We start from the raw sequence: 57,671 nt of genomic DNA, 5'->3' as shown, positions 1-57,671 counted from the left end.
GAAATCCATATGGGGATTGCTGTAGCAACACCAGATGGCTTGACTGTTCCTGTATTACGTCATCCTGACCAAAAATCAATTAAGCAAATTGCGGTTGAACTGGGTGTACTGGGTCAAAAAGCGCGTGACAAAAAACTTTCTCCGAAAGATCTTCAAGGTGCAAACTTTACCATTACCAGTCTAGGTTCAATTGGTGGTACAGCATTTACCCCATTGGTAAACTGGCCGCAAGTGGCAATTTTGGGTATTTCACCTGCAACAATGCAACCTGTTTGGAATGGCGAAGGTTTTGATCCGAAATTGATGCTTCCATTGTCATTGTCTTATGACCACCGTGTGATTAATGGTGCAGATGCTGCGCGTTTCACCAATAAATTGACTAAGCTTTTGGCCGACATTCGTAGCTTATTGCTCTAATTTTTAGTCTAAAAATGCTTATAAAAACCCTGCTTAGGCAGGGTTTTTATTGGGAAAAATTCGTTGTTTTATATGTCGTGGACAAAAAATAAAATCTGATTTGAAAAAAAATGCTGTGTAAATTACACTAGTGCTACTTCATTGGGGAGTAGCCGCTTTTTACGCAATGTAAAAAGGTGATGGTCAACATAATTGTTCAACAGAACATGGTCATCATAGCAAAGAACCAATTCAGCTTTTCAAAAAGCTTTTTTTGTTGGCAAGACCTTTGATTTATTACTCTGCAGATTTTTGGCTAGCAGGAGTGGTAAGTCATTGGCAAATTTTGCTAGCCAGAGAAAGTTCATATGTATGAGTTCCTGATCTCGACCGCAATAGTTGCGCTTGCTGAAATGGGTGATAAAACCCAGTTATTGGCACTCCTGCTTGCAGCACGCTTCCGTAAACCCATTCCCATTTTATTCGCCATTTTACTGGCAACCTTATTAAATCATGGTATTTCAGCCGTGCTAGGTCAGTGGATTACCACGGTTCTTAGCCCCGATGTGTTGCTTTGGATTGTATCGCTTGGTTTTATTGCGATGGCGCTGTGGATGTTGGTTCCAGACCAGTTAGATGATGAAACGGAGAGTATTAATAAATGGCAAAAATATGGCGTGTTTGGTGCCACGTTTGTGCTGTTTTTTCTCGCAGAGATAGGCGATAAAACTCAAGTGGCAACCATAGCCCTCGCAGCACGTTTTGACAGTATTTTCTGGGTGATGGCGGGGACAACCGTCGGGATGATGATTGCCAATGCACCCGCAGTTTTTATTGGTGATAAATTGGCAGATAAATTGCCAATTTCACTGATCCATAAAATTGGTGCAAGCATATTTTTGCTGATCGGTGTTGCAACTTTAGTCCAACATTATTTCTTCTAAACCTGTGTCACGCTAAAAAATCCGTGCATTTTTGTCGGGATTTTTTAGCGTTAAAACTCAACACAATTTACTGATAAATTTAAGAATATTTAGGCACATGTTTATTGTAAATTTCTATAATTCCATATATGTTGTGAGGGATTAAAAGGGCAACTTTAAAACAATATTTTTGGGGAATCGGTTATGGCGTTTGATCGCACTACATCACAAGTGTTATTTGATAATGGCACACATAAATGTATTAGTTTTACCAGCCTCGTCAAAGGTGAAGGTGTACAAGCGAACCAATTTCTAATTCTGGATAATGAGCGTGCAGCGGTACTTGATCCAGGGGGGGATTTAACCTATGTTCCTCTAACCATGGAACTGAACAAATATACCCGTTTGACCAATCTTGATTATGTCATGGCATCGCACCAAGACCCCGATATTATTACTTCTATGCCACGTTGGTTAGTCTATACCGAAGCCAAAGTGGTGGCATCTAAACTTTGGGCACGTTTCTTACCGCATTTGAACTCGGCATTTATGAGTGACCGAATGAAAGGTGGATGGTTGGAACGCTTGATCGAATTGCCAGACCACGGTGGAATCATTCCATTGGGTGAATCACGTATTATTGTTGTTCCTGCCCATTTTCTACATTCGGTAGGCAACTTTCAATTTTACGATCCGATTGCAAAAATTTTATTTTCAGGCGATATGGGTGCATCGATGGTGGATGATGCCAATAAGCCTTTGGAAAATTTTGCTTCGCATATTCCAAAAATGAAATCTTTTCATCAGCGTTATATGTGTTGCAATAAAATCATTCGTTTATGGGTGAAAATGGTGCGCACGATGGATGTTGAAATGATCGTCCCGCAACACGGTACACCTTTTATCGGGAAAGAGCAGGTCAATCAATTTTTGGATTGGATTGAAACGCTGCAATGCGGTACAGACTTGATGGATGAGTCGGTCTTTACCTGCCCAACTTAATCAATGCTATACGCTTCTATCCTTGCGCTGCTTAAAAATGGGCTGCGTGGATAAAGTGTATTGATGATAATTTTATAAAAAAATTGATGAATATTCAGCGATGTAAATTTATTTTACCTCGCTGTTTGAAATTAACATGAATAAAACTATTTTTTTGTTTATAATAGCGCACGGAAATTACCAGTGAGACTGTTATGTTGACCATCGTTCAAGAAGCGCTAACCTTCGATGATGTCTTATTACTCCCTGCCTACTCAACTGTCCTCCCAAAAGATGTCTCTCTAAAGACACGCCTAACTCGTGGCATTAATCTGAATATCCCGCTTATTTCAGCTGCAATGGATACTGTGACAGAATCACGTATGGCAATTGCGATGGCACAAAATGGTGGTATTGGCATCCTGCATAAAAACATGGATATTTCTGCGCAAGCAGCTGAAGTACGCCGTGTGAAAAAATTTGAAGCAGGGATGGTGAAAGATCCAATCACTGTGACCCCAGAAACCACGGTTCGCGAACTTATTGCAATCACTCAAGCCAACAATATCAGCGGTGTACCTGTTGTGAAAGATGGCAAAGTGGTGGGTATTGTGACGGGTCGTGATACACGTTTCGTGACCAGTTTAGAACAGCCTGTAAGTAACATCATGACCGGTCAAGACCGTCTGGTGACGGTTCGTGAAAACGAATCTAAAGAAAATATCCAAGCATTATTACAAAAAAATCGTATTGAAAAAGTACTGGTGGTTGGCGACAACAACGAGCTGAAAGGTTTAATTACGGTAACAGACTTCCGTAAAGCAGAACTTTATCCAAACAGCTGTAAAGATGATTTAGGTCGTTTACGTGTTGGTGCTGCTGTCGGTACTGGGATTGAAACTCCTGCACGTGTTGAAGCATTGGTTGATGCGGGTGTGGATGCCATTGTGGTTGATACAGCGCATGGTCACTCTGCGGGCGTGATTGAACGTGTGCGTTGGGTGAAAGCAAACTATCCACAAGTTCAAGTGATTGGCGGTAATATTGCAACAGGTGATGCTGCATTGGCATTACTCGATGCGGGTGCAGATGCGGTTAAAGTCGGTATTGGCCCGGGTTCAATCTGTACCACACGTATTGTTGCCGGTATTGGTATGCCACAAATCTCTGCCATTGACAGCGTTGCCAATGCATTAAAAGACCAAATTCCACTGATTGCTGATGGCGGTATCCGCTTCTCGGGTGATATGGCAAAAGCGATTGGCGCGGGCGCAAGCACGATTATGGTCGGTTCAATGCTAGCAGGGACTGAAGAAGCACCGGGCGAAGTTGAATTTTTCCAAGGTCGTTACTACAAAGCATACCGTGGTATGGGCTCATTGGGTGCGATGGCAGGGGCTACAGGTTCTGCCGACCGTTATTTCCAAGACGCTAAAGCCGGTCAAGAAAAACTGGTACCCGAAGGGATTGAAGGTCGTGTGCCTTATAAAGGTCCGATGGGGAACATTGTGCATCAAATGATGGGTGGTTTACGTTCATCGATGGGCTATACCGGTTCTGCTGTCATTGAAGATCTTCGCCAAAATGCCAAGTTCGTCAAAATTACCTCGGCAGGAATGTCTGAATCTCATGTACATGATGTGACTATTACTAAAGAAGCACCGAATTATCGTGTGGGTTGATTTTTAGTAATTCGTTTCATGAAAAGCCGTCATTTATATGACGGCTTTTTTGATTTTGGTGTAAAGTAATTGTGGAAAAAATTGGATGATGAATTTCATCGTAGATGTATAAGAAGTGAGTGAAAAATGAGTTATTTTGGAACAGATGGTATCCGTGGGAAGTTTGGGGAACTTCCAATTACGCCTGAATTTGCACTCAAGCTCGGCTTTGCAGCAGGTAAAGTTTTAAAAAAAATGAGCAATAGAAAAAAACCCATTGTCGTTTTAGGCAAAGATACTCGTTTATCGGGCTATATTTTAGAATCAGCATTACAGGCCGGTTTAAATGCCGCTGGTGTTTATGTCCATTTATTAGGACCCTTGCCAACCCCCGCGATTGCACATTTAACCCGTGCTTTGCATGCCAGTTTAGGCATTGTGATTTCAGCTTCACATAATCCTTATTATGATAATGGAATTAAATTTTTCTCAAGTGAAGGCAAAAAACTGCCCGATGACGTTCAAGAAGCGATTAATCAAGAACTTGAAAAAGAATTAAAGATTGAAGATACCGCAAATTTGGGTAAAAGCGTGCGTGTTAAAGATGCCAATGGCCGTTACATTGAATTTTGTAAATCGACATTTCCTTACCATTTTGACCTGAGCAATTTAAAAATTGTGGTGGACTGTGCCAATGGTGCGGCCTATAACGTAGGTCCTGCGGTATTTAAAGAATTAGGTGCCAAGATTGTTGCGCTCTATAACGAGCCTGATGGCTTAAACATCAATGAACAGTGTGGTTCAACCCATCCTGAAAAACTGCAAAAAGCTGTGCTTCACCATCATGCAGATTTAGGGATTGCCTTTGATGGCGATGCTGACCGTGTCATTTTGGTCGACAAACATGGTGAATTGGTTGATGGCGACAGTATTTTATATATTCTTGCCACTCAAGCCAGTCATAAACCGGCAGGGATTGTTGGTACAGTGATGAGTAATATGGCACTGGAATTGGCTTTGGAAAAAGCACAAGTGCCATTTATTCGTGCCAACGTGGGTGACCGTTATGTGTTGCAAGCATTGGATGAAAAAGGTTGGGTCATTGGTGGTGAACCTTCAGGACATATTCTGACTTTAGATAAAAGCACCACAGGTGATGCGATTATTGCCGCTTTACAAGTATTGACCGTGATGGTCGAACAGAAAAAAGCCTTGCATGAATTGGTTGCCGACTTCCACTTATTACCGAATGTCTTGGTTAATGTCCGTTTAGAGGCAATGTTTGACCCGTATGCGGTTCCTGCTTTGGTTACAGAGTTTGAAAAAGCGGAAGCACAGCTCAAAGGTCGTGGACGTTTATTGATTCGTAAATCAGGCACTGAGCCCGTGATTCGTGTCATGGTGGAAGGGGATGATCTGCAAGAAGTCACGGCTTTAGCCAATCAGCTTGCAGATGCTGTACGTGCCAACGCTGCTTAAGGTAAGCATATGAATGATGTGATTAAAGACTTAAGTGAACTGCGCTTAAGTTATCAAAAAGATGAATTACATGAAACTCAGGTGGATGCAAATCCACATCAGCAGTTCTTAACTTGGTTTAATGCTGCTTTAGCCGCACACTTGCATGAACCCTATGCCATGTCTTTGGCAACGGCAAATGCACAGGGTCGTCCGCATGTGCGTACCGTATTATTGCGTGGTGCAACGACATCAGGTTATGACTTTTATAGTAATTATGACAGTCAAAAAGGCCTAGATTTAATTAGCAATCCATATGCGGAATTGTTGTTTTATTGGCCTGAATTGGAACGTCAAATTCGTGTTAGTGGTAAGGTTGAAAAGATCTCTTTAGCAGAGTCGACAGACTACTATCATAAACGTCCACGTGATAGCCAAATTGCAGCGCACATTAGTACGCCGCAAAGTGGTGTTATTGCCAGTCGTGAAGAATTGCAAACACGTTTCCAAGCCTTGCATGAACAAGTGGCAGAAAAAGCCGAATTGGCTAAACCCGAATTTTGGGGGGGCTATCGTTTGCTGCCCGATTATTATGAATTTTGGCAAGGTCGTCCAAATCGTTTACATGACCGTTTAAGTTATGAAAAAATCGATGGTCTATGGACCTTACAACGACTTATGCCTTAAATGCTAAAAACATTGATTCAGCAGCGCCCTTTGATTACACGCCCTGAAAATATTCAGGGCGTGTCGCCATTTATTGCCCAAATTTTAGCGCGTCGTGGGGTGCAATCAGCACAAGAACTTGAGTTTAAGCTGAAGCATTTACTTGCGCCCAATATGAAAGGTTTAGAGCAAGCCATTCAAATTATTGACCAAGCGATTGATCAAAATAAAAAAATAATCATTGTCGGTGACTATGATGCCGATGGTGCAACCAGTACTGCTTTGATGGTTTTAGCCCTAAGGGATATGGGGGCCAAGGTCGAATATTTGGTTCCTGATCGTTTTAAATATGGTTATGGCTTAACAGCGAAAATTGCAAATTTGGCATTTAGTCGCTATCAACCTGATTTGCTGATTACGGTCGATAACGGTATTTCAAGTCATGCAGGTGTCGAACAAGCACAGGCACATGGCATGCAAGTGATTATTACCGATCACCATCTGACCACCAAAGAAACCCCCAAAGCTGAAGCGGTGGTGAATCCAAATCAATTGGGTTGTGAATTTCCAAGTAAGGCTTTGGCAGGGGTTGGGGTTGCATTTTATTTGCTGGCACGCCTGTCGAGTTATCGCAGTCAATTGGGGAAGTCGACCAGTAAAGTGGCACAGTATTTAGACTTGGTGGCTTTAGGCACTTATGCTGATGTTGCAAGCTTAGATTATAACAACCGTATTTTGGTGGATGCGGGGGTGAGGCGGATCCAGCAAAATCAATGCCGTGCAGGAATCAGCGCACTTTTGGACATTGCAGGACGTGACCCCGCACAGCTTAAAGCGCAAGATTTAGGCTTTGTTTTGGGGCCTCGGGTGAATGCCGCAGGGCGGATGGACACCATGGACATTGGCATTGAATGTCTATTGGCACAGGATATGCAAACCGCTTATCCACTGGCACAGCAACTGAATGATTTGAATGTTGAGCGTCGCCAAGTCGAATTGCAAATGAAGCAGCAGGCTTTGGTTGAACTGGAAAAATTGCAGTTGGATCAGCAGCATTTACCTGCCACGTTGGTGATGTTTGATGAACACTGGCATCAGGGTGTGATTGGTATTGTGGCAGGACGCTTGAAAGAACAATTTCATCGTCCAAGTATTGTGTTTGCAGCGGATGATGATGGTCTTCATATCAAAGGTTCTGCAAGGTCAATCGACGGTGTGCATATTCGTGATGCCATCGAGATGATTGCAGAGCAATATCCACATTTGGTCAGCCACTTTGGTGGACATGCCGCGGCAGCAGGTTTAACTATTCAGAAAGTGCATTTTGAGCAATTTAAACAGGCTTTTGAACAATTGATCTCGACTATGGATGAGTCACTGTTTCATGCCACTGTATGGACGGATGGTGAATTAGCAACAGAAAACTTTCAACTTGAAACGGTTCAGTTGCTACAGAATTTAACTCCGTGGGGGCAAAAATTTCCATCGCCTATTTTTGAAGGTGTGTTTAAAGTGCTGGATTTTCGTTGGTTGAAAGACAGCCATTTAAAATTACGTTTGGCTTTAGACAATGGACAAATGGTCGAGGCGATTGCTTTTAACGCCCGTGAGAAATTCGAATTTGATGCACTGCAAGATCGTGTCCGATTGGTTTATGAGTTGGACAAAAATGAATTTAATGGCAAGGTGAGTTTGCAACTAAGGGTCATACATTTAGAGCATTAAAAAAACCGCTCATTTGAGCGGTTTTTTATGAAATGAATATCTGTTTTGTTTGCTTAGAAACGGTATTTCGCAGCGACACCAAATGAGTTGTAGTCGTTGTTACCGACTTCACCAAAACCAACACGACCTTCAAGGCTGACTTGTTGATTCAAGAATTTACGTGCATTAATCCCAAATTCGCTTTGATCAGTGAGATCGTTATTGCGGTAGTCGGCACCAATGCTGAGTGTTTTATCAATGAAGTAATCTGCAGCAAGGTTGTATTCGTCTAGATCACCAAATGCTGCACCCGCTTCTAAGTTAATGTCTTTGCCATTGCTGAGTGTAGTCACGTATTTAGCACGCAGTGTTGGATCTACACCGTCATCCTTATCGTTATCATAACCTTTCACACCCGCGGCAATTAATAAGCCTGGAGCAGGAAGATAACCGACTTCAGCGGCATAATACGTGGTATCGAAGTCATATTTTTGACCGAGTGCATTACGATATTCAGCATTGTTACGGCTGATATCACCACCTAGATAGAAATCTGAGTTTGGAACATAGAATTCCGCACCAATACCATAGGTATTGTTGTCGACATCACCCTGATCGGCAAATGTTGCATGGGCATTTACGTTGCTGGCACGGTCAAGGAATGCTGCCTCTGCAAGTGGGGCATTACGCGTTTGTACAGGGTTAAAGTAATAAGTACCATCTACACCAAAAGCATTGCCTGAACCACCATGATCAGGGTCAAGATAAGCTGCTGATGCGCCTACTTCAGCTTGGTATGCATGAGCTGTACCTGTAAGAACAAGTGCTGAAAGTACAGCAGATGCGATTGCTAGTTTTTTCATGGATACGACCCCTCAAATTTATGGTTAAAATTAATACATTTCTTGTTACAACTTTTAGTCTAGAGCAAAATGAAACGAGGTCAATCATTGCAGGGTTACAGAAATGTTGCAAACGTAATGTTGTGTAAATATTTTAATTTAATATATTGAAATTTAATAAATTATTTAAATGTTTTGTTTTATTAAAATTGTGGATATTTTGTGGATTTAATGGATTTTTCTATAAAAAATTAAGCATTTTGTAACATTTTAATTTTTTAGCAATAAAAAAGCACCCTCCTTTGAGCGTGCTTTTATCTGCATTTTACCGCTTATTTTTAAGCTTAGAAACGATATGTTGCGTTGATATTTACTGCTTGAACATCATCACCAAAACCAACTGCACCACCGACTGCGAAATTAGAATTGATGAAATATTGAGAACGAATCGAGAAGAAATCAGCATCATCTTCTCCATCATCTATAATGCTATATGCAGCACCAAAGCTAAAAGCTTGATCGAGGTAATAGTCGGCAGCAACCATTACTTGGTCTGTATCACCAAAAGCGCCATTTGCCTCTAAATTAATAAATTGACCTTGAGCTAGAGGGGCAACATATTTAGCACGGACTGCGAAACGGTTTTCATCATGGTCATTATCACCTTGGTAACCATCAATCCCCGCAGCGAATAATAGGTTCGACAAAGGCATATAACCGACAAGCGCATGATACGTCGTGGTGTCCTTGTCAGTACTTGCTGTATGGGTCATGCCTAAGGCTGTTACGGTTGCTTCAGCTTTGTCTTGAATCAGACCCAGTTCACCCGCAAAATAGAATTGTTCATAGAAGTATTCCATACCCGCAGCGATACTGTGGCTGTCATATTCTGCTGTGCCAACGGCAGTGATAGGGAAGTCAAAGAATTTAGAGACATCCACAGTTTGGGTGTCCAAATATTCATAACCATATTTTGCGTATACATGACTGTTATGACCAAGGAATGCAGCTTCATTTAAAGGACTATTTTTTGTATCCACTGGCTCGAAATAGAATGTGCCTTTTAAATCGAATTGACCATTTGAATCAATCCAGTCACTATCGTGATCAAAATAGCTAAAGCCACCATCGACTTGAGCATTATAAGCAAAACTTGAAGAAGCCATTGCAGCAAGACCCAACGCGAATAAACTGCGTTTTATAAAACCCCCAAACGGTTATTGTTATAAAAAAATTGTAATCATGTTTAAAAAACATGCATATTGTTCATAAATAATACATTTTGGTCAACCACTTAGACAAAAATAATCCTGCTCAAATTCCTTGAAGGCTCTGTGATATAATTTGCGGCTATTTAAGCCTAATATTCTGATTGAGAGTAATTCACGTGGAAATTAATCCTTATCTAAACCAATTAAAAGACTTAAACGACCGTGGTCAAACACTACGGGGGTATCTTTGACTACGATCTGAAGAAAGAGCGTTTAGAAGAAGTTCTCCGTGAATTGGAAGACCCGAGCATTTGGAATGACCAAGCCCGTGCCCAAGCTATGGCCAAAGAAAAAGGTGAGCTTGAAAACGTACTGAATGTATTAGAAGACTTATCGACACAACTGGATGATGCACAAGCGCTACTTGATTTGGCGGTTGAAGCAGATGATGAAAGCTTGCTTGAAGATGTACAAGCTGAGTTAACCACGGCTGAAGAAGAGTTAGCGAAACTTGAATTCCGTCGTATGTTCAGCAATCCAATGGATCCAAATCCATGCTATGTCGAAATTCAGGCGGGTTCTGGCGGTACAGAAGCGCAAGATTGGGCTTCAATGCTGCTACGTATGTATTTGCGTTGGATTGAACGTCACGGTTTTAAAGCCGAATTGATGGAAGAATCGGACGGTGATGTGGCAGGGATTAAATCGGCGACCATTCGTGTCGAAGGCGAGTATGCTTATGGCTGGTTACGTACCGAATCGGGTGTACACCGTTTAGTACGTAAATCACCTTTTGACTCGGGCAACCGTCGTCATACGTCGTTCTCTGCGGTATTTGTTTCGCCTGAAGTCGATGACAATATTGAGATTGACATCAATCCAGCCGATGTTCGTACCGATACGTATCGTGCATCAGGGGCAGGTGGTCAGCACATTAACAAAACCGACTCTGCGGTGCGTTTAACCCATGCGCCAACAGGCATTGTGGTGGCATGTCAGAACCAGCGTTCACAACACGCCAACCGTGATCATGCTTGGAAACAGTTACGTGCAAAACTCTATGAACGAGAAATGCAAATTCGTAATGATGCCGCGAAAGCTCTAGAAGATACCAAATCTGATATTGGTTGGGGCAGTCAGATTCGTTCATACGTATTGGATGACTCACGCATTAAAGATTTGCGTACTGGTGTGGAAAGTTCCAATACAGGTGCTGTGCTGGATGGTGATTTGGATAAATTTATTGAAGCCAGTTTAAAACAAGGTCTCTAAGTTTATTCCTGAAAAACAGAGGCTAGTCCTCTGTTTTTTTAACGGTAAAATTTGGTTAGATGAGTGAATCCATTCATTGACCAGACAATGTTAGAATAGAATAAAGTTGTACAAAATTTTAGCAATTTACAAAAAGATTTCTTGTATCGAAAAATAACGATATTAATATCGTAAAAAATAGATATAATGATTCTAGGTAAGGTGCTGATCATGAACATGAGTGAAATGAGATGGACACAGAAGCAATTTATAAAGCCTTAGCCAACCCGATTAGACGTCAGATTCTGCAATGTTTAAAAGAACCTAAACGTTTTATTTCCGCTGAAGAATGTGGAAATGATTTTAGTCGCGGGGTGTGTGCAGGGCACATGGAAAAAATTGCCGATATTTCTCAATCGACCATGTCCAATCATTTATCTGTTCTGCAACAAGCAGGGCTGATTCATGTAACCAAATATGGGCAATGGTCTTATTTCTCACGTAATGAAGCACTGATCCAAGAATTTTTACAACATTTACAGCACGCGCTTTAGACTTCAATGAGTCCAAGCAAGCTGTAAGAGGATTGCTTGATGACAAATTTTTCAACACCGATTCAATTTGGTGAACTCAAACTTAAAAACCGTGTGGTGATGGCACCCTTAACGCGCAGCCGTGCAACGACTGATCGTGTTCCCACGCCGATGATGGCTGAATACTATGCCCAACGTGCTAGCGCAGGTTTAATCATCTCTGAAGCAACGGTGATTTCAGAAGCAGCCAACGGTTATGAAAAAACCCCGGGGTTATTTACTGATGCGCAAGTTAAAGGCTGGAAACTGGTTACAGATGCAGTTCATGCCAAAGACGGTTTAATCGTGGCGCAATTGTGGCATGTGGGGCGTGTATCACATCCTGATTTACTGGGTGGTGAAACACCTGTTTCGGCAAGTCAGGTGCAGCAAAAAGGTCAAGTCAGTTTATTGCGTCCGAAGCGTGATTATGTGGTGCCTCGTCCACTTGAAATTGCCGAAATTCAAACGATTGTTGAGCAATATAAACAGTCTGCTATTCGTGCCAAAGCCGCTGGGTTTGATGGGGTGGAACTCCATGCAGCCAATGGTTATTTGATTGACCAGTTCCTGCAAAGTTCGACCAATCAGCGTGAGGATAGCTATGGGGGTTCTGTTGAAAACCGTGCGCGTTTCTTGCTTGAAGTGGTGGATGCCTTAATTGAAGTTTGGGGTGCAGGTCGTGTCGGTGTGCATTTGGCACCGCGCGGTGATGAGCATGACATGGGTGATGCGAACCCGAAAGAAACCTTTGGTTATGCCATGCAAGAATTGGGTCAACGTCACATTGCGTTCTTCTTTACCCGTGAATATATTGATGCTGCAAGCATTAGCCTTGATATGAAAGCGCGTTCAAATGGTGTGCCATATATTGCCAATATGCGTTTAAGTCGTGAAGATGCGTTGGATTTATTGGCATCGGGTCAAGCCGAAGCGGTGTCTTTTGGTAAAGACTATATTTCTAATCCAGACCTTTTTGAACGTTTAGTGCAAGATGAGCCGCTGAATGAATTGAAGTTGGAAAACATGATTGGAACAGATGTGGCAGAAGGCTATATCGACTATCCTTTTTTCAAAAAGCAATTCGCTGAAAGCTAATTTCATCCCGATCTAAAGCAGAATAAATCATTTGGCAGAGCATAATTCATTAACATGTGAAGGCTGCTCTGTTATATTTTGCCGATTCAATCATATTTGAGGCAATTTGTTTGGCTACTCCTTTTTGGTACAACGCAGCATTATCCATGATCAAGCCATTGTATAAATGGCGAATAAAAAAACGTGCGTTGAATATGGAGCAGTTGCAACAAGAATGCCTTGAGCGCTTTGGCCCTTTTCAACAGCCCAAAAACCGCAATGCAATGTGGTTTCATGTGGTTTCTGTGGGGGAAACCAATGCCGCACAACCGTTAATTGAACACTATTTAAAATTGGGTCATGCTGTTTTAGTGACCAATACCACCAAAACGGGTCAAGCCCGTGCTAAATCACTCTTTTTAAAAGCACCGTATCAGTCTTTGTTCCAAGCGGTGTATTTGCCTGCCGATCAGAAACAATTGGTACGAGCGTTCTATGAAAAATATCAGCCCAAAGTATTGGTTTTGGTCGAAACAGAGATCTGGCCTAATTTAATTGATCAAGCCAAACACTTTGATGTGCCTTGTTTATTGATCAATGCACGTCTTTCGGAAAAATCAGCGCAAGGTTATGCCAAAGTGCCACGTTTAACCCAAGGCATGTTGAGTGGATTAGACCGCCTACTGGCACAAGATCAAGCGACTTTACAGCGTTACCTTGGTTTAGGCATGTCTGCAAATAAAAGTCAGGTCTTGGGCAGTATTAAGTTTGATATTCATGCCCCTGAAAGCTTCATAAAGCAAGCTGAGCAATTAAAACAAGGGTGGAATTTAACAGCGCGTAAAATCATCACTCTTGCCAGTACACATGCGCCTGAAGAACAAAAATTACTGACCGCTTTAAAGCCTTATTTAAGCCAATGTCCTGAACTGTTGGTGATAGTCGTGCCACGTCATCCTGAACGCTTTGATGAAGTCTTTCAGTTGGCACAGGACTTACAGCTCAAAACACAGCGCCGTAGTTTGGGGCAGAGTATCGCAGCGGATACTCAAGTTTATTTGGCTGATAGTATGGGCGAGATGTGGTTGTGGTATGCCTTAAGTCAAGTTTGTTTTGTTGGTGGTTCATTGAATGAACCGGGTGGTGGGCATAATATTTTAGAGCCGATTGCGCTACATATAGCGACGGTGTTGGGTAAAAAATATTTTAATTTTCAAACCATTGTCGATGAGTTTGTGGCTGTTGAAGGCGTAACCGTTGTAGAAGATGCCGAGCAAGCGGCTCAAGTTTTAATTGAACTTTTGACCGATAAATCTAAAGCCGAAAAACTCAACATTGCAGCGCAGCAGATCATGCAAAAAAACACAGGTTCTTTAGCAAAGCATATTGCGGTGATTGATCAGTATCTTTAAAAACAATTTGAGATCACAGTACTCACGACCTCAAAATTCTGGCTAAGTTCTTATTTTTTCGTGTAGGTCTTTCCTACTTTTAAAAGATGAGAAGCACTGCTTCGCAAGGTAGCAAAAATCTTTTGCAGTGCAGAAGGTACATCCTGTACCTCAGCACTGCGGGCGACATCCATGTCGCCAACGCGGTAGCTGAATATGTCTATGAGCCTATTTTTTATCTTGTTTGGATTTTATGAATATTGTCCTGTTAGACCCACGCCAAACCGAATCTGAGCTTTGGTCGATTACATCGAAACGTCAGCTTGAGCATTTAAAACAACATGTGAATGTGCAAGTCGGTGACTGTCTTAAAGTTGGCATTCGAGAAGGGCAGCGTTACCTGACCGAAATTGTCGAAGTGACCGAACAAGCAGTCAAACTTAAACCGATTCAAATTGAAGCGGTTCCAGCAAAGCTACCCGTGACTTTAATTTTAGCCATGCCACGCCCCAAAGTTCTGCGCCGTTTAATGATGGACAGTGTCACTTTAGGGGTAGAAAAAATAATTCTTTTACACAGTTATCGGGTGGATAAAAGCTATTGGCAAACGCCATTTTTGCAACAATTGGATCAATATGTGACGCTTGGTTTGGAACAAGCAGGAGACACGGTTGCCCCGCAAATTGAAATCTATAAACGCTTTAAACCTTTTGTTGAAGATGTCTTGCCCAGTTTGATTACAGCGGATCGTCCTGCTTATGTGGCACATCCTTATGTAGAGTGCAAAATGCCATTTGCCATTGAGCATGCCTGTACGATTGTGATTGGGCCTGAAGGTGGTTTTATTCCTTATGAGATTGATTTACTCACAAAAAACGGCTGCCAAGCATTCAGCTTAGGCAACCGCATTATTCGTACTGAAACCGTAATTTCTTATGTGCTCGGTCGCTTATTTAGCGCGAGCTGATACATCGTCCTGTATGGCTGCATCACCACGATACACTTTGACTTCCTGTACTGGATAAGGAATCGAAATGTGGTGTTCTGCAAAGGCTTGAATTACTTGTTCTTGAACGGTACTGATGGATGTCGAGGTCGCAGTTTCCGTAGTATCGACCCACCAGCGTACATTTAGATTCACCGAAAAATCGGCCAGTGCACTGACATTGACACTAAATGCCGGTTGGCTCAGGATGCTGACATCTCGATCCAGAATGGCCATGATAATATTTTTGGCTTTTTGAATATCATCTTCATAACCAATACCGACCACAAATTCACAGCGACGACGTTGATAGGCGGTATTGACTGTCACTGGACTGGTATAGACCGTGGCATTTGGAATGACGATACGACGACCATCGGGTGAACGTAAATAGGTGGCACGAATTTGAATATCTTCAACGGTGCCTTCCATGCCTGACACAATAATGTCATCACCAATTTTGAACGGTTCACTTAATAAAATCAGAATCCCTGACAACAAATTTTGGAAGATGTCTTTGAAGGCAAAACCGATGGCGACCGAACCAATACCCAGTGCGCTCATGAGTTGGCTGGGGGTGAATCCTGGAATGGCAATCACCATGGCAATCAGGAAACCAAGGAACATAATGGCAGAACTACCGACACGATTGAGCACCAGCACTAAGTTCTGCCGAGTATAAGAGCGGTCGGCTAAGGTTTTACGCACAAAGAATTTAAAGACTTTGACCAACAGTAAAAAAATACTAAAAACCACGATGGCAATACATAAATAAGGCACACGCTCCCAAAATCCATCGACAAATTTATCGATGGTGGAATAGGCATCATTATATTTCGCGGTATGTGCGATGACGGTTTCCGCTGTTTTCTCAGTTGCTTCATGCAGAAGTTGAGAGGTGCCTTGAGTCACTTCACTCAAGGCATTATTTTGTTCAGCCACAGGACTTCCGAGTTTGGGTTGAGTGTTGCGTATTTTGCCTGAAACTGACGAGGAATTTAACCAAAACTCAGTGCTTTTGCTGTAGTTTTGTGAAAAAGTGCTGCGTGTATTTTAAAAATATTCACTGCCTTTTTGAATGACGTTTTGCGGTATGTCTAATTCACCTGCACCGAGCATATAAGACAGCATGCTGCTTGAAGCCAAAAAACTGAGTAACATCAGAATGATCATCAGCCATGCTAAAATTTTTTCCCAAACGGGTGTTTCACGCGGCAGACCATAGCTGTTGATACCTGCCGTGCCTGAACCTAATAGTAAATACAAGCCCAGCAAAATATTCAGCAAGGGCAGCATAAACAATAAAATAAACCAGCCACTGCGGTTCATGTCATGTAAACGGCGCACAGTAATCACCATTAAAAAATAGAGATACAGCAGCAAAATCACCGCAAAACCTAGCCCCGCGATACCTGTTAATGTATTGACCAACTGATGGTCCATCGACAGGGTATTGAGATTAAAAATCCCCATCGTTAGGCTTAAGGCAATGGTGGCTAAAAAGGTTGCTAAATGGACAAAAGCATACCAGCCGATTGAACTCAAACGCCCAAAACGACCTTGCAGCGACAAAGGATTATCTTTACGCGTTGTTTGAGATCTGGAAAAAAAAGGAGCTGAGTCTTGCGGGTTCATACACTTTCCTAAATAAGGCTGCGCTAAGAAAATATTGTATTTGATAAAATCGTCAGTGCATCTTGTTATTAAATTATAAGGTTAAAAGAACAGATCAGATACGAATCAGACGATTATTTTGTTGAATACGATAAGGTGTTTATGTTTTAAATTGTATAAATAAACTACGACCAAAGCATGATTGAGGTGGTTGAAAAATAATCGCCATACTGTGAATATGCAATGAATAAAATCAATAACGTGGCATAGCATCTCGTGATGAGATGAATAAGATCAAGGAAGTAAATAATGAAAGAAATCTATCCTGTACCCGAAGAATTTAAAAAAACTGCTCGTCTTGTAGAATCTGAATATTTCGAGCGTTATCAGCAATCCATTGATCAGCCAAATGAGTTTTGGGCAGAACAAGCGCATAAACTGGATTGGATTAAACCTTTTACTCAAGTCAAAAATACCAGTTTTAACAAAGATAACTTTAAAATCGAATGGTTTGCTGATGGGCAGCTCAACCTGAGTGCCAATTGTTTAGACCGACATTTAAAAGAACACCCACATAAACCTGCGATTATTTGGGAGGGTGATCATCCGTCACGGCATAAAATTATTTCGTTTAAAGAACTGCATGATGAAACTTGTCGTTTTGCCAATGTATTAAAGAAACACGGTGTGGGCAAAGGCGACCGTGTGGTGCTGTATATGCCCATGGTTTCTGAAGCGGCCATTTTAATGTTGGCTTGTGCTCGAATTGGGGCGGTGCATTGTGTGGTTTTTGGTGGCTTCTCACCCGATGCCTTGGCGAGTCGAATTGAAGACAGTCAAGCCAAAATTGTGATTACTGCTGATTCAGGTATGCGTGGCGGTAAGCCTATTCCACTGAAAGAAAATGTCGATGCTGCACTGCAAGTTCAGGGCACTGAATCGGTTCAAAATGTGATTGTAGTGCATCGTACCGGCAATCCGATTGAGTTAAAAGCAGGACGCGACCTGTGGTATCACATGGAAATCATGTCGGTCAATGAAGTTTGCCCACCAGAGCCGATGAACGCAGAAGATCCGCTATTTATTCTGTATACCTCTGGTTCAACGGGTAAACCGAAAGGGGTGTTGCATACCACGGGTGGTTATCTCACCTATGTGAATTCAACATTTCGTGAAGTCTTCGATTTAAAACAAGATGATGTGTTTTGGTGTACCGCTGATGTTGGCTGGATTACCGGACATTCTTATGTCCTGTATGGTCCTTTATCGAATGGTACGACCACGCTGATGTTTGAAGGTGTACCGCAGTATCCGACCTGGGCACGTACCGGTCATATTGTCGATAAGCACAATGTCACCATCCTTTATACCGCCCCGACTGCCATTCGCGCCATGATGCGTGAAGGTGATCGGTTTGTTCGGGAAAGTGACCGCAGTAGTCTACGTTTAATTGGATCGGTGGGTGAACCAATTAATCCAGAGGCATGGAATTGGTACTATAGCGTGGTGGGTGAAAGCCGCTGTCCTGTAGTCGATACATGGTGGCAAACGGAAACAGGTGGTATTTTAATTTCCCCTTTACCAGGAGCCACGGATTTAAAACCGGGGTCTGCAACGCGCCCCTTGTTTGGCATACAACCCGCCATTGTCGATGCTGAAGGGCATGAACTAGCAGGTGAGGCCGAAGGCAACTTGGTGATCAAGGATTCTTGGCCGGGTCAAATGCGTACCATTTGGGGCGATCCTGAGCGTTTTATTGAAGCCTATTTCTCGACTTATCCGGGTGTTTATTTCACTGGAGATGGGGCACGTCGTGACAAAGACGGCTATTACTGGATTACAGGACGCGTGGACGATGTGCTGAATGTCGCTGGACATCGTTTAGGCACAGCAGAAGTCGAAAGTGCCTTGGTTGCCCATGAAGCTGTTGCAGAAGCGGCTGTGGTGGGTATGCCGCATGAGATTAAAGGACAAGGGATTTGCTCTTTTGTTACTTTGCAAGCGGGCACAGAGGAATCAGAAGAATTACGCAAAGAATTGGTCGATTGGGTGCGTAAAATTTTGGGTCCCATTGCCACACCAGATGCACTGCATTGGGCACCGGCTTTGCCAAAAACCCGTTCCGGTAAAATCATGCGCCGGATTTTAAGAAAAATTGCCGCCAATGAGTTAGATAGTTTAGGTGATACTTCCACCTTGGCTGAGCCACAAGTGGTCGAAGCTTTAATCCTCACCGTGCATCCCAATAGATAAATTGTTTACTGATACCGTCTGGTGGCTCAGGCGGTATTTTTATTTGCATTCTATGAACTGAATCGTATATTTAAATAAAATGGTTTTCATGCCTAAAATAACTTATGTGTGTCACATGCATGAATCCAATATTTTCTAAAATCTGTTTTTTAATTTTGGCTTTACCAACTGCTTCTATTGATCCAAAACGACGAATCAAAGAAGGCGATTACTTTTGCCAATCGGTATTTAAAACTAAGTTGAATATTCATAAAAAAATCCCCTCAAGCTGAGCCTTGGGGGGAATGGAGAGTACCTTTTATTGTTATTATTATGCTGTGCGAACGTCGTTAAGCTGACTTCGCTTGAATTGCCAGTGCTTGCTGCTGTTTTGCTTCAAGTTCACGAACCAAGGGTAAAACGTTCTGACCAAAATATTCGACTTCTTCAATAAAGTGTAAAAAACCAGACAGAACCAAATCGACCCCCACACTTTTGAGCGTAACAATACGTTCTGCGATTTGTTGCGGTGTGCCAATCAGATTGGTTTTAAAGCCATCGTTATACTGGACTAAATCTTCAAAGGTTGATTTTGCCCAGTTGCCTTCGCCTTCAGTGGTTGAGGCCCCCGCTTCACGTGTGGCATCACCAAATGCATTGACCGCCTGAATGTTGGCTTTATCAATAATTTCTTGCAGTACCGCCTGCGCTGCTTCTTCAGTATCACGGGCAATAATGAACGCATTGACACCAATTTTGACCTGATGACCATTCAGTTTGGCTTTTGCACGAATATCATCAATTTGCTTTTTCAGTTCCTTCGGTGTATTGCCATTGGTAAAGTACCAATCGGAAACGCGCGATGCCATATCACGAGCAGCACGTGAGCTACCCCCTTGAAAAATTTCGATATGTGGTTGCTGCACTGGTTTTGGCTTTAAAGTGTAATCTTTAAATTGGTAATATTTACCCTCAAAACTAAAATGATCTTCGCTCCAAACACCTTTTAAACAACGGATAAATTCCTCAGAACGTACATAGCGTTGGTCATGCTCTGGCCATTCTTCACCAATGGTATCGAACTCGCCACGGAACCAACCACTCACCACATTAATTGCGATACGACCCTGAGTGAGATGGTCAATCGTGGCCAATTGTTTTGCGGCTAAAGCGGGTTTCCAAGGACCCGGCAAAATTGCCGCAATCACTTTGAGTTTTTCAGTTTTTGCCAATAGCCCGTGGCTGAAACTCACAGATTCATGCTGATTGTCCGCACCATAACCCGCAGTAAAACGAATTTGGGTAAGGGCATAGTCGAAACCACTTTTTTCTGCGGCTTGTGCTAAACACACATTATATTCATAGCTCCAATCTGTGCGCTGTGTGATATGACTGACCACCAAACCACCGCTGACATTCGGAACCCAATAGGCAAAAGTAATATTTTGATTTGGTTGAGTCATATCTCTACCCTCTCGCTGGATGTATTCACTTATGCCACTTGAGGCTTTGGTGCTTTTTTATGATGTAGACGAGATTCTGCGGCATCTAAATTGGGCACTGCGGCAGAAGGTAAAACGTCATCTTGCTCAATTTGTGTATTGATGCCCAAGTTTTGATTGGCCAGTTGAGTTTTTTCTTTCACTACCTCTGCACGTTGACCTTTCGCTGGTGCCCATTCCAAAATAGGCAATGCACGTGCGACAGCCAAAGTAATACGGTCGCGCAAGAATTCACTGTGAATGGTGTATTCAGGGGTGAAATCTTTATCTGTTGCATACACACCGATCGGTAAAGTCTGTGCTTGGAAGAAGCTAAACAATGGACGTAATTGATGTTCAAGGACCAAAGCATGACGTTCACTGCCACCCGATGCAGCTAAAAGAACAGGTACATCAACCAATGCAGTTTGTTCAACAAAGTCAAAAAAATGCTTAAAAAGACCCGTAAAAGAGGCACGATAAACAGGTGTTCCGACGATGAGGGCATCGGCAGCTTCAACCGCAGCCAAGTCATCTTGTACCCGTTGTGGCAGTTGATTACGGTAAATGGCACCCCCCAGTAAATGACCAATTTCACTGAATTTAATAAAATGCACATGAATGGGGGTGGCTTCACCTAATTCATTCAGAATTTCTTGCACGAGAGCTTCTGTTTTAGATGGGTTATTTAAGCCACCGGATACAGCGACAATGTTAAGCGGTTTTTGTTGATTAAGAATGGTCATGAACGTAGAACCTAAGTTGAATCTCGGAATAGTGTTCATTTATCAGCATTGCAGAAGGTGCTGTAAAATAAAGAAAAAAAAATAGGTTATCTGTTTTTAAGATATAACAGTTTTTAAAATCATGAGGTCAAAAAAGGTGATTTAATTATTTGAAAAGTAAAGTTATATTGGATTTGAATAAGCATTTTCGTTGCATGAATAAAATTTATATCAAAATGTGATTAGATTTGATGATTTTTGGAAAAACTAAAAAAAAACTAATTTTTTTATAAAATAATGGCATATCGCGTAAAAAAAGTGATTCCTGCATATCCTTAACGATGATTGTGTGGTTAGAATAGCCATCACTGTGCACAAGATCTTTCATGTCGCTTATGAACATTTTAATCGTTGATGATCATCCGTTATTTCGTCATGCTTTAATTCAGGCAGTTCGTTATAGCTTACCGCAAGCTCAAATTAATGAAACAGCTGCAGTAAATGAGTTGTATGAACGTTTAGATAACGGACCAGAACCAGATTTGGTTTTATTGGATCTGAATTTACCGGGGGCTTCGGGCTTTTCCGCTTTGGTTCATGTGCGTGCACAATATCCTTCGATTCCGATTATTGTGGTTTCTGCACACGAAGAAGTTTCAATCATTCAACGTGCGATTGCGCATGGTGCGATGGGTTATATTCCAAAATCAGCCCATCCAAGTCATATTGGTGAAGCAATTCGTCAAGTGCTGGAAGGTGAAATTTGGCTACCACCCAACTTACCTGCGAATTTGAGTTTTGATCCACGTGCGGCAGATGAAACTGCGTTGGCAGAACGAATTCAATCACTTACGCCACAACAATTCCGCGTTTTAATGATGGTTGCGGAAGGGTTATTAAATAAACAGATCGCCTACGAGTTAGATGTTTCTGAAGCAACGATTAAAGCGCATGTCACAGCAATTTTCCGTAAATTGGGTGTACAAAATCGTACGCAAGCGGTCTTGGCGATTAGTGCATTAAATATTGAAGAAAAGAAAATATGATGTTCTGAACACAGTATGAAATAGAAAAAGGCACTTCATGGAAGTGCCTTTTTTATGGGAATAAATTTTTGCAATTTAAACAGGGAAAAATTTAACCTAAATCACCCAGCTTTTTTTAGGTGTGAGGTCTGTGCAAAATAATGGATTGAGTGCGCATTGTAGATCATCAATCTGTTCTTGAGAAACATAGGATTTTTCTTTCAGATATTCAGCAACGCTATCATCACGTAGGCTTAAAAAGGCCGCATCATAGACCCCTAAGTCGACAAATAAAGCAGCTGTTTCTAAGCTGTTAAAATGGTCTAGGTAGATGTCATTGCCATACATGAGAAAAATATGATCTTCACGATTATCGGCGTTTACAGCCAAGTGCTGGGCCAATTCAAAAGGCGAGGTTTTAATAAATAACAGGTCTGATAATTCATCAAATTGTGTGGTATCTAATAAATTTTCATCGGTTTTGACCTTGCCAAGCCATGCTTTAAACACCAGCACAGCACCACCACGGAGTAACATGCTCCAAATTTGATGACGTACAGCATCACTTAAGCCATTCGATTCAGCCTTTAAAGATTGAACCAATTTATCTTCTTGTTCAGCCAGTCGTTCAAATAGACCTAAGCCTTGTGGTTTATGGGCTGCTGGTGTAAATACATCAAAATTTAAATCGGCAAATACTTGTAATGCAAGAGGTACAGCACTTTGGTACAAGGTGTTTAAAGCTTGAATATGGGTGTCATTCAACTTGCTGTGTTTAAATAATTCAGTCCATTGAATTTCGGGTAACAGGGCATTGGTCCCATATTGACGGTAAAATTGTTGCGATTGATCTAAATCATGATTTCCAGCTTGCGAAATGTTCATCTTCAAACTCCTGTGTTTTTGTCTGATGATCAGTTTCCGTGAGCAGCGTTTTTTCAGATGTGCCTGTTGCGAGATAAAACTGATCTTTTATTGCTTTTATATATGGTCTAGCAGCGCACTGAACGGAATACGACTAAAGTTCTAGATTGGCTTTTTTAAATAAAAAATGTTTTTAAAACAATATTTTGAAAAATTGTAACCAAGTGTACATGTGTTCACTTAAATTTTGATCTTCTTTGCCATAGAAAATACAAGGTTGAAATTTTTAGTCAATTGAATAGCGCTTAAAATGCAATTTTTTGAGCAGTTTGGCCTAAACAAAAAAATAAATTGTCAGTGCGGCTGACCAAAGGTGTATTTGGGTCTTAAAACGTCCATTTCATCAAGTTGAAATGGACGTTTGATTTTGCAGTTTAGGATTCAGAACTGGAAATTTTTAAGCCAGACAGCCATGAACGCAGGGATGCAGGTTTTAACGGTTTTTTTAGCAAGACAATATTGAGTTCTTTCAAATGTTGCGGAAGTTCAGGATCAGAATCTGCCGTAATGAGCGCGACAGGAACTTGTTCTTGACGATTTTCCACAATGAAATCTAAACCAATTTTATGGTTATTCAAATGTTGATCGACCAACCAGACTTGAATATTCTCTTGCTGAATCAGAATTAACGCTTGCTCAGGTTCAGTGGCTTTAAAGACTTGATAGCCCCATTTTGTCAGTAGGGTAGACATGCCTTCTAAAATGGTTTCATCATTATCTAAGCATAAAATTTTATAGGCCTTGCTTTTCAATGGAATGGCCTGTGTTGGTATGGCAACCACTTGAGGTGCTTCTACAATTGGCACTTCAATCATGAAACAAGAGCCTTTGCCATATTCAGAATAGACATGTACAGGGTAGTCCAGTAGGCTGGTCATACGTTGCACAATGGCTAAGCCCAGTCCAAGACCTTGTTCACCCCAAGGTGAAGTGTGCCCACAACGCTCAAACTCTTGGAACAGCTTAATGCGTTGTTCTTCAGCAATTCCCGGACCCGTATCCCATACCCCTATGCGAATATGCTGTGGTTTTTCCGCAGAACGCAGAACTCCGACAATGACCCGACCTTTGGCGGTATAACGTAAGGCGTTACTGACAAAATTTTGAATAATACGGCGAATCCATTGGGGATCGGTATCAATCCAGAATTGGGCATCATGGACGCTAAATTGAATGTTACGCTGTGCTGCAATGGACTTAAATTGCAGTTCTAAATCACTGAGTAAGTCATGTAGTGGATAAGGTTGACGCTTGGGTTGAATGGTGCCGCCTTCTAAACGGGCAATATCTAACAAGGCTGATAACATGCTTTCAGCCCCATGTAAGGCACGGTCAAGCTGTTGCAGAGTCTTACGGTCTTCATCCGACTGTACACTTTGCTCTAATGCTGTGCTAAACAACCGCGCAGCATGCATTGGTTGTAGTAAGTCATGGCTGGCTGCTGCAATAAAGCGACTTTTTGACATATTGGCGCGGTCAGCTTGTTCTCGTGCCAATTGTTGCTCGGAAAGGGCATTGGCAAGCTGTTGAGTACGATCCTGTACACGTCCTTCAAGTACCGCTTCATTTTCACGGAAAGCGGTAATATCGGCAAAAGTCGTAACGAAACCACCGCCTTCAATCGGGTTGCCACGCATTTGAATGACCCGACCATCTTTACGAATGCGTTCAAATTCATGTGCACTTCCCATTGCCATCCAATGAATCCTTTTCCGCACATGTTCTTCCACTGAACCGGGACCACATTCGCCACGTTCTGCGTTATAGCGAATTAAATCGGCAATTGGGCAACCGACATAGACAATGTCCTTTGGATAATCAAAAAGTATCAGGTATTGATTGTTCCATGCCACCAAGCACATATTTTCATCCACCACACTCACCCCTTGGGTCATGTGGTCAATCATGGTCATAATCAGATTTTGGTTAAAACGCTGCCATTGCGAGGCTTGGTCTAAAATATTCGCGACCTGCCCCAAGGCTAAACCATTATTGACCATGGCTGTGGTGAGTAGTGTTCGTGCGGAAGCTGAACCAATGGTTCCTGCCAGATATTGTTCTGTGAAGCGCCACCACATGCCATTGGCACTGCTATTTTCATTCAAGATGACATTATTTTGCGCACAGAATTGTTGAAAGGCTTGTGTGGCTGGCCCTTCACCAGTAATCCGTTTGGCCAAGGCCATTAAGTCCCCTACTTTTAGACGGGCAACGTCATGATTCAGATAGCTCATATCTGTTGAACTGGTATGCGTTGGTAAGGGCTTGGTTTCGTAATAGAAAAAGCTTTCCGCTTGAATTTGTTCAGCAATACTGGGACGAAAGATTCGCGAGACCCAAACATACAGCAGAATGTTGAGACCCAAAGACCAGACTACACCATGAGTCAAAGGGGCAAAAGACTGAAAACCCAGTAAGGCTTCTGGACGTAACCAGTTAATTGCTAAAGGCCCGAGGTTGAGGAACTGATGGGTGAATTGGCTATATTCAGCAGGTAAGCTGCGCAGTATTGTAGGTAACAGTAAAGTGTATGACCACATGAAAAAGCCAGTCAGCAGCCCAGCATATACCCCTTGTTTACTGCCACCTCGCCAATATAGTCCACCGATCAGAGCAGGGGAGAATTGGGCCACTGCACTAAAGGCCAGCAATCCGAAAACGGAGAGTTGGTCAATGTCATTAAAGAAATGGAAGAACAAAAAACCCAAGAGCATGACGGCTAAAATACAGACGCGACGGGTAAATTTCAGTACCAACGGCAGACGTTTGTCATGGCGTGAAAGTAGGCCTGTACGCCATAATGCCGGCATAATCAGGTCATTGCTGAGCATAATCGACAAGGCGACCGAAGACACTAACAGCATACCTGTAGAGGCAGAAAAACCACCTAAAAAAGCCAATAGGGTTAACCAGTCTTGGTTATAACTCAGCGGCAAGGAAAGAACAGCGACATCGGGAATCGCTAAAAAGTGCGGTGCAGCATGCAAGGCCCAACTGGCAATCGGGATAATGGCAATGGTTGTGAGAATCAGATAAACGGCAAACCAACGACGTGCCCCGCGAATATGTTTTTCATCGCGTAATTCAACCACAGCGACATGGAACTGGCGTGGTAAACAAATAATCGCCAGTGCAGCCAGCATAGTCTGTACCCAAAAGGTATCTGGCACACCAAAAAGCTGAACTTGCTTAAAGGTATCGGCTACATCACTGGAAATTTGTCCCAGATTATCGGGTGCTTCAAAAACAAAAAATAAGGCAACACACAATAAAGCAAATAATTTCACAAAAGATTCAAAAGCCACAGCCAGCATTAAGCCGCCATGTTGTTCGGTATTGGCAATTTGCCGTGTACCAAACATCATCGCCAGAATGGCTAAAATACCTGTCAGAAAAAGTACCCCATTGGTGGTGCTTTCTATGTTCGTATCCTGTTGTAAAATTACGGCAGCACTTAAGGCAATGGCTCTGAGCTGTAAAGCCAAATAGGGAATAATGGCAATGACGGCAAGAATCGTCACCAAAGATGCCAATGGTCCACTTTTGCCATAACGTGCAGCAACAAAATCGGCAATCGAGGAAATGGCATGGTGCTGACGAACTCGACCTAAACGTCGCCAAATATCATAACCGACCCCAACAAAAATCAGTGGTCCAAGATAAATGGGTAGAAAGATAATACCTTCACGAACAGCAGCACCTGTCGCACCATAAAAGGTCCAAGATGAACAATACACGCCTAGAGTTAGACTAAAGAGTAACATGCGGCCACGGGTGCTTAATCGACTCGCGTGCTTTTCCCCAAAAAATGCACAGATAAAAAGTAATGCGATATAGAGGGCGAGAACCCCGATGATGAGCCAGCTATTCATATTGCCTACAGTCTGAAACTATGACGTCATGATACTCTATCTGATAATCTGACCAGTGCAATTGGTTAAAATTTAACGACCAAAGTATTAATTACAACAACCCAACAAGATTGTTAAGTTATACAACGTAATAATTCGAATTAAAAATAGCACTTATGATTGGGTGCAAACAGGAGTATAGGTTATGGATGAGAGACAGGTAGAGCAAATTCTACAGAATCCAAAGTTTAAGGAAATGGTTGCAAGAAAAAGTCGTCTGAGTTGGACACTTACTGCAATTATGTTGTTTGTATACGTCGGTTTTATGCTGCTCGTAGGTTATAACAAAGAATTTTTAATGACTTCTTTCACTGGTGGCGTGACGACGATTGGTATGCCACTTGGTTTAAGCATCATCGTATTATCATTTATACTTTGTGGTGTGTATTCCTATATTGCGAATAAGACCCTTGATCCATTGACAGAAGATGCAATGCGAGAAGTAAAAGCAATTGCCAATGAAAAAGGACAGCATTAAGATGAAATGGAATTCATTGAAAGCTCAAGCACTTGCAGCGTCAACACTGCTTATGTCAGGTATGGCAATGGCAAGCCCAGATTTAGGCGAGGCTCAACAGCAAGCGACTAACTGGCATGCCATTATTATGTTTGTTATTTTTGTTGCGTTTACTTTGGTGATTACCAAATGGGCAGCAAAACAAACCACAAGTACGCAGGACTTCTATACTGCTGGTGGCGGTATTTCAGGTTTCCAAAATGGTTTGGCCATTGCCGGTGACTATATGTCGGCAGCGTCATTCCTTGGTATTTCAGCGCTGGTATTTAGCTCAGGTTTTGATGGTCTACTGTATTCACTTGGTTTCATGGTGGGTTGGCCAATTGTATTGTTCTTGGTTGCAGAGCGTTTACGTAACTTAGGTAAATATAACTTATCTGACGTTGTGTCTTTCCGTTTGGAAGAAAAACCGGTCCGTACTCTAGCAGCAATCAGTTCATTGGTTGTCGTTGCGTTCTATCTGATTGCTCAGATGGTGGGTGCTGGTCAGTTGATCAAATTACTCTTCGGTCTAAACTACAACATTGCTGTAGTGATCGTTGGCTTACTGATGATGGCTTACGTGATCTTCGGTGGTATGTTGGCAACGACTTGGGTACAGATCATTAAAGCAGTTATGCTTTTATCTGGCGCAACGTTCATGGCCTTTATGGTTATGAAAGGTGTTGGTTTTAGCTTTACCAATATGTTTGAACAATCGATTCAAATCTTCAGTAAAGTGCATGACATTGGTCTAACGGAAGCTGGAAATATCATGGGACCGGGTAAATTGGCTGCAAATCCAATTGACGCGATTTCATTGGGTCTGGCGTTAATGTTCGGTACAGCAGGTCTGCCACACATTTTAATGCGTTTCTTTACAGTAAAAGATGCCAAAGAAGCACGTAAATCAGTGGTTGTTGCAACAGGTTTCATTGGTTACTTCTACCTTTTAACATTCATCATTGGTTTCGGTGCGATCCTTTACGTATCAAACAACCCACAGTTTATTGATGTTGCTAAAATGGCGGTTACTGGCAAGTTAGAGCTTGTTGGTGGTAACAACATGGCCGCAGTTCACTTAAGTGATGCTGTTGGCGGTGACTTGTTCATGGGCTTCATTTCAGCAGTGGCATTTGCAACGATTCTTGCAGTAGTTGCTGGTTTGACATTGTCAGGTGCATCAGCAATTTCACATGACTTGTATGCAAACGTATTCAAGAAAGGTCAAACGACGCCTGAATCTGAACTTCGTATGTCTAAAATTGCAACTTTAGGTTTAGCAATTTTTGCCATGATTTTGGGTATTTTGTTCGAAAAACAAAACGTTGCCTTCATGGTTGGTTTGGCATTCTCAGTAGCTGCTTGTGCGAACTTCCCAGTCCTTGTACTTTCAATGTTCTGGAAAGGTTTAACCACACGTGGTGCCGTTATTGGTGGTGTTGTTGGTTTAGTGACAGCGGTAACGTTGATTATTCTAGCGAAAGCAGTTTGGGTAGATACACTGGGTATTTCTGATAAAGCAGTGAATCCATTTAATGGTCCTGCAATTTTCGCAATGCCATTGTCATTCTTCTGCTGCTGGTTGTTCTCTGTGACTGATAGTTCAGCACGTGCAGAAGCAGAACGTAAAGCATTTGATGCGCAGTATGTACGCTCTCAAACAGGTATTGGCATCTCTGGTGCATCGGATCACTAAGACTTAAAATACAAGCAATAAAGAAGTCCCTTAGGGGACTTTTTTTATGCACTGCATTTTTTGATTTATGCAAATTATCTACTGATTCAGTAGACGCATATAAATTCAATTTAAACTTTATTTTTGCATCGGATCATGGCTTTTACACCGACAGTTTGAATTCGGTTATCCGTTCATTTTGTATTGCTACTTTTAGGCTCAAAATCTATTTGTAACTTTTATTGTGGCAAAGGTCAGTCGTATTTTGTGCCCAATTCATGCTAAGTTAATCAGATTCAAAAAAGAAAACACTGAAATAAACAAAAATAGAAATATCTTGGAGTGGTAAATGCAGGTGCTTATTGACGTTTGGAAAGTTTTTCGCTTATTGCCCTCTGCTTGGCTCATTTTATTGCAATTCATTATTTTAATCTTATCTATCACAGTCAATTACAGCATGACCTATCGAACTTTGACTTGGGTTTTGGGCGTCTTGGTTTTACTGGTGATCGCTAAAGTGATTCGCCAAACCCCGATGTTTACCATTTTAGGACTCAGTTTCGTGAGTGGGGCGGTACTTTTTTCTTTATTGATGTTATTGGGCTTCGATCATCGAATGGTTCAAGTGATTGCCCATGGTTTTGAAGCCGCAGCTTATTTTAGTGCAGCCTATGGTTTATTACGTTACATGTTTGAAGACCGCTATTTAACCAGAGATGAAATGTTTGCTGCGGGTGCAGTATTTACCTTGCTGGCTTGGGGGTTTGCATTTTTATATAGTATCTGCCAGATTTTAGTCCCTGATAGTTTTCAAAATCCCAATATGAGCGGTATGCAGACGTGGCTTAATTTATTGTTTCTCAGTTTTAGTTTGCAATCAGCGACTGGATTATCAGATTTAATGCCGCTGAGTGCGCCAGCACGGGTGTTAGCCATGCTACAAATGTTCTGTGGTGTGATGTACTTAGCACTGATTGTTTCACGTCTCATTTCCCTGCAATACATCGCCCATTTACCTAAAAATGATCAAGAACATAAATAAAAAACGAGCATGAGAGTGTTACAGGAATGTAACTGCTTTGTTTTGATCATTAATTTATGATGCTTTTGAGTTTTTATTTATTGCGATTGAACTCGTCTTTTATTCATCTTCGATGAATGCTCTGTTTGACCTTTAGGTCTGTCACGTTAATTAAAATATAAAATGGGGGATTTATGCCTTCCAAAAATGCATCATGGTTTGCTAATGTCAATCCAAATGTCTTTTTAAGTACCGTCGCTATTATTGTTATTTTCCTTGCAATGGTAGTTTTAGCACCCAATTCATTTGAGCTTATCACTCAACAATTAAATCAGTGGGTGACCGATTCCTTTAGTTGGTTCTATGTTTTATCTGTTGCCATTTTTCTGATTTTACTCATTTATATTGCATTGTCAGATATGGGTAAAATTAAATTGGGCCCTGACCATAGTCAACCTGCGTATAGTAATGCTTCATGGTTTGCCATGCTGTTTACCGCGGGTATGGGAATCGGGCTGATGTTTTTTGGTGTCGCAGAACCCGTCATGCACTATGTTTCTCCACCCACAGGTGAAGCAGAAACCATTCAATCTGCACAACAAGCGATGCGTGTGACTTTCTTTCATTGGGGTTTACATGCTTGGGCGATTTATACGGTGGTTGGATTATCACTGGCTTATTTTGCTTATCGACACAATCTTCCACTCAAAATTCGTTCATCTTTATATCCCATTATTGGAAAAAAGATTTATGGCCCTCTCGGGGATGCGGTGGATACCTTTGCAACAATTGGTACAGTTTTTGGTGTTGCAACCACATTGGGGTTTGGTGTCACTCAAATCAATGCAGGGCTGCATTACCTGTTTGGCATTGAACAGTCTGCGACAATACAAGTGATCTTGATTGTGGTGGTGAGTGCGATGGCATCCATGTCGGTATTTTTAGGATTGGATAAAGGTATTAAACGGCTTTCTGAGCTGAATTTAATCCTTGCACTGATTTTACTGCTGTTTGTATTTTTCACCAGTTCATCTATTTATTTACTGCAAACCACCATTCAAAATGCCGGACAATACATCTCCAATTTATTTGCGATGACCTTTAATTTATATGCCTATCAACCCAATGGCTGGATTGGCGGTTGGACGATTATGTATTGGGCATGGTGGATTTCATGGTCACCCTTTGTTGGGATGTTTATTGCCCGTGTTTCTAAAGGTCGCAGTATTCGTGAATTTATTGTTGGTGTATTGCTTATTCCGACTGGATTTACCCTAATTTGGATGGGTTTCATGGGCAATGCTGCGTTATATAGCATTTTACATGAAGCAAATCATGCGCTGGTCTTGGCTGTTCAGCAAGATTCATCGGTTGCATTATTTGAGTTTCTACACAGTTTGCCTTTCTCTGCCGTGATGAGTGTATTGGCGACCTTTTTGGTGGTGCTGTTTTTTGTCACATCGGCAGATTCAGGTGCTTTGGTTACCGACTATTTAACCGCCAAGTCTGAAAACTCTCCAATATGGCAAAGGCTATTTTGGACTGTACTGATGGCTGTTTTGGCCATCGTTTTATTGTTGGTCGGTGGTTTAAGTGCGTTACAGTCTGCGACCATGATGAGTGCCTTACCCTTTACTTTTATTCTGTTGTTGATTTGCTGGGGACTATTAAAAGCCTTGCATTTAGAGGTGACCAAAATGAATGCCTTGCAACAGGCACGCATTACACCTCGAGCGATTCAGAATCCGCGAAGCTGGCAACAACGTTTAGGTTTGATTATGCACTATCCGCATAGTGAACAGGAGATTCAGCACTATATTGACTCTAAGGTGTTAAATGCATTTAAAAGTGTACAACAGGAGTTTCAGCGTCGTCAGCTTGAGGTTTTAATTCAAAGCATTGAGGGGGGTGGAATGGAGCTCAGAGTTGATCATCACAATGAAATTAATTTCGTTTACCAAGTGGTTGCGCAAGAAACGGTGCCACCCAGTTTTATGGCAGAAGCCACGCTAAATGAAGTGAAGTACTATCAAGCAGAAGTCTTTTTAAGAGAAGGCGGTCAAAACTATGATGTGATGGATTGGACGTTGGAGGATCTGTTGCAAGATATTATTGACCAATATGAACGCCATTTACATTTCTTAAGTTTAGTCAGAACCGCTGAATAAAAAGCTAGAAATTAAAAAAAGGACTCACATGGAGTCCTTTTTTTAATTCAGTTTCTAAAATGAATTAGAAGCGGAATTTAGCATTTACGCCAACAGTTTCAGTATCACGTACTGAACCTTTTTCAGCATTAGCGCTAACATAGTTTGCGCCAACAGCGACTGCTGGAGTAATGAAGTAATTTACGTTTGCACCCCAAGCTTTGTTTGGAGAATCACTGATGCTTGATTCAGCATAAGATGCGCCAACGCTTAATTTAGGGTTTACAAATAAGTCAGTTTTGAAACCGTAAGTTTTGTATTCAGCAAATAATACGTTGGTTTCGAAACCAATGGCCATATTCGTACCGTCAATCGCACCCACGTATTTAGTACGTGCAGTAACTGCGTCTTGGTCACGGGCAATCGTTTTCGATTCTAAAGCAGCTTTCTCAACACCGTTAGACAGGATGTTGAAAGCATCATACGAAGTTTGGTTCGGTGCGCTAGTGTAACCTACAGCAACCAAGAAGTTAGGCACAACGACAGCACCAACTTCAACTGCATAGCGGTCGCCATGGTCATCAGCTTTGTTATCTTTGTTGTCAGTAATAGTGTTGCTATAAGACGCGCTAGCGTATACAGGAACAACTTTAGTTGGAATATAAGCTTCAGCTTTAGCACCGATAGTATGAGATACGAAGTCAGCCTTGTCAGCATTAACGTCGTATTCGCCATAGTTGTAAGCTAAAGATGCGTTAGAAGCTTGGTTTAAGAATGCTGCTTCAGCCAATGGACCTTTTGACGCGTCAACATTTTTGAAATAGTAAGTTCCTTGCACAGCACCCGTAAAATTCTTGTCATTTACAGTGTTGTCGATGAACTCAGATTGACCTTGAACTTCAAATTGATACGCTTGAGCACCGGTCATGGCTAATAATAAAGCAGTGGCTAAACCAAGTTTTTTCATAATAATTACCAGTTCTGTTAAAAATGGATTAAACAGCAGCCATTGTATTGTAACAAAACATTAAGTCAATGAACTAAAACAATATTGTTTTATTGAGTTTTTACTCTAAATAGTGTAATTGATTTAAAAGTGTGCAATTGAAATATGGCATGTCAACGCTAAAAAACCTTTTTCAGAACAAAAGAATATGGGCATTAATACAGTTGAGCTGATGGAAAATGGATGAAATGCAGATGATTTTTAACAATGTTAAATTAGATTAAATATTTATTATTAATAGTAAAAAACAATTAATATGCGCTGCTATAGCGTGAATGATTTGTCATATTTTGAATAGAATGTAGACCATATTCAGAAAACTGGGCTAAAAATAGCCATTTAATTGCTTAAAAAACAAGCATATTAATATGTATTTTGTGAAATAGTTCACACTATTGTTTTATTTTGTGCTGAATTTAAAAAACCAACCGCTTTAATAGGCTTTACTTATTTGGTTATTTTTTACATAATTCACCTATCAGGTCATACTACATTGAAATAATGTGAACATGATCTGATTCTCCACAGAGAAAGTTTTTGTTTTATATGCCCAGCTTTCCCCAAGGTTGGGCTTTTTTTTTATCAAAAAAATTCTCTTACACTTTCTTTATTTGTCAGCAAGACAGCATTTAAATCTAAAAATAATTCATAAAGTCGTGTAATTACTCCAGCTCTATTTTTGAATTCATAAATCAATCATTCAGTCTTAGACCTCATATAGATAAAAAAGATGAATCCTGAAATATTTATGCGCTAATTTAGTGCTTATTTATCATATTTTAGAATTGTTGAGTCATTTTAAAGCATAAAAAAACCCAGATTTCAAAGAAAACTGGGTTTTTTTAGCCAAAAATCTCGGGAAATCAAAAATCCTGCTGAGGGATGACTTAGATTTGCCCTAATAAGGTGCATTATGCACTAAATTATGGCATGTGTAAATATTCCCTGATCACTGTCATAAAAATAATTCGTATGTGCGTAATTGATACAACGTTTTGTTGTTAGATTTGATAAAAATATCTATTTATTCTATCGAGACTTTTTAGATGCAACAGGGGTTATTTTACTTCGGCTGTTTATTGCTGTTAACGCAATTAAGTGCTTGCCACATGAACATGGCACAGATGTCTGATCAATCCGTGCAAAAAATGGTTTCAAAGGCACCATCTGAACGCCCAGAAGAGATTAAGGCATTGTTCAATTCTGCAAACACATCAGCCGTTTTTATGACTTATGACGGTCAGCAGTTTGGTTATTATGGTAATAGTTTAGCCCGTGCTAAGAATGCCTATATTCCAGCTTCAACTTTTAAAATATTAAATGCTTTGATTGGTCTTCAGCATCATAAAGTGAATACTTCAGAAGTGTTTAAATGGAAGGGTGAGAAGCGTTCATTTTCTGCGTGGGAAAAAGACATGAATTTGGCGCAAGCCATGCAGCTTTCAGCCGTTCCCGTGTATCAAGAGCTGGCTAGACGTATTGGGTTAGAGTTGATGCAGAAAGAAGTTTCTCGACTTGGTTTTGGCAATCAAAAAATTGGTCAACAGGTGGATAACTTTTGGCTGGTTGGCCCTTTAAAAGTAACCCCAGAACAAGAAGCAAAATTTGTCTATCAGTTGGCAACAGAGCAATTGCCTTTTGATGTGAAAGTACAAAAACAGGTCAAAGAAATGCTTTATATTGAGCGTCGTGGTGATACAAAACTATATGCAAAAAGTGGTTGGGGAATGGATGTAAAGCCCCAAGTGGGATGGTACACAGGGTGGGTTGAACAACCCAATGGACAGATCACTGCTTTTGTTTTAAATTTGGAAATGCATGATGGTGATGATGTGGGCGAACGTAAGCAGCTTACTTTGGATGTGTTGGATAAGTTAGGATTATTCTTTTATTTACACTAAAAGTGGGTTTATTCATAATCAAAATTTTAAAATTCTGTATAGCGATGATTTTATTGAAAATAGCATAAGTGACTGATAAAACAAATTATTGATATTTATATCATGTAATATATGTGAGTCTATTATGAAAATCATCACCATTATGATTGACCAGTTGGTTTTGTACGGGGCAGATTGAATCCATGTATAAATTACGTTCGGAGCGTATTAGTCAACAACTTTTCTGGTCGATGATCCTGATTATCTTCTCTCTGCTTCTGCTTTCTGTTCCGTTAATTGTGAGTAGCTATAAGACCTATCAGAAAGCAGATCGAGCATTATCAGAAATTTCTGCGCTTCGTGCTGTGGCGGATTTAGCCAATAAAATTTCACGTGAAAGAGCACCTGCCAATAAGGTGATGTCGAGTCGTGCTGATGAATTAGCAGCGAACTTAAAAGAATTACATGAATATCGACAAGAAGTTGATTTACAAATTGAACAAACCCTACACATTTTAAAGACAAAAAGCTTTTCGGTTCAGGACAGCATTTTATTGAACAACTTAAAAAAGAGCTTACAACAGGGTCGTCAAGCGGTAGATGCTTACGCTGCTTTACCTCTATCGCAACGTAATTCAGAACAGTTTGATGATGCCATTCAGTACATGTTTAAGGTTTGGGACAGTTGCTACGAAATTTTAAAAAATGAGTTGGTGCAATCTGAGGGCAAAGGAACAGCTGTTTCTGAGTATTACACGCTGATTTTAATTTTGTCGGATTTACGTGATCAGGCAGGGCGAATGGTATCGAATGTAATTGCACCTGTGACTTTTAAAGAAAAAATCCCTGAGGATAATTTAGCGCGTTCTTTGCAGACTCAACATCAGGTCAATTATTTGTGGGCTTTGGTCAATACGATTCAGCCTGAACAGGATAAAACACCCGAATATTTAGCTTTGCATCGGCAAGTAAAAACACAATTTTTAGATCAGGCCATTCCAACGGTTGCTGGTTTGATCGATGAAAGTTTGCATAATCAACCTTACGCCTTAACAGGCACGCAATTAACAGAAGTGATGGTGGACAAATTTGTTACGGTGGTCAATTTACAAAGCTATATTTTGGATTACAGTGTACATATTGCACAAAAAGAAAAACAAGAATCCTATCATATCTTTATTTTAACTTTACTGGTCGCGTTGATTTGCTTGGTCACCGCATTTTTCACCATGATTTATGCCAGAAATGGCGTGTTTAAGCCTTTAATTGATGCCAGAAATTCAATTCTTCAGTTGGCACAGTATAAAGTGACCGATAGTGATTATAAAAATTCCTCTGCCAATCCAGTGACTTTATTGGATGCCATTCAAAAGTTGAAAGGTGTGTTGCAACAACGTGATGCTTTAGAATTTCAGCTCAGAAATATTGCCAATACCGATACTTTGACGGGGGTGTCGAATCGTTTAGCTTTGGACGAATATATTAAATATGTAGAAAGAAAGCCTGAAAAATTCACTCAAATCGGTTTAATTATTTTCGATATTGATGATTTTAAACAGGTTAATGATACCTTTGGGCATATTATTGGGGATGAAGTGATTCGTTTGGTGGCAGAAAAATTACAATTTAATGTGCGTACTTCGGATTTAATTGTCCGTTATGGTGGTGATGAATTTTTAGTGTTAATCGAGCAGGTTCATTTTCATGATGCTTTGGTCATTGCAAATAAAATGCTGAATGAAATTGCTGACTCTGAATTGTATATTGCTGAAATAAATCAAAATATTCAAATTTCTGTCAGTGCAGGGGTTGCAGTCGGTGCAGTATCTTGGATGGCATTATTAGAAAAAGCAGACAAGTCTTTGTTTAAGGCCAAGGCACGTGGCAAGAATGCAGTGGATGGGTGAGTGATTCACCCTTATGTTGATGCATAGATTACATGTGAGATGAGTCTATTCAATTAGTCTTCAGCACTAAATTGAGCAATGCAGTTCTTTGTAGCGATGGCTTGATTTGATGCTGTCCAACATTGGGCATCTATAATTTTTCCAGCTTGGTAATTTAAAACTACTTCGGGTTGACCATTGTCATACCAAGATTTATATGTGCCATGACGCACGCCATCTCTGTATGCGCCCAAGCGTTCTAGTTTTCCATTTCTGTACCATTGTTTGAGTTCACCCACTATTTTGTCATTTTCAAAACGTGCGTAACTCCACGGTTCACCATTTTCATACCAACGTTGTTTCATACCGTTTTGCATGCCCTCTTTATAGCCCATTGAAAGTGCCAATTGCCCGTTAGGATGCCAGATACGGTATTCACCATGAGATATGCCATTGCTGACATTGGATTCTTGTTCTTTTAAGCCATTGGCGAACCAGAAGTTGATTTTGCCGTTATAGATACCGTCTGTATATTCAATAAGGCTACGTGGTTTTCCATTGGGATAAAAGCTTTCGAAAATTCCAGTACCTTGCATGTGGTCTGGAAAATGAATCTGATGTTCGCATTCAACGGGCTGGGTCGAAGGTTTTTGTGTGGTGAGGTATGTTGAGGTGAGTGGGGTGTTATCTAGATAGGTATATTGCACATACCATGTTTTAGGGGATTCGCCATTTTGTAGGACTGGAATACATTTAGGATGGTCTTTCCATGGACTTTCATCTGGATCTGAGGATGAAATAAAGATCATACCATTTTCATTGATGTAGCCATCGGCAAAGGTGTGAAGTGAACATAAGCTAATCATTATTGTTAAAAGTATTTTATTCATTGTTTTGAGTTTTCTTGAAAAGTAATTTATTGAAAATTTGGACAGCATTTGTTTTGATAGCTGTCATCATGACTTTCTGAATCGATATGATATGAATATTCAAGAAAAAAGAAAACGACTTCAAGAATTATTAGGGTGTGTCATCAATTAGGTTGATAAAATCTAACCTGTCCTCATTATTCTTTCATGACTAAACGCTATGCATTAAGAGATGATCAATGGGAACAGATTAAAGATCTGTTACCCGGACGCACGAGTACTGTTGGAGTAACTGCCAAAGACAACCGTCTATTTGTTGAAGCAGTACTATATCGTTACCGCTCAGGTATCCCGTGGCGAGACTTACCAGAACGCTTTGGTGATTTTAGAGTCGTGCATACTCGCTTTAGCCGCTGGGCTAAAGCAGGCGTGTGGCAGAGAGTTTTTGAAGTGCTGTCACATGACAGTGACAATGAATATGCCATGCTAGACTCCACCATTGTGCGCGCTCATCAACACAGTGCTGGAAAAAAAAGAGCAGGCAATCGGACGCAGTAAAGGTGGCTTAAGTACCAAAATTCATGCCCGTACTGATGCTTTAGGCAATCCAACTGGATTTTATCTCACTGCTGGGCAGGCCCATGACTTAAACGGTGCTGATGTGCTGCTGGACTTATCGTTAAGCCAGACTTGGCTCATGGATAAAGCCTATAATTCCAAGGATCGGGTGATTGATCCGATCCGTAAGAACAATGGTCAAGTTGTGATGCCAGCCAAAAGTAACGCGATTGAACAGCGTGATTATGACCAACATCTTTATAAGGCAAGGCATCTGATCGAGAATTTCTTCGCCAAGCTCAAGCAGTATCGAGGTATTGCCACACGCTATGACAAGTTGGCTCAAAAATTCCTGTCAGCAATCTATCTTGCTTCAACAATAATTTGGCTTAATTGATGACACGCCCTAGAGAGTAATATTAAACATGAAGATGTAGGCACAGCAATAGCGATTACAGGTTCATGGGGTATAGGAAAGACTTATTTTTGGAAAATGTTTTTAGATTTACAAAAATTATCAGGAAAACGAATCTATAAAAAGATGTTTTCATTGTAAATATGCCTATATTTATTTATTGCGTTGGAGATTTTAATCGTTCTAACTTTGAAATAAACAAAATGTGATTAAGTTTTAATTAAAAATGATACCTAATATTGTTCTTTAGTTTTTTTGATAGCTAATAAATTAGGTTGTTTTTGTGCATTATTTAATACTGCTTTTGTTTTAGGATCACATCTTTCAAATGTTTCATTACGCCATTCTAGATTATCAAAATTTTCTACTTCTACTCCTCCCAAATATTTTCTATTATTCCAAATTATTCCAAAATTTTGAATTGGACCTTGTCGGTATAAGCCAAGTAATTGAGGTGATCCTCCAGAAAAAGGATCCCTTTTTTCATTTAGTGATGAACAAAATGCACTGAAAAAACTTCTAGAAGTCCTCATGTTTTCTGGATCGAATTTACTCCATTGGGAGTTTAAATCAGAGAAGGCAATACTCCCTGTACCACTTGCATGTAAAAGTTGTGATTTTGGAGATATGTTTTTAATATCTACAATACATCTATCATCAGAAGAAAATTTAAAAATATTTACATAAAAATCAATATCAGTTACACGTATTCCGCTGTTTATTCGGCTAATATGCAAAATATTCAAAGATTTTTTAATTTCATTTTTCCATTGAACTGGATAATTAAGAAAGCATTTTTGTAAATGTTGTTGAATTTTTTCAACATTGTCTTTATTTGATATATTCTCTTTAAGGTAATCGTTATCTATTTGAAAGACTAAAGAATGCAAAAGTTGGGATGCACAAGTAACATCACCACTAAAGCCAAAAGCATGAAGATGTTTTTGACTAAAAAATAGTTTTTGCCCACAGTCATACGAAATTTCAGGTGTACCCCATGTGAGGCGACTATCAGAAGCAATATATAAAGAAGCTATATTGCGAGAATCGGCACCTGCCCAGCAAATTAATGTTGTCATTTTTTTATTCCTTATGCTAAGTTTACTGTAAAGTTTTTTTCAGGCAACTCCTAGAGCCTCCACCAATAATTTTAATAAAATCTGAGGGGGCTGAAGGTCGAGGACCTATGGGAAACCAATTTAAACAGTTGGTTTCCCATGGCTAGGTTATTTTAACAATACTTTCAAGAACTTAGCGGTATGTGAGACTTCACTTTGAGCAACTTCCTCTGGTGTACCTTCGGCAATAATCATACCGCCACCAGCACCGCCTTCAGGCCCTAAATCAATCACCCAGTCGGCAGTTTTAATCACGTCCAGATTATGCTCAATCACCACAATGGTATTACCCTTATTGCGTAGCTCATGCAAAATATCTAACAGCTTGGCAATATCGTGGAAATGCAAACCTGTGGTCGGCTCATCTAAGATATAAATGGTTTTACCCGTATCCCGCTTCGCCAGTTCACGTGCCAATTTCACCCGTTGCGCTTCACCACCTGAAAGCGTGGTCGCAGATTGACCTAAACGGATATAACCCAAGCCAACTTGATGTAGCGTTTCTAAACGGCGGTGAATCACAGGAATGGCATCAAAGAAATGCATGGCATCTTCAACGGTCATGCCCAAAACATCCGAAATGTTTTTGCCTTTATAGCCGACTTCTAAAGTTTCACGGTTATAACGGTCGCCATGACAGTTATCGCAAGGCACATACATGTCGGGTAAGAAATGCATCGCCACTTTAATCATACCGTCGCCTTCGCAGGCTTCACAACGACCACCTTTCACGTTAAACGAGAAACGACCCGCAGCATAACCACGGGCTTTCGCTTCAGGCGTTTGCGCAAACAGTTCACGAATTGGGGTAAATAAACCAGTATAGGTTGCAGGGTTTGAACGCGGGGTACGTCCAATCGGGCTTTGGTCAATATCGACGACTTTATCAAGGAATTGTAAGCCATCAATTGAATCAAATTTTTCAGCCGTGAGCGTGGTTGCACCATTCAGCTGAGTCGCTGCAAGTGGTAACAGGGTACGGTTAATCAGGGTTGATTTACCCGAACCTGAAACCCCCGTGACACAGGTCATAATGCCTAAAGGAATGGTCAAATCGACCTGTTGTAGGTTATGACCACATGCACCCATTAGTTTAATTTGTTCTTCAGGTTTTGGCGGTTGGGTACGAACTTTGGGCACTGCAATTTTTAACTTACCTGACAGATATTGTCCTGTCAGTGAATTCGGGTTGGCCAAAATTTCTTCATAGGTGCCTTCGGCAATAATATGCCCACCATGAACACCTGCACCCGGCCCAATATCAATAATATGATCGGCTGCACGAATGGCATCTTCATCATGCTCAACCACCAATACGGTGTTGCCTAAGTCACGTAAGCGCACCAAGGTTTCAAGTAAACGGTCATTGTCACGCTGATGTAAGCCAATAGACGGTTCATCCAACACATACATCACACCCATTAAGCCTGCACCAATTTGCGAAGCCAAACGAATACGCTGTGCTTCACCGCCTGACAAGGTTTCGGCAGAACGGGACAGACTTAAATAATTCAAACCGACAGACACCAGAAAGTGTAAACGCTCACGAATTTCTTTAAAAATTTTGTCGCCAATTTCGCCTTTAGCCCCTTCAAGATGTACTGTTTGATAATACTGTGCAGCATCACCAATCGACATTTTGGTAATTTGGGCAATGGTCTTGTCTAAGATTTTAACATTACGTGATATTTCATTCAGACGCGAACCATCACAGGCATCACAGGCTGCATTTGACAAGTATTGTGCTAAATCTTCACGGACATAGTTCGATTCTGTTTCACGGTAACGACGCTCAAGGTGCGGCAAAATACCTTCAAAAGGTTGTACACGTTTATGTGAGCGACCACGTTCATCAATATAACTGAGGTCGACTTTGTCTTTGCCCGTACCATAAAGAAATTTCTTTTTGGTTTCGGCATCCAGTTCATTCCAAGGTGTATCTAATGAAAAACCAAAATGTGCTGCGACTTTTTCGATCATGCTGTAGTAATACGGACGTTGTCTGTCCCAGCCACGAATCGCACCTTGGCTAATCGAAACGTCATTGTTTGGAATTAGTTTGTCGGCACTAAAATGGCTACGTGTACCTAAACCATCACAGACAGGACAGGCACCAAATGGATTGTTGAACGAAAATAGACGCGGTTCGAGTTCTCCCACTGCACGTTCACATTCTGGGCAAGAGTGCTTTGCAGAGAACACGCGATCTGGATGTTCGGCATTCATCCATGACAAAATGGCAATATCACCACCCAAACGTAGCGCAGTCTCGAAACTTTCTGCAATACGGTTGCCTAAATCATCACGCACTTTAAAGCGATCGACCACCACTTCAATGGTATGTTTTTTCTTTTTATCCAGTTCGGGTGGTGGATCAATATCCATCACTTCACCATCGACACGTGCACGGACAAAACCTTGATTTTGCAGTTGCTCAAATAGGTTGCTGTATTCACCTTTACGATCACGTACCACAGGGGCAAGCAACATCAGTGCTGTACCTTCTTCTAGGTTTTTGACCGCATCGACCATTTCTGAAATGGTCTGGGCAACCATGGGTAAATCATGTTCAGGGCAGTACGGTGTACCAACACGGGCATAGAGCAGACGTAAATAGTCGTAAATTTCGGTGATGGTTCCCACGGTTGAACGTGGATTGTGGCTGGTTGATTTTTGCTCGATGGCAATCGCGGGACTTAAGCCCTCAATCGAATCAACTTCGGGTTTTTCCATTTGAGACAGGAATTGGCGTGCATAGGCAGACAGTGATTCGACATAACGACGTTGACCTTCGGCATATAAAGTATCAAAGGCAAGGGAGGATTTGCCTGAGCCTGAGAGTCCCGTAATCACCACGAATTTGTCGCGTGGAATATCGAGTGACACATTTTTTAAGTTATGGGTACGTGCGCCTCGAATACGGATGTGACTTTGGCTCATAAAACATCTCGGGAATGGATAAATTGAAAGTTATATATGATAGCGCATGAAAAATGTTCAAGCTGTATTAAAAAGAATTTAAACGTCATTTTGTGTCGGATCAGTTCAGGATTTAAAATAAACGCGTGGTCATGGTGTTTTTTTATACCTGTAAGTCAGAAATTTAAAGGGTGAAATTTAGTGTTTCGATAGATTCATCGTTAGAATGCAACATATTGTCTGAAGAATAAAAAGGAAATTTTATGCTCATTGCTCAGGTTTTGATTGCTGTTATTGCAATTTTACATGTTTATTTTTTAATTTTAGAAATGTTTTTGTGGGATAAACCTTTAGGCATGAAAGTCTTTGGTAACAATGCTGAAAAGGCAAAACTCACCAAAGTTTTAGCGCAAAATCAGGGGTTATATAATGGCTTCTTAGCCGCAGGACTGATTTGGTCACTCTTTGCATCTGCACCCTTCGCTATTCAACTCGCCAACTTCTTTTTAGGCTGTGTTTTGGTGGCGGGTCTTTATGGTGCAATGACGGCAAGTAAAAAGATTCTTTATATTCAGGCGATGCCAGCATTGATTGCTTTAATTGTGCTCAATGTGTTCTAGGTAGCGTGATTGGCATAAACTCAGTGGCTTAAAATTTTTGCTGTTGGATTTGTGAATATGTTGTCTTTGTTTTTGAAATGTATGTTAGGTGCCGCTGCGGTACTGGTGATTTCGATATTTTCTAAAAGTAAGGCATTTTATATTGCAGGTCTGGTCCCACTTTTTCCAACGTTTGCCTTAATTGCGCATGTGATTGTGTCACAGCAGCAGGGAGCAGAAGCTTTACGCAAAACCGCATTATTCGGTTTGTGGTCTCTGATTCCCTATGCCATTTATTTGTTGATGGTCTATGTGCTGGCAACAAAAATGTCGATGTGGTCATGTCTAGGGATCGCTACAGTGTGCTGGATTGTGGCTGCGGCAGGATTGATTTATGGATGGCAGATGTTTCAGCAGTAAAAGAAAATCCTCCCTCGAAGTCTGCGCTATAGATGGCGTAAGAGGGAGGAGTGATCATCAAAGCATTTAGCTTTGAGGCAGAGTCGAATTAAGCATCCAAACCTAACCATTGTCTTTGATCATAAGCACTATCCCAGAATAACCATTCCAGTTTGGCAGCCGTGGTATAAGCGTGATGCATTTTTTCAAGGGTATCGGCATCGCAACGTGCAGCGACTTGATCAATGGTGTTAATCACATTGCGTACTGCTTGATGGAAGTCTTCGCCTGAATAGGTGTCGATCCACGCTTGATAGGGGTTATTGGCAATGGAATGGTTCACAATGTCTTTACCCACTTCTGCATAAATCCAGAAACATGGCAGCAACGAAGCCAACACCACAGGATAGCTTTCAGACCATGCTGTTGCAGTTAAGAATGAGGTGTAATGATGGCAGGCCAAGGTCAGTGGCGTGCTTTCAAATTGATCTTTAGAAATATCAAACTCGTGCATAAAGCTATCATGTAGGCTGCGTTCCACCACAATGGCAATCTTTGCTGCTTCAGAAAATTGCATCACATCATCGGCTGTAAAAGCTTTTGCCGCACAAACCGCCAGCGCACGACCATAAGCCAGTAAATAATGCGCATCTTGAATCACATAATGGCTAAACACCTCTTGGCTTAATGTGCCTTGAGCAAGCTCTTGGTTAAATGGCAACGCTAAAATTTTTTGATATAACGCTAAATTGCGTTGCCATAGATCTTGAGAAAAGCTCATGTCGTCATCCTAATGAAAAGAAGAATTTACAGATGACGAGGACTATAGCAAGAGTTATTGCGTGAGGATACGAGACACAATAAATAGTGCATGGGTCTGCCAAAAATCATCCGAAGAACTTTGGCTTAATCTGAAAAAGTCGTCATAATTGTGCCTATAAAATCTTAAGCACTCACTGTTGTTAAGTTTTACCGAATTCAATTGATATCAATATTTCTCTATAGGTCGATCTATCATGATGAAACATTTTGGTTTCTCAATCATTTTTACGATCGTGTGTCTGGCTATTTCTGCATATTGGGGTTATACCCATGGCCCAGAAGCAGGTTTAAAGACCATGTTCACGGCATTGACCATTACTGCCATTTTAGCAGTGATGGAAGTGTCGCTTTCTTTTGATAATGCCGTGGTGAATGCCTCGGTACTCCGCGGTTGGGATCATTTTTGGAAAATGATCTTTTTAACCGTTGGTATTGTGATTGCCGTATTTGGTATGCGTTTAGTTTTCCCGATTGTGATTGTTGCCGTTACTGCGGACATGGGCATGCTGGACGTGGTAAAAATGGCGATCAATGAGCCTCTGCTTTATTCAGAGAAATTGATGGCACATCATGCTGAAATTGCAGCATTCGGTGGCTCATTCTTATTGCTGGTGTTCCTGAATTTCTTCTTTGATAGTGAAAAAGATACCCACTGGTTTAGATGGCTTGAAGCACGTTTATCGAATCTAGCCAATGTTCCTGCGATGTCAGTCTTCCTTGCATTGATTGGCTTATTGATCATGGCTGCAAATGTGGGTGAAGCGACGCGTTTAGTGGTGACCATGGCGGGTATTTGGGGCATTGTGGTTTACATTGGCGTGCAAGTGCTGAGTCATTTGTTAGGCGGTGAACCTGAAATTGATGAAGAGGGCAATGCGGTCAGTCATGATGCCAGTGGTGCATCAACAGGCGTGATTAAAGCGGGTATAGGTGGTTTTATTTACCTTGAAGTCTTAGATGCATCCTTTAGTTTTGATGGTGTAATTGGTGCATTTGCCATTACCTCTGACGTGGTGATCATCATGCTTGGTCTCGCGATTGGTGCGATGTTCGTGCGTTCAATGACCATTTATTTGGTGGAAAAAGGCACCTTAGATGCCTACGTGTTCCTTGAACATGGTGCGCATTATGCGATTGGTGCTTTGGCATTTATTATGCTGGCCAGTGGTACAGGCGTACATATTCCTGAAGTGGTCACAGGTTTAATTGGTGTGGCATTTATTGTTTGGGCAATCTTTGCCTCAATTCAATATCGTAAGCGTCAAGAACGGATCGGTTAATCGTTGTTTAAGAAAAAGGGTTACAATAAGGGTGCATGAAAATGCGCCCTTTTTTATGGTGGCTCATCTTGGAATAAAGCAGCATCTGTAATATGAATGTTGTAGGATAGTCGATCGAAATTAAACTCATAAAACCAAGCTTATTGATATGATGAATGCTTTAGAACGCCGTTCAACCTTTGCCTTAAGCAGTATTTTTGCACTGCGTATGCTGGGCTTGTTCATGATTATTCCTGTGTTTTCCGTGGCAGGGCAGTCATATCAAGGTGCAACCCCTGCGCTGATTGGCTTAGCTGTCGGTGTATATGGTTTAACCCAAGCCATTTTACAAATTCCATTTAGCTTACTGGCAGACCGATTTAGCCGTAAGCCTTTGGTGGTTTTAGGCTTATTATTGTTTGCACTTGGCGGTGCCGTTGCTGCAATGTCTGAGAGCATTTATGGCGTAATTATTGGCCGTGCGATTGCGGGTGGTGGTGCTGTTTCTGCGGTGGTGATGGCATTGCTTGCCGATATCACACGTGAGGAACAACGCAGTAAAGCCATGGCCGTTATGGGCATGAGTATTGGGGTATCCTTTATGGTGGCCTTCAGTCTGGGGCCTTGGTTAACCAGTTTGGTCGGCATTTCTGGACTGTTTTGGGTGACCACAATTATGGGGATTGCCGCAATTTCAATGTTGCTGTTGGTGCCTAAAGTGACGCGCCATCATCGGAATTATCAGCAAGGCTATATGACGCAGCTAAAACAAGTCTTGAAAATGGGTGATTTAAACCGTCTGCATATTTCAGTCTTTGCGCTGCATTTATTGCTCACCGCAATGTTTATTTACATGCCATCACAACTGATCGAATTTGCGGATATTCCACTCTCGCGTCATGGATTGGTGTATTTACCTTTACTGGTGATCAGTCTGTTTTTTGCTTTTCCCAGTATTATTTTGGCGGAGAAATATCGCAAAATGCGCGGTATTTTCTTAACCGCAATTGGTGGAATTGTTTTAGGTTTATTGGTGCTGATTTTTGGCTTTGAGTCAAAATATATCTTACTGTTAGGACTCGCTTTATTCTTTATAGCCTTTAATGTCATGGAAGCATTATTGCCTTCTTGGTTGTCCAAATCTGCACCCATTCAATCCAAAGCAACCGCTATGGGCGTGAATGCCAGTAGCCAGTTTCTAGGTGCATTTTTTGGCGGTATGATTGGTGGGCAACTGCTTATTTTGAACAATACCTCAATGGGTTGGGGGATTTTGACCGCGATTGCCGTGGTTTGGTTATTGATTAGTTTTGGCTTGGTTCAGCCGCGTTATTTGTCATCGTTAGTGATTCGTTTGCCTGAAAGCAAACAAACGGATGAATGGACTTCTCAACTTTTGGCAATTCGTGGTATTGAAGAAGTCGTGGTCATGCCCGACCAACAGGTTGCGTATATTAAAGTCGATAAACAGCAAATAGATGATGCTGCACGACAAGATTTAACGCACTTGTTAGGTAAAGAGGTAGCCATTTAAGCATAACTCTTATAAAGTAAAACATAGTAATAAATAGGAAGAATACGTCTGATGCGTGGTGTTAATAAAGTTATTTTAGTCGGAACTTTAGGCAAAGATCCTGAAACCAAAACTTTTCCAAATGGTGGTTCTCTTACTCAGTTCTCAATTGCAACGAGCGATTCGTGGACGGATAAAAATACTGGTGAGCGCAAAGAACAAACGGAATGGCACCGTATTGTGTTACATAACCGCTTAGGTGAAATTGCGCAGCAGTACCTACGCAAAGGCTCTAAAGTTTATATTGAAGGTTCATTGCGTACGCGTCAGTGGACAGACCAAAGCGGTCAAGAACGCTACACCACAGAAATTCGTGGTGAACAAATGCAAATGTTAGACAGTGGTAATCGTCAGCAAGGTGAACAAAGCTCTGGTAGTGATAACGCGGGTTATAATCAACCGCGTTTCAACAATAACCAAGGTGGCGCGAACTCGGGTTATAACAACAATAATAATAACCAAGGCGGTTATGGCAATAATCAAGGTGGTTTTAATAACAACCAGCAAAGTGGTTATGCCAACAATAACCCAGCGGGTTTCCAGCCTAAAGCACCACAATCTGCACCTTCAGCGCCTGCACCTGCTGATTTAGATGATGATCTTCCGTTTTAGATCATATATTTAAATATTGTACTAAGTGATAAGAAAGAACTTGATTTATATCAGGTTCTTTTTTTATGCACAAAAAAAGATTGATATAGAACAAAGAGTGGATAGCCAGCGATTTCGTAAACACGCTTTAGTTAGATAAAATTGTTAATTAATCGTGAAAATATCACTATTTGCTTCGATCCTAAAAGCCAATATTAAATTGGCAATTAAGGTGCTGTTGAAGTAGATTCATAAATATCCTCATGTTTAGCAGGATAATTATTAATTGATAGCAAATTATTCGAAATAAGAAGATATAAGCAAAGGAAGATGATTCTCACTTGATTAAGAGAGAATCGTAGAGGGACTAGCGTTTTTGTGTTTGCATGCAAAGACCTAAAATAACCATCAAGGCAATCAGACCTGCAAGGGTAGCGAGTAGGATATCTCGAAGTGTTTTATCTATTGGTAACCAAGTCCATTTATGTAAGTAAGCAAAACTAAATCCTTCTAAAGCATCTTGCTGCGTGACTTGTGTGGCAATTAAACCGCTACTTGGTTCGATATAAAGCCTGAGCTGATTGTTTAAGCTCGTTTCGACTTTAACAACAGGCAAACGTTTATTGATAAATCCATATTCTCCACTAAAACTGGTGACCCATGAACTTTGAGTAAATTGATGGGCAGGAATGTGTAAATAATTTGCAGCCAATCGTTTACTTTGCTCAAGAATATCTAATCTTGCAGAAGTTTTAGCATCTATCAGTTCAATGGTAGGTGCTGCACTTTTGGCCTGATTATGATGATCATGTTCTTTAACAGCCGTCATACTACCTTGCATTTGAGGCGTTCCTACGAATTGAACCATCCAACCAGCAAGAGCTTGCGCGTTATTCAGTGCAATTGGGACAAGGTTTAATCGTTGTAATGGCTGTTGAATCGCAGTTTGCCATGCTTCTAAACTCAAATCCTGAGTATTAAAAATGGGTTGAATATTTTTAACATCAGGTTTCTTTTGCCAAACATGATAAAAACCACTGATTAGCCACAATGTAATGAATACACTTAAACTAATCCCTAAATAGCGGTGTAAAAAGCGACTCGGTTTTTGGCGTAAACGATGATTTTTACGATTATGAATTTTAAAAAATAATCCAACACCCATCACCACCAATGCCAATATGCCAACTAAGGCAATTTGCATAATGATAGTTTGCCCAAGCCAAGCTTGATCACCCCACGTCCATGTATGACCTAAACGGAAAATTCTTACCATCCACATTTTCTGATCATTTGAAATTGTAGAGAGCCTTGATTGTGATGGATCAATATAGGCTCTCAGGCCATTATCAAAACTTACACGCCAAACAGGCAATAAACGATTAACACTCGGATAATCATCACTAAATTCAGTGATCAGTTCAGCCGAAACAATCTGTTCTTTGGCTGAACCTGTATACCAAAGTGCTAAGCGTTTTGCATCATTCTGTTCGCCATTTTCAATTAATTGACTTGTTTGACTATCATAATATTCAGCACTATTTTGATTCGGCTTTAATACTCGATAAGCCACAAGCTTGGGGTGCAGCTCAATGGCTTGTAATGCCGAAAATTGCGTAATGTTATGTTGTTGCAACACTTGCGAGGCAGGTATTGCATGTTCTAAATGAAGTTGTTGAAATGGAGGCATTCGTTTTTCGGGTTGAGGTTGTGTTGCACTCATGATTGGATGCAACACACCAGTTAACGACCACATTAAAACGAGAATGCCGAGCACCATTCCAAAACCCCGATGAAACTTCATCAGCTTTTTGAGTTGGCTGGCATTCATAAATTATTCTCCAAAATGATAGCGTAGACCGAGTAAATAAGTACGCGGTGCAGCAGGTGTGTAGCTCGCTTGATTATTACTAAATGACGTACTTTCTGCGTAGTGAGCATCTGCCACATTTAAAATTTGCCCATAAATTTCATAAGCATTTTGACGATAATTGGCACGTAAATTTAGTACGGTGTGTCCGTCATATTTTTCGGTATTCGCTTCATTGATCCAATAAGAACCGACATATACACCTTCCGCAGAAAGTAATAATTCAGGAATGGGTTTAATTTGATACTCAACAGTTCCAAAACTTTTTGGCGAACTTGGCATGGTATTACCGCTGTAATCAGCCACGCTTGATGGTTTGAAATCTTCATATTCATGCTTGGCAAAACTGCCTGAAAGTTTCAAACGTTGATTATAAATGTCGCTGATTTTCCAAGTTCCGCCAATTTCGATGCCTTGATGTAAGGTTTGACCTGCATTGCGAGGCTCTCGGGTGTTATCAGGTTTGGTATAGCTGAGTACTTCATCTTGACCTTGCAAACGGTACAAAGTGATTTCGCCATCAATGCGATCATCAAATAATTTAAAACGTAAGCCTGCATCAATATTGTTAAAGGTGGCTTCTTTTAAGTCTGGTGTAACCAAGTTTGCGCCATATAAACCGCTTACTTCTGGCGGCACAAAACCTTGTGACCAGTTGCTATACAAGTCGAACTCAGGGGTAATATTCCACACCAAGCCAAGTTGCGGGCTGGCTTTATGAAAATTGCGTTTTTCATCTGGCGCACCTGTGACTTTTGACGGAACGAGTTGGTTATCAAAATCATAGCTAATCCAGTCATAGCGTGCACCGCCAACTAAATTTAAGTTGGGCAAAACTTGCCAATTTGCTTGTGTATAGAGTGCTTGGTTATTTACATCGACTTTGAAATCACGTAATAACTGACGTTGTTTGTAGCCTGTATAAACCAGTGTGTTTGGATCACGAAAGACTTCAATATCATTGGTTTTGGCTTGATTCGGTGAATGTTCTGTCATAACACCTATGGTGAATTTCACTGGATCGAAATTGGCAGAATGTTGCACATTTAAACCATAAGATTGAAAAGCGTTATAGGTGGTTTGCCCACTATATGTGCCCGTAGGTACGCCACTAACAACGTCGGTGCGGATGTTATAACTTGGATTTTGCTCAGTGGTATTATCACGATAATACACGGTCATTTGACTTTTTTGTTGCTCATTCCAGCTATGATTTAATTGAGATGATAGGCGAGTTGCATCGACTTCACGATAAGTAAATGTCTGATAACTATAACCTTGGCGCTTGCTGAAATCATTTGCATTTAAGCTGCCCGTCATGTCGGCTTTTAAATGGTTATAACTGGCAATGTTTTTAACTTGAGTGGCATCTGAAATACGCCAGTCGTGTCTTAAAGTCACACTTTGCTTATTGCTTTCAGCATGATCTTGCCAGCTTTCACCACGATCACTCGCATAGGCAGAAAGTCTTAGACCATGTTCTCCATATGCCGTGTCAAACGTATTCGATGCACCGACCTCTAAACGGCGATAACCTTCTGAGCTTGAACTCACGCCCAAATCCGCCGTTGGCGTTAAACTTGGAGCTTTGGTTAGAAAATTAATGGTGCCGCCAATGGCATTGCTGCCATATAAACTACTGGCTGGACCACGCAAAATTTCAATGCTGTCAATTCCAGCTAAATTTACTTCATATAAGGCATTGTGGTTAAACACACCGACAGGACGAATTGAAATTCCATCTTCTAAATATTGATACACCGCAGCGGTGGTAATCGGTTGGCGAATCGACATCATGTGCTGTTCGTTGCCCAAGTCATTCATCAAGACACCAGGGGTTTGATTGACCAGTTGACCAATAAAAGTCGCATGTTTAGCTTCAATGTCTTTATTGTTAATTTTGCTGATGGCAGTAGGAGTATTATTAATGGATTCACCCTCACGGCTTGCTGTAAACACAATGGTCGCGAGCGTCTTGACTTCATCTTGCGATGAGGTGTTGGCGAATACAAGGGTACTGTAGGTTATTGATAGGCATGCAGCTGTTAATACTGACAAACGAAATTGAGTATTCATAATCAACTCTATAAAAAAAGCAATAAACGAGGCTGTACCGCAGTGCATCACTGGATACGATGTATAAAAATTGCGATTTATAGAGCGAGTGGGGGAGCTTGTTTGATGGGGAAAATATAGAAGATACGTGGGATATGCAGATCTTCTGACCACGCATAGCATAAGCATCGTACACGAGTGAACCAAGCCAATAAAAATACAAAAATAATTGCAATAAAAGGCACTATCGCAGCTGCATCAACACCATAGGTACACAAAGGGCAATGCTTCATAATTTGGCTTGCGAGTGCAAAAACCTCTTTTGCATAATCACTGAGTTGATCATGTTCAGTCGGTTGCAAATGCTGTTGGTGATGCATGTCATGATGATCATTTGAATGTGGTTCAGACAGCATCAAGCTATTTTGAATATTGGTGACTTGGCAATGTGTCGGCATTGCATAGAGTGCAGGTACCACGCCAGTATGTACCAGCGTTGGTAAGAAGATATGCCAGAGTAAACAAAGCAAAGTAATCGCACCGAAAGATGCGCGCCACTTTAGCAAATGTTGACGAAAACTGGACTTCATATCAGCGATACGACACAGTGGAAATGTGGCAGCAGTATAATTAAAAAAATATTACAGTACAAAACATATCTGCCACAATTAAATCGTGATTCAGGTCCTTGACAATAGGTTTAGCTTGTATGTTCAGGATATTCAACGTGCCATAAAAAACGGTTTGCTTGTCTGTTTGAAGCCAGTTTTTTTATACCAAGTAAAACATGCATAAAGAATCATCACACATAACACAAGAGAGGAAATGATGAGAACAAGCTGATTTATCCATCCAAATAAAATACCGATATGGGCATCGGCACCCCAGTGCATCAATTTAGCAATCAATCGATAGTCTTGGAAATCAGCTTATGAATCACTTGGTGATTTTGGAACATCAATCGAAATGCTATCTGCTTGAGTTGGCGTCAATGGCATTGAATCTCAGAAATACTCCATGCTTGATTTTTATTTAAAGGTGGCTTGATTTGTATTTGATCAGCATCTAAACCCTTTGTGAAAACAAAGGGTTTTTTATGACCTGTAGCTGCTGTTATACGTGATGAATAAATTGAATTAGAATACTCGAGAACTGAGCATATAGTCTTGAGTCACCTGATTTAAACGCTCCAAAATGAGAGCTTTGTCTTGCGTTTCAAGGGCTGCATTCAATTGTTGCATATAGGTCAATAACTGGGTTTTGGCCGCATTGGAAAAATCAGCTGTCACTGCTTGATCTTCATACAGCAACACATAATTTTTGGCAAAACCATAAATCAGAAACAGGGCGGTTTGTTCTAGCGCAAGGTCAGCAGTTTTGATTTGCTGTTCGCAATGGTTTTTGAGTTGTTTAAAGCTGTCAGTACCAGAAGGGAGGGCTTGGAATTGTTCAAGAAGTGATTGAAATACCATTTTGATTATCCGCTCAAAAACAAAATCTACAGAACAAATGAGCAATGGTCAACTTAAATTTGAATTGAGTTTTGCGATGATAAAAAGCATCGTGATGGAAATATTTAATCTATTTTTTCGATTGTTTTTATAAAAAAGTACGGTTTTACCAATTTAAAAAGATTTCGTATTCTAGCTTCACAACCTAAGCAATCCTATAAACAAGCTAGAGGAATATCTCATGAGTTTAATCAATACTGCAATCAAACCATTCAATGCAACAGCCTATAAAAATGGTGAATTCGTTGAAATCTCTGAAAAAGAAATGCAAGGCAAATGGTCAGTGGTGTTTTTCTATCCTGCCGACTTCACTTTTGTTTGCCCAACAGAACTCGGTGATTTGGCGGATAACTATGCTGAATTCCAAAAAATGGGTGTAGAGATTTATTCAGTATCGACTGATACTCACTTTACCCATAAAGCTTGGCATGACAGCTCGGATGAAATTAAAAAAATTCAATATACAATGATCGGTGATCCAACGTGGACTTTGGCAAAAAACTTTGAAGTTTTAATTGAGTCTGAAGGTTTAGCAGACCGTGGTACTTTTGTGATTGACCCTGAAGGTAAAATTCAGATTGTTGAAATTAATGCGGGGGGTATTGGTCGTGATGCTCAAGAGTTACTTCGTAAAGTGAAAGCAGCGCAATATGTTCATGCACACCCTGGTGAAGTTTGCCCAGCAAAATGGAAAGAAGGCGATGCAACGCTTGCGCCTTCAATTGACTTGATTGGTAAAATTTAAGCTCACGTTAAAATACTCACCTAAAAAATCCAGAACATTGTTTCTGGATTTTTTAGGTGTTGCATTGATCCATTTAAAGTGCGTAACCTAAATGATCTTTGGCTAAATTTCTTAAACCTTCGACTAAATAATCAATGAGTTTTTCCATCACCAAACGTTGTCCTTTACGAGAAGCATAGACCAATTGCACCGTGCCTAAATTTGAGCACCACTCAGGTAGGACATGAATCAATTTGCCTTGCTTGATGTCTTGTTCAACCGCCAAATAAGGTAAATCGGCAATCCCAAATCCATCGTATACCGCATAATACACACCAGCAAGATCATTGCTTTTAATCCGTGGCTGGAGGGGAATATCAATTACTTCACCATGCTCACGATTGTTTAAATGCCAGTAATATTGTGATTTTTGCATACCCAGAACCACACTGGGAAATTCGTGTAATTCTGTGAAATGTTGGATTTGCCGTCCTTTGAGTAATTCAGGGCTTGCCACCAAGCAATGGGTGGTTTTAATGACATCACGTACAATCAAGCTAGAATCTTCATTGGCTTGGAAATTGGTCCGAATGGCTAAATCGATATCATCATGCATTAAGTCAACACGGCGGCTGGTCAGCTCAAGTTCAATCTGTACTTTGGGATAATCTTTTAGAAACTGATTGAGCAATGTACGGATTTGAAAATGCATCATGACTGAAGGGCAGCTTATTTTGATTAAGCCCTGAGGCTCACTTTTTTGTTTCAGTAATACATTGTTGGCACATTCAATCTGGGCGATGACTTTGCAACATTCTTCATAAAATTCTTGCCCTAAAGGGGTGACTTTAAAATGGCGTGTTGAACGCTGAATGAGACTGACATTAAATTGACTTTCTAAGTCTAAAATCCGTCTGCTCAATTTTGATTTGGTGATATTACTTGCCTCACTTGCGGCACTAAATCCAGCGTATTTCACCACCAGAAAAAAGTAATAATAATCATCAAATGAATGCATACATCACGCTCAAAACTGGGCAAGGAAGTCATTATTCTAGCGGAAAAAAGTCGCAGGATTGAGGGTGCTAGATAACAAAATCAAAAAGCGATCCGAAGATCGCCTTTGAAAAACAGACAAAGCTTATTTTTGCGATGAATGTTGGTTGTAGCTGTTGATGAGATTGCGATAATCAGGAATATGATTGGAAAATAAAGCACCCAAACCTTCAATGTCATTCCGCCAGTCACGGTGTAACTCACATGCCATCCCAAACCATGTCATTAATTGTGCACCTGCATTTGACATACGATCCCATGCAGAATCACGCGTTAAATGGTTAAAGGTGCCTGAAGCATCGGTAATCACAAATACCTCAAAGTCTTCTTGCAAGGCTGAAAGTGCAGGGAATGCGACACAGACTTCTGTGACAACACCGGCAATAATCAATTGTTTTTTGCCTGTCGCTTTGACTGCTTTTACAAAGTCTTCGTTGTCCCACGCATTAATTTGACCGGGACGAGCAATATAAGGTGCATCTGGAAACATTTCTTTGAGTTCTGGAACTAAAGGACCATTTGGACCTTGTTCAAAACTGGTGGTTAAAATCGTCGGAAGGTTGAAATATTGCGCCGCTGCAGCAAGGGCTAAAACATTATTTTTGAATTTGTCGGGGTCGATATCACGAACCAATGACAGTAATCCAGTTTGGTGGTCGACTAACAAAACAGCTGCATTATCTTTGTCTAAACGAACGTATGGTTTGCCCATTTCTTGTGCCTCGTAAATAGTGTTATGGAGAAGTCGAACTTCTGTTCTAGATGTTCTGGGGTGAATTTATATTAATGAGATAATGAAGGTGGATAAAGCCAGTGATTTGAGATTCATTTTATTGTTTATGGGATAATTGACTGGATTGAACTTAAAAAATAAGCATGGTTAAAAATGAGAGTCCTTATTTTGTCCTAAAAATGAGATGGTGTGTGCTGGTGTTGAGCTATATTGACGCATTTAAAAAGACTAATATGTACTCATATTGTTTCCTAGAGATAGGAGTTTGAGATGAAAAAAATTATTGGCGTTTATCGTAATCAAAATATGCATTGGGTCGGAGATGGTTTCCCTGTTAAAAACCTATTTTCTTATGATCGTTTAGGTCAAGCGATTAGCCCATTCTTATTATTGGATTATGCTGCGCCGTATCATTTTAATCCAACCACCGCACAACATGGCGTAGGTTCACATCCACATCGCGGTTTTGAAACAGTCACTATTGCCTATCAAGGCGAAGTGTCGCATAAAGACTCCAGTGGTGGTGGCGGTCAGATTAAAACGGGCGATGTGCAGTGGATGACCGCGGGTGCAGGTTTAATGCATGAAGAATTTCATTCTGAGCAATTCGCTAAAAGCGGTGGATTGTTTGAAATGGTACAGCTTTGGGTCAATTTACCTGCAGTAGATAAAATGACCGCACCTAAATATCAAGCCATTGAAGCACAAGATATTCCTGTGATTGAACTTGAAAATGGTGCAGGGCATATCCGAGTCATCGCGGGTCGCTATCAAGTAGATCAGGGAGAATATCGTGGTCCTGCTGCAACCTTTTCACCAGTGAATGTGTGGGATGGTGAGTTAAAAGCAGAGCATGTACATCACATTCATGTGCCTGTTGATCACAATACTTTGCTTGTCGTGCTGTCAGGTGAAATGCTACTAAACGGCATGCAAAAGGTTGAAGACAGTTCTATTGTGTTGTTTGCCCAAGATGGTGAAGTCGATATTCAACTTGAGGCTTTGCAAGATAGCAAATTTTTGCTGTTGACTGGTCAACCTTTAAATGAGCCTATTCAGGGCTATGGTCCTTTTGTCATGAATACTAAAGATGAAATCATGCAAGCATTTAATGATTTTAATCGTGGCCAGTTTGGTGAAATAGTGGTTGCAGGCTGATGTGGGCTTTAAAGCTCTTGGTGCAAAAATAAAGAAGCCCCTAAATTTTTAGGGGCTTTTTGCGAAATGAGTTTTGTTGTTTTTACTTTATTTGCATCATGATTTGCTATGAAAATGATGCTGTCATGATCAAGTGATCAGACGGGCTATAATAATCGTATTTTAAGAATGTGTAAAACGATTGTTATAAAATTGGTTTATATATATTAATGGTTTTAAAGGTTTTTTATTAAAATAACTATATATATTAAATATTTTAATTGTTTTTATTGTGTATTTTTTTGTGCTGATAAGGGTG

The 57,671-nt window shown here is 40.8% G+C and carries 47 protein-coding genes, 2 pseudogenes and 1 riboswitch (1 of these 50 only partly in view); of the genes and pseudogenes, 29 read left to right on the top strand and 20 right to left on the bottom strand.

Annotated elements, in window-relative coordinates:
• The 7 genes from B9T24_RS08215 to recJ all read left to right on the top strand — a co-directional run.
• A protein-coding gene (locus B9T24_RS08215; RefSeq protein WP_086165328.1) for a 2-oxo acid dehydrogenase subunit E2 crosses the window boundary here: on the top strand, positions 1-417 show its end. 1,548 nt of this gene lie to the left of the window's left edge; 417 of the gene's 1,965 nt are visible here — the last part of the coding sequence; the start codon falls outside the window, past its left edge; its stop codon occupies positions 415-417.
• Positions 418-541: 124 nt separating this feature from the next.
• Positions 542-690: riboswitch (yybP-ykoY riboswitch) on the top strand.
• 74 nt (positions 691-764) lie between these two features.
• Positions 765-1,340: a TMEM165/GDT1 family protein gene (locus B9T24_RS08210; RefSeq protein ID WP_086165327.1), complete on the top strand. Its 576-nt coding sequence runs from the start codon at positions 765-767 to the stop codon at positions 1,338-1,340.
• 183 nt (positions 1,341-1,523) lie between these two features.
• On the top strand, positions 1,524-2,321 hold the full coding sequence (locus B9T24_RS08205) for an MBL fold metallo-hydrolase (protein WP_086165326.1): 798 nt from the start codon (positions 1,524-1,526) through the stop codon (positions 2,319-2,321).
• 194 nt (positions 2,322-2,515) lie between these two features.
• Positions 2,516-3,982, top strand: a complete 1,467-nt coding sequence (gene guaB, locus B9T24_RS08200) for an IMP dehydrogenase (RefSeq protein WP_004650767.1) — start codon at positions 2,516-2,518, stop codon at positions 3,980-3,982.
• Between the two features lie 126 nt (positions 3,983-4,108).
• Positions 4,109-5,440, top strand: a complete 1,332-nt coding sequence (glmM, locus tag B9T24_RS08195) for a phosphoglucosamine mutase (protein WP_086165325.1) — start codon at positions 4,109-4,111, stop codon at positions 5,438-5,440.
• Positions 5,441-5,449: 9 nt separating this feature from the next.
• The gene (pdxH, locus tag B9T24_RS08190; protein ID WP_086165324.1) at positions 5,450-6,106 is read left to right on the top strand and encodes a pyridoxamine 5'-phosphate oxidase; all 657 of its coding nucleotides are present in this window, start codon (positions 5,450-5,452) and stop codon (positions 6,104-6,106) included.
• Positions 6,107-7,810: a single-stranded-DNA-specific exonuclease RecJ gene (gene recJ / locus B9T24_RS08185; RefSeq protein ID WP_086165323.1), complete on the top strand. Its 1,704-nt coding sequence runs from the start codon at positions 6,107-6,109 to the stop codon at positions 7,808-7,810.
• Positions 7,811-7,863: 53 nt separating this feature from the next.
• Here recJ and B9T24_RS08180 read toward each other — a convergent pair whose 3' ends face one another.
• Both B9T24_RS08180 and B9T24_RS08175 read right to left on the bottom strand, forming a co-directional pair.
• On the bottom strand, positions 7,864-8,652 hold the full coding sequence (locus B9T24_RS08180) for a putative porin (RefSeq protein ID WP_086165322.1): 789 nt from the start codon (positions 8,650-8,652) through the stop codon (positions 7,864-7,866).
• Positions 8,653-8,975: 323 nt separating this feature from the next.
• Positions 8,976-9,797 carry a putative porin gene (locus B9T24_RS08175; protein WP_086165321.1) on the bottom strand — a complete coding sequence of 274 codons (822 nt, stop codon included), beginning with the start codon at positions 9,795-9,797 and terminating at the stop codon, positions 8,976-8,978.
• A gap of 221 nt (positions 9,798-10,018) precedes the next feature.
• Between B9T24_RS08175 and prfB the strand changes: the two genes are divergently transcribed.
• From prfB to B9T24_RS08150, 5 genes are all read left to right on the top strand, one after another.
• A protein-coding gene (gene prfB, locus B9T24_RS08170; protein WP_139243538.1) for a peptide chain release factor 2 occupies positions 10,019-11,114 on the top strand; the annotation gives its coding sequence in 2 pieces (ribosomal slippage) (positions 10,019-10,090 and positions 10,092-11,114; 1,095 coding nt in all).
• Positions 11,115-11,344: 230 nt separating this feature from the next.
• The gene (locus B9T24_RS08165; protein ID WP_074947601.1) at positions 11,345-11,647 is read left to right on the top strand and encodes an ArsR/SmtB family transcription factor; all 303 of its coding nucleotides are present in this window, start codon (positions 11,345-11,347) and stop codon (positions 11,645-11,647) included.
• Between the two features lie 39 nt (positions 11,648-11,686).
• Complete coding sequence (locus tag B9T24_RS08160; RefSeq protein ID WP_086165319.1) at positions 11,687-12,763, top strand: alkene reductase; 1,077 nt, start codon at positions 11,687-11,689, stop codon at positions 12,761-12,763.
• 110 nt (positions 12,764-12,873) lie between these two features.
• Complete coding sequence (locus B9T24_RS08155; protein WP_086165318.1) at positions 12,874-14,154, top strand: 3-deoxy-D-manno-octulosonic acid transferase; 1,281 nt, start codon at positions 12,874-12,876, stop codon at positions 14,152-14,154.
• 232 nt (positions 14,155-14,386) lie between these two features.
• Positions 14,387-15,100 (top strand): 16S rRNA (uracil(1498)-N(3))-methyltransferase, encoded by a 714-nt coding sequence (locus B9T24_RS08150; RefSeq protein ID WP_086165317.1) that lies wholly within the window; start codon positions 14,387-14,389, stop codon positions 15,098-15,100.
• Here B9T24_RS08150 and B9T24_RS08145 read toward each other — a convergent pair.
• On the bottom strand, positions 15,083-16,060 hold the full coding sequence (locus B9T24_RS08145; protein ID WP_086165316.1) for a mechanosensitive ion channel family protein: 978 nt from the start codon (positions 16,058-16,060) through the stop codon (positions 15,083-15,085). The two genes, B9T24_RS08150 and B9T24_RS08145, sit on opposite strands and share 18 nt — an antisense overlap.
• A gap of 111 nt (positions 16,061-16,171) precedes the next feature.
• A complete protein-coding gene (locus B9T24_RS08140; protein WP_086165315.1) occupies positions 16,172-16,753 on the bottom strand; it encodes a DUF805 domain-containing protein in 582 nt (193 codons plus the stop codon).
• Between the two features lie 288 nt (positions 16,754-17,041).
• Between B9T24_RS08140 and acs the strand changes: the two genes are divergently transcribed.
• Positions 17,042-18,985, top strand: a complete 1,944-nt coding sequence (gene acs / locus B9T24_RS08135) for an acetate--CoA ligase (RefSeq protein WP_086165314.1) — start codon at positions 17,042-17,044, stop codon at positions 18,983-18,985.
• Between the two features lie 329 nt (positions 18,986-19,314).
• Here acs and sfnG read toward each other — a convergent pair whose 3' ends face one another.
• The gene (sfnG, locus tag B9T24_RS08130) at positions 19,315-20,427 is read right to left on the bottom strand and encodes a dimethylsulfone monooxygenase SfnG (RefSeq protein WP_086165313.1); all 1,113 of its coding nucleotides are present in this window, start codon (positions 20,425-20,427) and stop codon (positions 19,315-19,317) included.
• Between the two features lie 29 nt (positions 20,428-20,456).
• Positions 20,457-21,191: an FMN reductase gene (msuE, locus tag B9T24_RS08125; RefSeq protein WP_086165312.1), complete on the bottom strand. Its 735-nt coding sequence runs from the start codon at positions 21,189-21,191 to the stop codon at positions 20,457-20,459.
• A 374-nt stretch (positions 21,192-21,565) separates the two neighbouring features.
• On the opposite strand from msuE, the gene B9T24_RS08120 reads away from it, so the two are divergent.
• Positions 21,566-22,216 carry a response regulator gene (locus tag B9T24_RS08120; protein ID WP_086165409.1) on the top strand — a complete coding sequence of 217 codons (651 nt, stop codon included), beginning with the start codon at positions 21,566-21,568 and terminating at the stop codon, positions 22,214-22,216.
• A gap of 96 nt (positions 22,217-22,312) precedes the next feature.
• On the opposite strand, the gene B9T24_RS08115 is transcribed toward B9T24_RS08120, so the two are convergent.
• Together B9T24_RS08115 and B9T24_RS08110 are read right to left on the bottom strand one after the other, a co-directional pair.
• Positions 22,313-23,080: a hypothetical protein gene (locus B9T24_RS08115; RefSeq protein WP_086165311.1), complete on the bottom strand. Its 768-nt coding sequence runs from the start codon at positions 23,078-23,080 to the stop codon at positions 22,313-22,315.
• Between the two features lie 413 nt (positions 23,081-23,493).
• Positions 23,494-26,991 carry a PAS domain-containing hybrid sensor histidine kinase/response regulator gene (locus tag B9T24_RS08110; protein ID WP_086165310.1) on the bottom strand — a complete coding sequence of 1,166 codons (3,498 nt, stop codon included), beginning with the start codon at positions 26,989-26,991 and terminating at the stop codon, positions 23,494-23,496.
• 184 nt (positions 26,992-27,175) lie between these two features.
• Between B9T24_RS08110 and B9T24_RS08105 the strand changes: the two genes are divergently transcribed.
• From B9T24_RS08105 to B9T24_RS08090, 4 genes are all read left to right on the top strand, one after another.
• Positions 27,176-27,508, top strand: coding sequence for a DUF485 domain-containing protein (locus tag B9T24_RS08105; RefSeq protein WP_086165309.1), 333 nt, complete (start codon positions 27,176-27,178; stop codon positions 27,506-27,508).
• Position 27,509: 1 nt separating this feature from the next.
• Positions 27,510-29,225 carry a cation acetate symporter gene (locus B9T24_RS08100; protein WP_086165308.1) on the top strand — a complete coding sequence of 572 codons (1,716 nt, stop codon included), beginning with the start codon at positions 27,510-27,512 and terminating at the stop codon, positions 29,223-29,225.
• 328 nt (positions 29,226-29,553) lie between these two features.
• Entirely contained in the window at positions 29,554-30,246 is a 693-nt protein-coding gene (locus B9T24_RS08095) for an ion channel (RefSeq protein WP_086165307.1), read from the top strand.
• Positions 30,247-30,419: 173 nt separating this feature from the next.
• The gene (locus tag B9T24_RS08090) at positions 30,420-32,393 is read left to right on the top strand and encodes a BCCT family transporter (protein WP_086165306.1); all 1,974 of its coding nucleotides are present in this window, start codon (positions 30,420-30,422) and stop codon (positions 32,391-32,393) included.
• 64 nt (positions 32,394-32,457) lie between these two features.
• Here the strand turns inward: B9T24_RS08090 and omp33-36 are convergent, their stop codons facing one another.
• Positions 32,458-33,339 carry a porin Omp33-36 gene (gene omp33-36, locus B9T24_RS08085; protein ID WP_086165305.1) on the bottom strand — a complete coding sequence of 294 codons (882 nt, stop codon included), beginning with the start codon at positions 33,337-33,339 and terminating at the stop codon, positions 32,458-32,460.
• Between the two features lie 1,085 nt (positions 33,340-34,424).
• Between omp33-36 and blaOXA the strand changes: the two genes are divergently transcribed.
• The gene (gene blaOXA, locus B9T24_RS08080; RefSeq protein WP_143223740.1) at positions 34,425-35,279 is read left to right on the top strand and encodes a class D beta-lactamase; all 855 of its coding nucleotides are present in this window, start codon (positions 34,425-34,427) and stop codon (positions 35,277-35,279) included.
• 182 nt (positions 35,280-35,461) lie between these two features.
• Positions 35,462-37,165, top strand: a complete 1,704-nt coding sequence (locus B9T24_RS08075) for a GGDEF domain-containing protein (protein WP_086165304.1) — start codon at positions 35,462-35,464, stop codon at positions 37,163-37,165.
• Between the two features lie 53 nt (positions 37,166-37,218).
• On the opposite strand, the gene B9T24_RS08070 is transcribed toward B9T24_RS08075, so the two are convergent.
• Positions 37,219-38,034, bottom strand: coding sequence for a toxin-antitoxin system YwqK family antitoxin (locus B9T24_RS08070; RefSeq protein ID WP_171264872.1), 816 nt, complete (start codon positions 38,032-38,034; stop codon positions 37,219-37,221).
• 186 nt (positions 38,035-38,220) lie between these two features.
• On the opposite strand from B9T24_RS08070, the pseudogene B9T24_RS08065 reads away from it, so the two are divergent.
• Together B9T24_RS08065 and B9T24_RS17335 are read left to right on the top strand one after the other, a co-directional pair.
• Positions 38,221-38,968 (top strand): annotated as a pseudogene (locus B9T24_RS08065) (IS5 family transposase).
• Positions 38,969-38,989: 21 nt separating this feature from the next.
• A pseudogene (locus B9T24_RS17335) lies at positions 38,990-39,112 on the top strand (P-loop NTPase fold protein); the annotation flags it as partial.
• A 107-nt stretch (positions 39,113-39,219) separates the two neighbouring features.
• Here B9T24_RS17335 and B9T24_RS08060 read toward each other — a convergent pair.
• Both B9T24_RS08060 and uvrA read right to left on the bottom strand, forming a co-directional pair.
• Positions 39,220-40,065, bottom strand: coding sequence for a hypothetical protein (locus tag B9T24_RS08060; RefSeq protein WP_086165302.1), 846 nt, complete (start codon positions 40,063-40,065; stop codon positions 39,220-39,222).
• Between the two features lie 147 nt (positions 40,066-40,212).
• Positions 40,213-43,044, bottom strand: a complete 2,832-nt coding sequence (gene uvrA / locus B9T24_RS08055) for an excinuclease ABC subunit UvrA (protein ID WP_086165301.1) — start codon at positions 43,042-43,044, stop codon at positions 40,213-40,215.
• A gap of 242 nt (positions 43,045-43,286) precedes the next feature.
• On the opposite strand from uvrA, the gene B9T24_RS08050 reads away from it, so the two are divergent.
• Both B9T24_RS08050 and B9T24_RS08045 read left to right on the top strand, forming a co-directional pair.
• Positions 43,287-43,643: a DUF1304 domain-containing protein gene (locus B9T24_RS08050; RefSeq protein ID WP_086165300.1), complete on the top strand. Its 357-nt coding sequence runs from the start codon at positions 43,287-43,289 to the stop codon at positions 43,641-43,643.
• A gap of 57 nt (positions 43,644-43,700) precedes the next feature.
• A complete protein-coding gene (locus tag B9T24_RS08045; RefSeq protein WP_086165299.1) occupies positions 43,701-44,042 on the top strand; it encodes a GlpM family protein in 342 nt (113 codons plus the stop codon).
• Positions 44,043-44,130: 88 nt separating this feature from the next.
• Here the strand turns inward: B9T24_RS08045 and tenA are convergent, their stop codons facing one another.
• Complete coding sequence (gene tenA, locus B9T24_RS08040; protein WP_086165298.1) at positions 44,131-44,802, bottom strand: thiaminase II; 672 nt, start codon at positions 44,800-44,802, stop codon at positions 44,131-44,133.
• A gap of 235 nt (positions 44,803-45,037) precedes the next feature.
• Here tenA and B9T24_RS08035 point away from each other — a divergent pair, with 235 nt between their 5' ends.
• The 3 genes from B9T24_RS08035 (at position 45,038) to ssb (ending at position 48,287) form a co-directional block, all read left to right on the top strand.
• Positions 45,038-46,123, top strand: a complete 1,086-nt coding sequence (locus B9T24_RS08035) for a DUF475 domain-containing protein (RefSeq protein ID WP_086165297.1) — start codon at positions 45,038-45,040, stop codon at positions 46,121-46,123.
• A gap of 148 nt (positions 46,124-46,271) precedes the next feature.
• Positions 46,272-47,636 (top strand): MFS transporter, encoded by a 1,365-nt coding sequence (locus tag B9T24_RS08030; protein ID WP_086165296.1) that lies wholly within the window; start codon positions 46,272-46,274, stop codon positions 47,634-47,636.
• 51 nt (positions 47,637-47,687) lie between these two features.
• Complete coding sequence (ssb, locus tag B9T24_RS08025; protein WP_086165295.1) at positions 47,688-48,287, top strand: single-stranded DNA-binding protein; 600 nt, start codon at positions 47,688-47,690, stop codon at positions 48,285-48,287.
• Positions 48,288-48,633: 346 nt separating this feature from the next.
• On the opposite strand, the gene B9T24_RS08020 is transcribed toward ssb, so the two are convergent.
• From B9T24_RS08020 to B9T24_RS08000, 5 genes are all read right to left on the bottom strand, one after another.
• Entirely contained in the window at positions 48,634-50,097 is a 1,464-nt protein-coding gene (locus tag B9T24_RS08020) for a PepSY domain-containing protein (RefSeq protein WP_086165294.1), read from the bottom strand.
• A gap of 3 nt (positions 50,098-50,100) precedes the next feature.
• Complete coding sequence (locus B9T24_RS08015) at positions 50,101-52,212, bottom strand: TonB-dependent receptor (RefSeq protein WP_086165293.1); 2,112 nt, start codon at positions 52,210-52,212, stop codon at positions 50,101-50,103.
• Positions 52,213-52,289: 77 nt separating this feature from the next.
• Positions 52,290-52,781, bottom strand: a complete 492-nt coding sequence (locus B9T24_RS08010) for a hypothetical protein (RefSeq protein WP_086165292.1) — start codon at positions 52,779-52,781, stop codon at positions 52,290-52,292.
• Positions 52,782-52,913: 132 nt separating this feature from the next.
• Positions 52,914-53,084 carry a hypothetical protein gene (locus B9T24_RS17365; protein WP_265733459.1) on the bottom strand — a complete coding sequence of 57 codons (171 nt, stop codon included), beginning with the start codon at positions 53,082-53,084 and terminating at the stop codon, positions 52,914-52,916.
• 243 nt (positions 53,085-53,327) lie between these two features.
• Positions 53,328-53,663, bottom strand: a complete 336-nt coding sequence (locus B9T24_RS08000; protein WP_086165291.1) for a hypothetical protein — start codon at positions 53,661-53,663, stop codon at positions 53,328-53,330.
• A 220-nt stretch (positions 53,664-53,883) separates the two neighbouring features.
• Here B9T24_RS08000 and ahpC point away from each other — a divergent pair, with 220 nt between their 5' ends.
• Positions 53,884-54,447: an alkyl hydroperoxide reductase subunit C gene (gene ahpC, locus B9T24_RS07995; protein WP_086165290.1), complete on the top strand. Its 564-nt coding sequence runs from the start codon at positions 53,884-53,886 to the stop codon at positions 54,445-54,447.
• A 73-nt stretch (positions 54,448-54,520) separates the two neighbouring features.
• Here the strand turns inward: ahpC and B9T24_RS07990 are convergent, their stop codons facing one another.
• Positions 54,521-55,444, bottom strand: coding sequence for a LysR substrate-binding domain-containing protein (locus tag B9T24_RS07990; RefSeq protein WP_086165289.1), 924 nt, complete (start codon positions 55,442-55,444; stop codon positions 54,521-54,523).
• Positions 55,445-55,567: 123 nt separating this feature from the next.
• A complete protein-coding gene (ycaC, locus tag B9T24_RS07985) occupies positions 55,568-56,194 on the bottom strand; it encodes an isochorismate family cysteine hydrolase YcaC (RefSeq protein WP_086165288.1) in 627 nt (208 codons plus the stop codon).
• Positions 56,195-56,485: 291 nt separating this feature from the next.
• Here ycaC and B9T24_RS07980 point away from each other — a divergent pair, with 291 nt between their 5' ends.
• Positions 56,486-57,373, top strand: a complete 888-nt coding sequence (locus B9T24_RS07980) for a pirin family protein (RefSeq protein ID WP_086165287.1) — start codon at positions 56,486-56,488, stop codon at positions 57,371-57,373.
• Positions 57,374-57,671: the final 298 nt, after the last annotated feature.

The organism is Acinetobacter sp. ANC 4654, assembly GCF_002135425.1.
GTDB classification, from domain to species: domain Bacteria; phylum Pseudomonadota; class Gammaproteobacteria; order Pseudomonadales; family Moraxellaceae; genus Acinetobacter; species Acinetobacter kyonggiensis.
The sequence above is the reverse complement of the archived record's forward strand: the minus strand, read 5'-3'. Positions and strand labels throughout refer to the sequence as shown.

What these genes read in the sequence shown, in the direction of transcription:
- guaB (WP_004650767.1), top strand. Translation starts at nt 2,516, where the DNA reads ATGTTGACCATCGTTCAAGAAGCGCTAACCTTCGATGATGTCTTATTA.
- B9T24_RS08015 (WP_086165293.1), bottom strand. Translation starts at nt 52,212, where the DNA reads ATGAATACTCAATTTCGTTTGTCAGTATTAACAGCTGCATGCCTATCA.
- B9T24_RS08050 (WP_086165300.1), top strand. Translation starts at nt 43,287, where the DNA reads ATGCTCATTGCTCAGGTTTTGATTGCTGTTATTGCAATTTTACATGTT.
- B9T24_RS08020 (WP_086165294.1), bottom strand. Translation starts at nt 50,097, where the DNA reads ATGAATGCCAGCCAACTCAAAAAGCTGATGAAGTTTCATCGGGGTTTT.
- B9T24_RS08045 (WP_086165299.1), top strand. Translation starts at nt 43,701, where the DNA reads ATGTTGTCTTTGTTTTTGAAATGTATGTTAGGTGCCGCTGCGGTACTG.
- B9T24_RS08140 (WP_086165315.1), bottom strand. Translation starts at nt 16,753, where the DNA reads ATGAACCCGCAAGACTCAGCTCCTTTTTTTTCCAGATCTCAAACAACG.
- B9T24_RS07990 (WP_086165289.1), bottom strand. Translation starts at nt 55,444, where the DNA reads ATGCATTCATTTGATGATTATTATTACTTTTTTCTGGTGGTGAAATAC.
- B9T24_RS08205 (WP_086165326.1), top strand. Translation starts at nt 1,524, where the DNA reads ATGGCGTTTGATCGCACTACATCACAAGTGTTATTTGATAATGGCACA.
- B9T24_RS08150 (WP_086165317.1), top strand. Translation starts at nt 14,387, where the DNA reads ATGAATATTGTCCTGTTAGACCCACGCCAAACCGAATCTGAGCTTTGG.
- B9T24_RS08030 (WP_086165296.1), top strand. Translation starts at nt 46,272, where the DNA reads ATGATGAATGCTTTAGAACGCCGTTCAACCTTTGCCTTAAGCAGTATT.
- B9T24_RS08115 (WP_086165311.1), bottom strand. Translation starts at nt 23,080, where the DNA reads ATGAACATTTCGCAAGCTGGAAATCATGATTTAGATCAATCGCAACAA.
- B9T24_RS08090 (WP_086165306.1), top strand. Translation starts at nt 30,420, where the DNA reads ATGCCTTCCAAAAATGCATCATGGTTTGCTAATGTCAATCCAAATGTC.
- B9T24_RS08100 (WP_086165308.1), top strand. Translation starts at nt 27,510, where the DNA reads ATGAAATGGAATTCATTGAAAGCTCAAGCACTTGCAGCGTCAACACTG.
- B9T24_RS08160 (WP_086165319.1), top strand. Translation starts at nt 11,687, where the DNA reads ATGACAAATTTTTCAACACCGATTCAATTTGGTGAACTCAAACTTAAA.
- B9T24_RS08060 (WP_086165302.1), bottom strand. Translation starts at nt 40,065, where the DNA reads ATGACAACATTAATTTGCTGGGCAGGTGCCGATTCTCGCAATATAGCT.
- ssb (WP_086165295.1), top strand. Translation starts at nt 47,688, where the DNA reads ATGCGTGGTGTTAATAAAGTTATTTTAGTCGGAACTTTAGGCAAAGAT.
- B9T24_RS08180 (WP_086165322.1), bottom strand. Translation starts at nt 8,652, where the DNA reads ATGAAAAAACTAGCAATCGCATCTGCTGTACTTTCAGCACTTGTTCTT.
- B9T24_RS08120 (WP_086165409.1), top strand. Translation starts at nt 21,566, where the DNA reads ATGAACATTTTAATCGTTGATGATCATCCGTTATTTCGTCATGCTTTA.
- B9T24_RS08075 (WP_086165304.1), top strand. Translation starts at nt 35,462, where the DNA reads ATGTATAAATTACGTTCGGAGCGTATTAGTCAACAACTTTTCTGGTCG.
- acs (WP_086165314.1), top strand. Translation starts at nt 17,042, where the DNA reads ATGAAAGAAATCTATCCTGTACCCGAAGAATTTAAAAAAACTGCTCGT.
- recJ (WP_086165323.1), top strand. Translation starts at nt 6,107, where the DNA reads ATGCTAAAAACATTGATTCAGCAGCGCCCTTTGATTACACGCCCTGAA.
- B9T24_RS17365 (WP_265733459.1), bottom strand. Translation starts at nt 53,084, where the DNA reads ATGCACTGGGGTGCCGATGCCCATATCGGTATTTTATTTGGATGGATA.
- B9T24_RS08110 (WP_086165310.1), bottom strand. Translation starts at nt 26,991, where the DNA reads ATGAATAGCTGGCTCATCATCGGGGTTCTCGCCCTCTATATCGCATTA.
- ahpC (WP_086165290.1), top strand. Translation starts at nt 53,884, where the DNA reads ATGAGTTTAATCAATACTGCAATCAAACCATTCAATGCAACAGCCTAT.
- blaOXA (WP_143223740.1), top strand. Translation starts at nt 34,425, where the DNA reads ATGCAACAGGGGTTATTTTACTTCGGCTGTTTATTGCTGTTAACGCAA.
- B9T24_RS08095 (WP_086165307.1), top strand. Translation starts at nt 29,554, where the DNA reads ATGCAGGTGCTTATTGACGTTTGGAAAGTTTTTCGCTTATTGCCCTCT.
- B9T24_RS08035 (WP_086165297.1), top strand. Translation starts at nt 45,038, where the DNA reads ATGATGAAACATTTTGGTTTCTCAATCATTTTTACGATCGTGTGTCTG.
- B9T24_RS08175 (WP_086165321.1), bottom strand. Translation starts at nt 9,797, where the DNA reads ATGGCTTCTTCAAGTTTTGCTTATAATGCTCAAGTCGATGGTGGCTTT.
- glmM (WP_086165325.1), top strand. Translation starts at nt 4,109, where the DNA reads ATGAGTTATTTTGGAACAGATGGTATCCGTGGGAAGTTTGGGGAACTT.
- ycaC (WP_086165288.1), bottom strand. Translation starts at nt 56,194, where the DNA reads ATGGGCAAACCATACGTTCGTTTAGACAAAGATAATGCAGCTGTTTTG.
- sfnG (WP_086165313.1), bottom strand. Translation starts at nt 20,427, where the DNA reads ATGACTCAACCAAATCAAAATATTACTTTTGCCTATTGGGTTCCGAAT.
- B9T24_RS08165 (WP_074947601.1), top strand. Translation starts at nt 11,345, where the DNA reads ATGGACACAGAAGCAATTTATAAAGCCTTAGCCAACCCGATTAGACGT.
- uvrA (WP_086165301.1), bottom strand. Translation starts at nt 43,044, where the DNA reads ATGAGCCAAAGTCACATCCGTATTCGAGGCGCACGTACCCATAACTTA.
- B9T24_RS08105 (WP_086165309.1), top strand. Translation starts at nt 27,176, where the DNA reads ATGGATGAGAGACAGGTAGAGCAAATTCTACAGAATCCAAAGTTTAAG.
- B9T24_RS07980 (WP_086165287.1), top strand. Translation starts at nt 56,486, where the DNA reads ATGAAAAAAATTATTGGCGTTTATCGTAATCAAAATATGCATTGGGTC.
- omp33-36 (WP_086165305.1), bottom strand. Translation starts at nt 33,339, where the DNA reads ATGAAAAAACTTGGTTTAGCCACTGCTTTATTATTAGCCATGACCGGT.
- B9T24_RS08000 (WP_086165291.1), bottom strand. Translation starts at nt 53,663, where the DNA reads ATGGTATTTCAATCACTTCTTGAACAATTCCAAGCCCTCCCTTCTGGT.
- pdxH (WP_086165324.1), top strand. Translation starts at nt 5,450, where the DNA reads ATGAATGATGTGATTAAAGACTTAAGTGAACTGCGCTTAAGTTATCAA.
- B9T24_RS08210 (WP_086165327.1), top strand. Translation starts at nt 765, where the DNA reads ATGTATGAGTTCCTGATCTCGACCGCAATAGTTGCGCTTGCTGAAATG.
- msuE (WP_086165312.1), bottom strand. Translation starts at nt 21,191, where the DNA reads ATGACCATTCTTAATCAACAAAAACCGCTTAACATTGTCGCTGTATCC.
- tenA (WP_086165298.1), bottom strand. Translation starts at nt 44,802, where the DNA reads ATGAGCTTTTCTCAAGATCTATGGCAACGCAATTTAGCGTTATATCAA.
- B9T24_RS08070 (WP_171264872.1), bottom strand. Translation starts at nt 38,034, where the DNA reads ATGAATAAAATACTTTTAACAATAATGATTAGCTTATGTTCACTTCAC.
- B9T24_RS08010 (WP_086165292.1), bottom strand. Translation starts at nt 52,781, where the DNA reads ATGAAGTCCAGTTTTCGTCAACATTTGCTAAAGTGGCGCGCATCTTTC.